A 57231-nucleotide genomic window follows, 5' to 3' on the forward strand; every position below is an offset into this window, starting at 1 on the left:
AGTGAGCCGTCAGCGTACGCGAGTTCAAGGCCCGAGCGCGTGGTGCAGCTCTCACCCCGGCGGGCCTCGGGGTGTGGCGTACGCCACTCGGGGCGGGCCGCGCGTCGCATGGAATTCCGTACGGACACACGTTTGAAGCAATTCCCGCACGTTCAAACACACTTCCGGAATCGTCCCCGTGAAAAGAGGGCGGAAGGTCATCGGATTTCCCGACGGATGCCGGGAATAGGCCACTGACTGAGACCTACTCCACATCACATCAACATCACGAACAGAGCGGATCGCCCGGGTCGGCTACTCACTCCCTGTAACGTCGATTGGGTGCGTACCGACATCTTTGCCCGGCTGGACCGGGAGCCGGAACCGCCGAAGATAGAGGTCCCGCGGATGACCCGCACGCGTCTCGCCCTCTTCGGCGGGACATCGGCGTTCTATCTCGCCATGGTCGTCGCCGTGCTGCTCTCGACGTGGCTGGTGACCCTCGACTGGAAGATCATGCTCTTCCGGCCCTACCAGCAGTGGCCGGAAATCCACGGCTTCCTCGACTACTACGTCGTCCTCGGCCAGCGCGGCCCCACGGCCGTCATGGTGGCCGCCTGGCTGGGCTGGCGCTCCTGGCGCCAGCACACCCTGCGACCACTGCTCTGCCTCGGCGCCGCCCTGCTGCTGCTGAACGTCACGGTCGGCGCGGTCAAGCTCGGCCTCGGCCGTCTCGGACCCCACTACGCGACCGAGGTCGGCTCCGCCGAGCTCTTCGCGGGCGGCGACATATTCCCCTCGGGTCACACCGCGAACGCGGTCGTGACCTGGGGCATCCTCGCCTATCTGGCGACCACTCCGCGGGCCAGGCGCTATCTGTCGGCGCTCTCCGCCGTGGTCGCGCTCGGCGTCGGACTCACCACCGTCTATCTGGGCACGCACTGGCTGAGCGACGTCCTCCTCGGCTGGGCCGCCGGGCTTCTGATCCTGCTCGCCCTGCCCTGGTGCGAGCCGGTCCTCGCCGTGGCGGAGTCGTGGATCCTCGCCGCGCGCGACCGGGTACGGGACCGGCTGCGGGACCGTCGCCGCCTGGTGCCCTCGCTGCCCGTGGCCTCCGGAGGCCCCCGCCCGGGGTACTTCCCGCAGCGTCCGCCCGGCTCCGAGGAGCCGGTCCGGGGACCCGCGGGAGTGGCCGGCGGCCGCGCCCCGGCGACCCGCGGCTGATCGCGAGCACCTGCCCCCACGTACGCGGAAGGGCCCCGGCCGATATCGGCCGGGGCCCTTCCGCGTACCCGGGTACGGGCGCCCGAGCTCGGCGGCAGCCCCTGCGCGCCGCCGCTGCGCCCGGTACGTCCCGCGCCGGTCTCTCAGCCGACCCAGCAGCGGGTGACCGTGCCGTTCTCGACCTCGAAATTGATGCGTCCGGCGAGGTACTCCATGGTGATGATCGAGCCGGGCGGGAGCGACCTGACGGTGCTCCAGCCCCGCGTCCTGGCGAGCCGTGCGGCGCCTTCCGCATCGAGGCCCACATAGGACTCGGGAGCGTCGCGGGGCGGTTCGGGAGTGCGCGAAGTGGGTGCCATGGCCCTCACGTTAGTCCCTTGGCGGTCACGCTTGTGTCACAAGTTCTCGACATATGTTTGGCATGACCTCGGTCACTCGACGAGACGGATTCCGGCCGTTTCTCCAGTAATTCCGAAGCGCATCCAGCAGTTCGCACGAAGGGGCCGGAACTCCCGATAGGGCGCGCGTAATTCCCGCTTCCCGGGCCGCCCGCCGCGAATTGTCTCGGCGACGCGCACGCGAGCCGCTCACTCTTCCCTTACACAATGCTTACGCTGTCCGAACGCCCGGAGACGCGGAGCCGGGACGACGGCGAGGCGGAGGCAGCGGGATGGGCAACGGGACAGCGACCGCGACCGTCGAATCGGCCCGTGAACGGCACGGCAGGGTGCTGATCGACTGGCTCACCACGACCGACCACAAGAAGATCGGCCACCTCTATCTGGTGACCGCGTTCGTCTTCTTCCTCATCGCCGGGCTGATGGCGATGCTGATGCGGGCCGAGCTGGCCCGCCCGGGACTCCAGCTGCTCACGAACCAGGAGTTCAACCAGGCCTTCACCCTGCACGGCACGATCATGCTGCTGCTCTTCGCGACGCCGACCTTCGCCGGGTTCGCCAACGAGCTGGTGCCGCTGCAGATCGGCTCGCCGGACGTCGCCTTCCCGCGGCTGAACATGTTCTCGTACTGGCTGTTCCTCTTCGGCAGTCTGATGGTGCTCGGCTCGCTGCTCACCCCGACCGGCCCGGCCGCCTTCGGCTGGACCGCCTACGCCCCGCTCAACAGCCTGGAGCGGTCCCCCGGCGCCGGCGTCGACCTGTGGATCACGGGGCTCGCGCTCTCCGGCTTCGGCACCATCCTCACCTCGGTGAACTTCCTCGCGACCATCATCGGGATGCGGGCGCCCGGCATGACCATGTTCCGGATGCCGATCTTCACCTGGAACGTGCTCTTCACCGCGGTCCTCGTGATCGTCGCCTTTCCCGTGCTGGCCGCCGCCCTGCTCGTCCTGGAGGCGGACCGACGCCTCGGCTCGGTGGTCTTCCAGCCCGAGAACGGCGGCGCGCTGCTCTGGCAGCACCTCTTCTGGTTCTTCGGCCACCCCGAGGTCTACATCATCGCGCTGCCGTTCTTCGGGATCGTCAGCGAGATCATCCCCGTCTTCGCCCGCAAGCCGATCTTCGGCTACACCACGCTGATCGCCGCCACCATGGCGATCACCGGCCTGTCGGTGGTCGTCTGGGCCCACCACATGTTCGCCACGGGCGCGGTGCTGCTGCCGTTCTTCTCGCTGCTCTCGTTCCTCATCGCGGTGCCCACCGGGGTGAAGTTCTTCAACTGGACCGGGACGATGCTGCGGGGCTCGCTCTCCTTCGAGACCCCGATGCTGTGGTCCGTCGGCTTCCTGGTGTCGTTCCTCTTCGGCGGCCTCACCGGAGTGATCCTCGCCTCGCCTCCGATGGACTTCCAAGTCACCGACTCGTACTTCGTGGTCGCCCACTTCCACTACACGGTCTTCGGCACGGTCGTCTTCGCGACCTTCGCCGGCTTCTACTTCTGGTGGCCCAAGTTCACCGGCCGGATGCTCGACGAGCGCCTCGGGAAGATCCACTTCTGGACCCTCTTCGTCGGCTTCCACCTGACCTTCCTGGTGCAGCACTGGCTCGGCGCCGAGGGCATGCCCCGCCGGTACGCCGACTACCTGGAGGCGGACGGCTTCACCACGCTCAACACCGTGTCGACCATCGGCGCCTTCCTGCTCGGCGCGTCCACACTGCCGTTCCTCTACAACGTGTGGCGGACCGCCCTGTACGCGCCGAAGGTCGACCTGGACGACCCGTGGGGCTTCGGCCGCTCCCTCGAATGGGCCACCTCCTGCCCGCCGCCCCGGCACAACTTCGACGCCGTGCCCCGGATCCGCTCCGAGTCGCCGGCCTTCGACCTGCACCACCCGGAGTTCGCGGCCTACGAGCGGATGCGGATCACGAGCCCTCCACCTGAGCGCCAGCCGAGCGGTCGAGGGACCGGGACAACAGGTCTCTGAGCGCCCGCACCCGGTCGACCAGCTCGGGCGGGTCGAGCACCTCGAACTCGAAGCCGATCAGCGACACGTGGATCACCATCACGTCGAGGCTGTGGGCGCCGGTGCGCAGCAGGCAGGTGTCCTCCCCGTCCGCCGTCAGGACGCCGTCGGCGGCGCCGACGGCCGCGGCGGCCTCGGCGAGTGGCACATGCAGCCGGATCGTCGCCTCGGTCGCGTACGCGGCGGTGGACACGCCCTTGGACACATAGGCGGCCAGATCCTCGGCGGGCGGCTCGCGGGGCGGGAAGCGGGGACCGTGCGGCGGTGTCGGCACGATCCGGTCGGCCCGGAAGGTCCGCCAGTCGGCCCGGTCCACGTCCCAGGCGACCAGGTACCAGCGCCGCTCGCTGCACACCAGGCGGTGCGGCTCGACGGTCCTGCGGGTGACGGCCCCGCCGTGGTCCCGGTATTCGAAGCGCAGCCGCTCGGTGTCCCGGCAGGCGTTGGCGAGATCGGTGAGCACCGCCGGGTCGATCCGGTCGCGCGGGGTGCGCAGCATCGGCACGGTGAAGGCGTTCAGGGCGCTCACCCGGCGCCGCAGCCGCCCGGGCAGCACCTGCTCCAGCTTGGCGAGGGCGCGTACGGAGCTCTCGCCGATGCCCTCGACACCCTGCCCGGCGGCGGCGCGCAGGCCGACGGCGACCGCCACTGCCTCCTCGTCGTCGAGGAGCAGCGGCGGCAGCTCGGCCCCGGCGCCCAGCTGGTAGCCGCCGCCGGTCCCGGGGCTCGCGTTGACCGGATACCCGAGCTCGCGGAGCCGGTCGACGTCCCGCCGTACGGTGCGGGGCGTGACCCCGAGCCGGTCGGCGAGGTCGGCACCGGACCACTCGCGGTGGGCCTGGAGCAACGAGAGCAGACGCAAGAGCCGTGCGGAGGTCTCCAACATGGTTCCGAGTCTGTCAGCCCTCGCGGACGACTTCTGTCCTCGATGCAAGGGGTACCCCGGCGGTCCACGGGGTACGCGGCGATCCACGAGGGCGGGCGCCGACGCACGCGGAACGCGGTCGTCAGCGGAAGCGGCGGACCAGCCGGCCGACCTTCGCCTTCAGGCTGTAGACCGCGTCGATCGCCCGCCCGGCCCCACGGTGGAGCGTCACCCGGCCCTGGGGGTGGGCGCGCGCGGCGGCGCCCCGCTCGACGAGTTCCGTCCAGAGCGCCTCGTGCCGGGCGGCGATCCGGACCGGGTCGAAGCGCTCGGACGCTTCGAGCGCCGCCCGTGCCGTCTTGGCGCGCAGCTCGTCGTCCTCCACCAGCCGGCGCAGCGCCCGCGCGAACGCGGCCACGTCGTCGACCGGCACCAGGAACCCGTCGACCCCGTCCTGGATGATCTCGCGCGGCCCGTGCGGGCAGTCGGTGGAGACCACCGGGAGTCCGCAGCGCATCGCCTCGACGATGGTCATGCCGAAGGATTCGCGCTCTGAGGTCACGGCGGCGATGGAGGCCTTGACCAGCTCGGGTTCCGGCGGGGTCACCGAGCCCATCAGGAAGACCTGCTCGCCGAGGCCCCGGTCCTTGATCTGCCGGGTCAGCGGCCCCCTGAGGTTCTGGACGGCGTCGCCGCTGCCGTAGATCCGCAGCTTCCAGTCGGGGTGGTCGGCGGCCACCTCGGCGAAGGCGTCGATCAGCACGTCGTACCGCTTGACCTGGGTGAGCCGGCCGGCCGCGACGACGGTCTTCGCCGCGGGGTCGGCGGGCGGCACCGGGGGCGCGGGGACGCTGTTGGGCACGGACTCGATCCGTACGCCGGGCAGCCCCAGCTTCCGGTAGGCGCGGGCGTCCGCCTCGGTGACGGTGGTGACGGCGTCGAGGAGCGCGTACTCGTGCCGGATGTCCCGGCGCAGCCGGAAGGTGTGGCCGTCCAGGATCAGGTGCTCCTGGCCTACGAGGACCGGCCCCCGCCGGGCCTGTCGGGCGAGCTGCACGTTGAGCCCGGGGCGGGTGCCGACGAGGACGTCGGTCTCGACGCCGCGCAGGTGCTCCCCGATCCGGGCGTCGGTGAGCGCGCTGTACTGCTTCCAGCGGCCGTCGCCGCGCGGGAAGACCTCGGCGGGGCGGTGGAAGTCGGGGTGGTCGCCGTCGTATCCGGGGCTGTCCTTGCGCAGGTCGACGAGGTGGCGCAGGGTCACCCCTGAGGGCAGGCCGAGGAGCGGGCGGTCGCGGTGGCGGAACACCGAGACGATCTCGACCTCGTGACGTTCCGCCAGTTCCTCGGCGAGGGTGAACGTCGTCCGGATCGTGCCGCCGTAGTGATAGCCGTTGTGGAGCAGAAAGGAAATACGCATCGCGCTGCCGGTTCCCCCCGGTCAGTTGATCGGTCGCCCGACTGTACTGCCGGTGACGAGCCGCCGTTCACGGGCGGTAGCCGAGCTGGGGCACGGTCGCGCAGTTCTCCGTCATCTCGCCCTGGCTCACCCAGCCCCGGCCGTCCTGCCAACGGGCCACGGACAGACAGGTGTTCCGGGTCGCGGGCGGTCGCGCCAGCCGCTCGTAGCGGACGGGGAGCAGCAGCCCGCGCGCGGAGTACGGCTCCGGTCGGTTGATGAACTCCTCGACGCACGCGCGCGTGAGCCCGCCTCCGGCGAGGCAGGAGCGGGCCGCGTCGGTGAACCACATCGCCGCCGCCCACCCCTCCAGCTGCCACTGCGACAGCGGCCGGTCCCCCATCGCCGCCCGGAACTCGCGGACGGCCGGCTGCCCGGTGTCCTGGTGGTTGCGGCTGGATCCGGTCACCCAGAGTGAGTCCCGGCAGCCGGGCGCGCGGGCGTAGTCGCGGGCGACGGACGAGGACCAGTTCTGCACGTTGGTGACCTTGGCGTCGACCCGTACGCCGAGGGTCTCCATCGCCTCGCAGAGGCGCACGTTGCCGTGGGTGTCCATGGCGTCGAAGAGGACGTCGACGTGCTGGGCGCGCAGATCGGCGGCGACCGCGCGGAAGTTGGGCAGGGCGAAGTCCACCTGTTCCTCGACGACCCGGTAGCCCTCGGCGCGCAGGCCCCGGGTGACCAGCCGGGCGTACCCGGCGGACGCGGCCTGGTTGTAGGAGACGACGGCGGCGGTCCGTGCCCCCTGCTTCTCCTTGAACCAGCGGTAGACCTCGGTCCCGCCGTACAGCACCCCGCCCCAGCCGGGTTCCTTCCCGGTGCGCGGGGCGGAGGTGCCGTAGATCCCGTAGAGGTGCGGATAGGTGTCGTACGCGGGGGTGAGGGGCTGGCCGCCGATGTCGGGGACGCCGGCGCGGGAGACGAGGGGCGCGCCCGCGTAGTTCAGGGCGGTGGTGGCGACGAGCGCGAAGACCCGGCGTTCGTCGATGAGCCGGTGCACGCACGCGTTGTTGCCGACGCCGCTGCCGCCGTCGTCGCAGGTCTCGACCTCGATGCGGCGGCCGTCCAGGCCACCGCGCGCGTTGAGGGCGTCGAAGTAGGCGCGGGCTCCGTCGCGCGTGCCCGTGAAGGCCTGCCCGCCGACGGGGCTGGTGACGCTGGTGATGATCCCGACGCGGAGCGGCTCACCGCCGGAGGGGTTGGCGGTGGGCCGCGTCTCGAAGGCGCGCTCCGGGAGCCGGCTGCCGCAGGCCGTGAGGAGAAGGAGCAGCAGGGCCAGGAGCAGCGCCGCTCCCGCCTCAGCAGCCCGGAACGGTGACACCGCTCAGCTGGACCAGGCCGCACAGCGTCTTCACGGTGACCTTCCAGGTGTCGTTCTGGAGGACGGACGTGCCCTGCGAGTCGGGCAGGGCGGGGGCTCCGCCGACCAGCAGGTCGTACGTCACGTTGGCCTCGGTGGCGGAGGTGAACTCGACGCCGGTGACCTTCGCCGAGGTCATGGCGGCGTTCTTGTCGCCGCCGAAGGCGCCGAGGACCTCCTGCATCTGCTCCCCGTTCTCCAGGAGCTTGACCCGCTCGGCGGCGGGGGTCTTGGGGTCGAAGAACGCCGTCCAGTTCTCGGTGATCTCGGCCCGGGCGGCGGCGGGGTCGTCGGGTTCGTCGGCCGCCGTGGACGGGGCCGAGGTCTCGGTGCCGTCGTAGCGGCCCTCTCCGCCGCCTGCGCCGTCGTCGGAGCAGCCCGCGAGGACGGGGGTGAGCACCAGGACGGCGGCGGCCGCGAGGGCGGCGAGCCGGGGGCCTCGGCCGAGTCGTGCGAAAACCATGTGGCTCACCACCGGGTGTCCCTCCGGGCCCTGTGCCCCGATGCTTCCAGGGTGGGACGTATCAGGACATAGTGCAAGATCGGGGCATAGTGCAAGAGAGATGACGAGGGAGGCCGCTGTGCCGACATCCCGAATCCTGCTGTGGAGCGGTCTCGCGGCGGCCGCCGGGGGCGCGGTGCTGTGCGTCCTCGGCTGGTACGGGATCTCCGGGGAGCGGTTCGCCGAGCGGCAGCTGCCCTATCTGGCCTCGTGCACGGTGCCGGGAGCGGCACTGATCGTGGCGGGCGCGGTGCTCGTCCTGGCGGCGTACGCGCGTGACGTACGCCCTCCGGAACCGCGCGCAGCGGCTGCGGAGGAGACTCCCCCGCAGTCGTCCCCGTCCGCGGAGGGCCCGCTCCTCCGGGTCCCGGGCGGCACGCTCGCGCACCGCCCGGACTGCCCGCTGATCGAGGGCAAGCCGGAGGCGACGGAGGTGGGGGAGGCGACCCTGGCCCCCTGCCCGGTCTGTGAACCCTGGCCACCCTGATGGCCTCCCTGACGTACGAGCTGACGCTCGCCGGCCTCGCGGTCGGCAGCGCCGCCGCGCTCACCGGGATCGGACTGATCGTCACCTACCGGGCGACCGGCGTCCTGAACATGGCGCACGGCGCGGTGGCCATGATCTGCGCGTACGTGCTCCGCCAGCTGGTGGTCGTGTGGGGCTGGCCGCTGCCGGCGGGCGCCCTCGTCACCCTCCTCGTCGTCGCCCCCGGCCTCGGGCTCGTCCTGGACCTCGCGGTGTTCCGGCCGCTCGCACGGCGAGAGGCGAATCCGGCGCAGTCCCTGGTGGCCTCCATCGGCGTCTTCGTCCTGCTCGTGGGCGCGGCGGTGCTGCTGTGGGGCCCCGGGGCGCGGGACGACGTGCCGGTGCTCCTCGGCGACGATCCCTGGGCGCAGCTCGGGGCGGTGGTGGCGCTCGCCTGCCTGCTGGGGGCGGTGACCCGGTGGACCCGGTTCGGGCGGGAGCTGCGGGCCGTGATCGACAACCGGCCGCTCGCGGTGCTCTCCGGGATCGACGCGGACCGGGTCGCGGCGGCCGGCTGGGCCTTCGGCTCCTTCACCGCCGGGCTCACCGGGGTGCTCCTCGCCCCGTACGTACGGCTCGACCCCTACGGGATGCCGCTGCTCGTCGTCGAGGTGATCGCGGTCGCGGTCATCGCCCGGATGAGATCCCTGCCGGTCGCGGTGGTGGCCGCGCTCGCGATCGGCGTCGCCCAGGCCCAGCTCACCCGGCTGCACCCGGAAGGCTGGGCGGGGCCGCTGCTCCAGGCCGTCGGGGCGAACCTGTTCGTGGTGGCGCTGCTCGTCTCGGCGCTCGTCATGCCGGGGATCGGCGGCAAGGGCCGGGACGCGCTGCCGCCGCCGGTGCGCTCCGGGCGGGTGCCGGGGGCGGTGTGGCTCGTCGTGGGCGTCCTGTTCCTCCTCCCGCTCGGCTTCGCGGGCTCGGACCTGCAGACGGCGATCCAGGTCCCGGCCCTGGCGGTGATCCTGCTGTCCCTGGTCGTGGTGGCGGGGCGGGGCGGCCAGATCGCGCTCGGGCAGGCGGCGTACGCGGGCCTGGGCGCCCTGTTCACGGCGCTGCTCGCGGCGGGCGGGGTGCCGGGTCTCCTGGCCCTGGGCCTCGCGGTGCCGCTGGTCGGGGCGGTGGGGCTGCTCACGGGCTGGCCGGCGATCCGGCGGCACGGTCTGGCGCTCGCGCTCGTGACGCTCGCGACCGGGGTGGCGGTGAGCCGCTTCGTCCTCACCCAGCCGTACGCGACGGCGGGCCTGTCCTTCGGCCGCCCGGCGGGCTTCTCCGACGACCGCGCCTTCTACGCCCTCGAACTGGTCGTCCTCGCGGGCTGCCTGGTCCTGGTCGCCGCCCTGCGCCGGGGCCGCACCGGCCGGGCGCTCGCGGCGCTGCGGGACCACGAACCGGGCGCGGAGGCGGCGGGCGTCGCCGTCCCCGGCCTGAAGCTCCTCGCCTTCGTCCTGGGCGCGGCCCTGGCCGCCCTGGGCGGCGGCCTCCTCGGGATGGGCCTGCGCGCCTTCGACCCGGAGGCGTACGACCCGGTCCGCGGCCTGCTCTGGTTCGCCGCGGTCCTGGTCCTGGGCGCCGACAGCCTCCTCACCCCCCTGGCGGCGGCAGCCCTCCTGACCACGCTGGACGCGGGCCCCCACGCGGGCACGGCGGCGGCGGCCCTGGGACTCCTGGCCGCGATGACGGCCAGAATCCCCCCACTGATGAACCTGCTCCCCCAGAAGTCCCCCGCCCCGAAGGCGGCCGACGGCGCGAGGCCACCCGAGGGAAGACCGGCACTTCGCTCGCTCACCCGCGCGGGCGGCGCCGAGGCGAACCCACCCGCGGCCGCCGATGGCGGCGCGCCCCCCACAAGACCCCCGGTCCCCCGCCTCCGCGCGACCGGCCTCACCCTCACCTACCCCGGAGGGGTCACCGCGCTCGACGACATCACCCTCGACCTCGCCCCCTCCCGCATCACCGCCCTCGTCGGCCCCAACGGCGCCGGCAAGAGCACCCTCTTCGACTGTCTCGCGGGCACCCTCCGCCCCCGCGAGGGCCGGATCACCCTCGCCGGCGCCGACATCACCCACCGCTCCGCCCACGCCCGCACTCGGCTCGGCATCGCCCGCACCTTCCAGCGCCTCGCCGTCTTCCCCTCCCTCACCGTCGAGGAGAACGTCCGCATCGGCGAGGAGCGGGGCCATGTCCGAAGGGACCCCGCCGCGGTCGAGCGGAGCCTCCGTCTCCTCGGCCTCGCCGGACCCGTACGGCACGCGACGGCGGCGGACCTGCCCACCGGGACCCTGCGCCGGGTCGAGCTGGCCCGCGCGCTGGCGGGGCAGCCGCACACGCTGCTCCTCGACGAGCCGGCCGCCGGTCTCGACGCCGCGGAGACGGCCTCGCTCGGCCGGGTCCTCGCCGCCCTCGCCGCCGACGGCCTGACCGTCCTCGTCGTCGAGCACGACCCGGATCTCGTCGCCGGGATCGCCCACACGGTGCACACCATGGAAGGCGGCCGGATCGTGTCATGAGGGCCGAACCATGAGCATCGAGATCGCCCTGCGCGCCGCCCGGGTCCGCTACGGCCCCCTGGAGGCCCTGCACGGCCTGGACCTGCCCGTCCCGGCCGGCACGGTCACCGTGCTCCTGGGCCGTAACGGCTCGGGCCGTACGACGGCCCTCCGCGCCCTCGCCGGTACCGTGCGGCTCTCGACGGGCCGGGTCCTGTGGCGGGGCACCGACGTGACCCGCTTGTCGGCGCACGAACGGGCGCGCCGGGGCCTCTGTTTCGTACCGGACCGTCAGGCGGTGTACGCGAGCCTCACCGTCGCCGAGAACCTCGCGCTCACGACGCCCGGGGCCCAGCCCTCGTACCCCGAACTCGTCCCCCTCCTGGACCGGACCGCCGGAACCCTCTCCGGTGGGGAGCGCCGCATGCTGGCCCTCTCCCGCGCCCTGCTCACGGCTCACGCGCGCGTGGTGCTGGTCGACGAGCCGTCGCTCGGCCTGGCCCCGCCGGTCGCGGCCCGTACGTACGACAGGCTCGCGGCGCTCGCCGTGGAGGGCGGCGCGGCCGTGGTCCTGGCGGAGCAGCGCGTCCCGGACGGACTGCCGCCCGGGACGCTCGTACACGAGCTGCGGCGTGGCTCCCTCGCGTTCAGCGGGGAGCCCGCCGAGCTCACCTGACGGGAGCGAGGACCCTCACAGCCGGTCGATCCGCAGCATCGTCCCGACGACGACCCGGTTCGGATTCGGCCCGATCAGGCTCCGGTTCGCCGCGTACAGCGCCTGCCAGCCGCCCTTGATCCCGAAGCGGCGGGCGATGGAGCTGAGGGTGTCGCCGGTCTGGACGGTGTGGACGCGCCCGCTGAGCCCGTACCGCTTGGAGCAGACGGGCCAGGCCCCCCATCCCTGGGTGCGGAGCACCTCCTCCGCGACGGTGATCTGCTGCGGCCGAGTCGCCAGGTCGGCGCGTGGGGCGTAGCGCAGTCCGCCGTGCTCGACCCAGGTCGGGTGCCAGAACTGGAGCCCGCCGTAGAAGCCGTTGCCGGTGTTGATGTGCCAGTTGCCGCTGCTCTCGCACTGGGCGACGCAGCCCCACGGCCACTGGTCCGCGGCGCAGGCGTACGAGGGCACGGCGGCGGCCGCGCGAAGCCCGTCGGCCACGTCCAGAAGGACGGCGGACGTGTTCCGGGGCCCCGTCGGCACGTCCCGGGCCTGCGCGGGTGCCGGAGCCAGGGTCAGCAGCGCGGCCGCGGACGCCGCCACGAGAGAACCGGCTGTCCAAAATCGGATCTTCGACATCGGGGCAGGCTAGGCAGCCTCCCGACGCCCCCGGCCCGTGCCGCGCGGAACAGTGTTCACACCCCACCCGGTCGGAGTCACCGGCCCCGCCGCACGAGCCGGTGGCAAGTTGCCTCGCTTCCACGCGTGACCCCGGCCGAGCCTGACCCGTTGAACTCGTCATGAGACGACCGGGAACGGCCCGGCGTCCCCCCGTACCGAGTCCAGGGAGCCCCCCGTGCCGCGCATGCTCGACGTCAGCGAGGACGTACGCGCCGAGATCGGCGACGAAGAAGCGGACCGGCTGCTCGCCGGCGACAACGCCCCGGGCAGCTACGACTGCACCTCCTGCCGCACGCAGGGGGACTCCGAGCAGGAGCGCACCAGCACGGTGCTGTTCGTCGGCGACGAGACCGCGGTCCTCGCGTTCGCCCACGCCAGCTGCATTCCGTCGCAGGTCGTCCGGGTCGCCGAGGAGCAGCTCCAGGGCGCCGTCGCCTCCATCACGGCCTCGGACACCGCCGACGCGCTGTCCGCCGCCCACCCCGAGCAGGCCGTGCTCGGCGTCACCAGCGGTCTCGTCCTGATCGAGGGCGAGCTCCACCCGGCCCTGGTCGTGGAGCCGACCGCCCCGGTGGCCCGCCCGGGTTCGGACGGTCTCACCGACGAGTTCCTGCCGCTCCTGGCCGACCAGGGCTTCCACCAGGTCATGAACCTGGACGAGAAGCCGGCGGTGCTGCCGGGCTGGTCGGTCCTGGTCGCCATGGGCCAGCTGCACTCCGTCCTCCAGCCGGGCCCCGGCGGCGCCGGGCAGGCCGCCTGGTGGCAGGCGCACCAGCCGCTGCAGGTCACCGAGGGCTGGCGCGCGGCGGCCAACAAGTCGCACACGGTGCTGGTCTTCGCCGCCCCGGTGGGCTCGATCGGCCAGCAGCCGCGCGAGGACCTGCTGCGGGACGCCCTCGAGAAGGCCGCGGCGAACGGGCGGCTGGTCGCCGCCGCGATGCCGCTGGCCGGTACCTGATGAACGAGGGGCGGCCGGGCATAGGGTGGACGCGGGTCCCCGGCGTACCGACGGGGTCGGCGGGCTCCGCGGGACCTGCGGTCCCGACCGTGCCACGCCCCCGGCCTGCACCTCTTTCGGAGAGCCGCCCGCATCCGACGGGCGGCGGGGTCGTTGGCACCTACGTGCACGCATACGACCCCTTCCTCCAGCCGTATCCGAGTCAGATCCCTTCGATGCGCCCGGCGCAGGACGTCTCGGCGGGGGCCTCGCCCACGCCGATCTACGACGCCCTGTACTCGGAGTACCGCAGGTCGTTCCGCACGCTGCCGGGTGACCGCAGCGGCGAGGAGGAGCTGACGTTCCGGGCCTTCGGTACGGCGGTGAGCACGGGTGTGTACGGACACGGGCAGGGCCACCGGTACGGCACGTCGTCGTATCCGACGGCGTGGTCGGCGCAGTACCCGTCCACCCCTACGCAGGTGGCACTGCCACCGGGGCCCCGCAGGGGCTTCTAGGGGCACACCGGGGGAACGGCGGAGGGCCGGGGCGCGATCGCCCCGGCCCTCCGCCGTGTCTCACCCCGGAGGGTCACTTCTTGCGGCTGCGCTTCTCGCGCACGCGCACCGAGATGTGGATCGGGGTGCCCTCGAAGCCGAACTCCTCGCGGAGGCGACGCTCGATGAAGCGGCGGTAGCCGGCCTCCAGGAAGCCCGAGGCGAAGAGCACGAAGCGGGGCGGCTTGGTGCCCGCCTGCGTACCGAACAGGATGCGGGGCTGCTTGCCGCCGCGGATCGGGTGCGGGTGGGCCGCGACGATCTCACCGAGGAAGGCGTTCAGCCGGCCGGTGGGGACGCGGGTCTCCCAGCCGGCGAGCGCGGTCTCGATGGCCGGGACCAGCTTCTCCATGTGGCGGCCGGTCTTGGCGGAGACGTTGACCCGGGGCGCCCAGGCGACCTGCTGCATCTCGGTCTCGATCTCGCGCTCGAGGTAGTAGCGGCGCTCCTCGTCCAGCTCGTCCCACTTGTTGTAGGCGATGACGATGGCGCGGCCCGACTCGACCGCCGTCGTGATGATGCGCTGGTCCTGGACCGAGATGTTGTCGGTGGTGTCGATGAGGATGACGGCCACCTCCGCCTTCTCGATGGCGGCCGCGGTCCGCAGGGAGGCGTAGTAGTCCGCGCCCTCCTGGAGGTGGACCTTCTTGCGGATGCCGGCGGTGTCGACGAACTTCCACGTCACACCGCCGAGCTCGATGAGCTCGTCGACCGGGTCGCGGGTGGTGCCGGCCAGCTCGTTGACGACCACCCGGTCCTCGCCCGCCACCTTGTTGAGCAGGGAGGACTTGCCGACGTTGGGGCGGCCGATGAGGGCGATGCGGCGCGGGCCGCCGACGGCGTTGCCGAAGCGCTGCTCGGGGGCCTCGGGCAGCGCCTTCAGGACCTCGTCGAGAAGGTCGCCGGTGCCGCGTCCGTGCAGCGAGGAGACGGGGAACGGCTCGCCGAGGCCCAGGGACCAGAGCATGGTGGCGTCGGCCTCACCGGACTGTCCGTCGACCTTGTTGGCGGCGAGGACGACCGGCTTCCCGGAGCGGCGGAGCAGCCTGACGACGGCCTCGTCGGTGTCGGTGGCGCCGACGGTGGCGTCCACGACGAAGAGACAGGCGTCGGCGGCCTCGATGGCGTACTCGGCCTGGGCGGCGACGGAGGCGTCGATGCCGAGGACGTCCTGCTCCCAGCCGCCGGTGTCGACGACCTTGAAGCGGCGCCCGGCCCATTCGGCCTCGTAGGTGACGCGGTCGCGGGTGACGCCCGGCTTGTCCTCGACGACGGCCTCACGGCGGCCGATGATGCGGTTCACCAGGGTCGACTTGCCGACGTTCGGGCGGCCGACGACGGCGAGGACGGGAAGCGGGCCGTGGCCGGCCTCCTCGATCGCGCCCTCGACCTCTTCGACGTCGAAGCCTTCTTCGGAGGCGAGCTCCATGAACTCCGCGTACTCGGCGTCGCCAAGTGCCCCGTGGTCGTGCTGGTCGTTCATGAAGTCCGTTCCTTGATCATTCGTGGTCGGTGGGTCCCCGGGCCGCGGGGCCCACTACTGAAAGTCTCGCTCAGCGCCCGGTGAGGCGCCTGGCGTTTTCCAGGTGGTCGGTGAGCTTCCCCTGGATTCGTACGGTGGCCTCGTCGAGCGCCTTGCGGGTGCGCCGGCCGGAGCCGTCCCCCGCGTCGAAGGCGTCACCGAAGACGACGTCGACGCGGGCGCGCAGCGGAGGCAGTGCCTTGACCAACCGTCCGCGGCGCTCCGTGCTTCCCAGCACGGCGACCGGGACGATCGGCGCGCCGCTGCGGACGGCGAAGTACGCGAGGCCCGCGCGGAGCGAGGCGAAGTCGCCGTCGCCCCGGGTGCCCTCGGGGAAGATCCCGAGGACGCCGCCCTGCTCCAGGACGCCCAGGGCGTTGCCTATCGCGGTGCGGTCGGTGCTGTCACGGTCCACCTTGAGCTGCCCGATGCCCTCCAGGAAGCTGCCGAGCGGGCCGACGAACGCCTCCTTCTTGATGAGGAAGTGCACGGGGCGCGGTGCGGTGCCCATGAGCATGGGGCCGTCGATGTTGTGCGCGTGGTTGACGGCGAAGATGGCGGGGCCGGAGGTCGGCACCCGCCAGGCGCCGAGGACGCGCGGCTTCCAGAAGCCGTACATCAGTCCGATGCCGATGCGTCGGCCGACGGCGGCGCCCCTCCCGGAGGGCAGGGTCACTTCGCGTCCGCCCTCTTCTCGTCCACCAGGGTGACGACGCACTCGATGACCTGGTCGAGCGTGAGCTCGGTGGTGTCGACCTCGACGGCGTCGTCGGCCTTGGCGAGCGGGGAGGTCTTCCGGCTGGAGTCGGCCGCGTCCCGCTTGATCAGGGCTTCCTTCGTCGCGTGCACGTCGACGCCCTTGAGCTCGCCGGAGCGGCGGGCGGCGCGGGCCTCGGGCGAGGCGGTGAGGAAGATCTTCAGGTCGGCGTCGGGGAGGACGGTGGTGCCGATGTCCCGGCCCTCGACGACGATGCCGTGCTCGGCGCCCTTGGCGATGGTCCGCTGGAGGTCGGTGATGAGCTCCCGCACCTCGGGGACGGCGCTGACGGCGCTGACCTTGGAGGTGACCTCTTCGGTACGGATGGGTCCGGCGGCGTCGGCTCCGTCGACGGTGATGGTGGGCCGCGCCGGGTCGGTGCCGGAGACGATGACCGGCTTGGCGGCGGCGTTGGCGACGGCTTCGGCGTCGTGGACGTCCACGCCGTTGCTGATCATCCACCAGGTGATCGCCCGGTACTGGGCGCCGGTGTCGAGGTAGCTCAGACCCAGCTTGGCGGCGACCGCCTTCGAGGTGCTGGACTTGCCCGTGCCGGAGGGCCCGTCGATGGCGACGATCACGGATTCCACGGTGGGAACACCTTCCTGGGGTGAGTGGCAGGACCCGGCGGGGATGCAAGGGACCTCCCCAAGGTTACCGAGTCCCACGCACCCGTTCGGCCCAGCCCGTGCCGGGGCCGGGCGGAGGCGCCCCCTGGGCGCTCCCTCGCCCCCGCCAGGGCCCTGCCGTCAGCTCGTCCGCAGGGCCCAGCCCCGCTCCTGGAGGGCCGCGCCGAGGACGGGGGCGGCCGAGGGCTCCACCATGAGCTGGACGAGACCCGCCTGCTGGCCGGTCGCGTGCTCGATGCGGACGTCCTCGATGTTGACCCCCGCGCGGCCCGCGTCGGCGAAGATGCGGGCCAGCTCGCCCGGCTGGTCGCTGATGAGGACGGCGACGGTCTCGTAGACCGTGGGGGCGGCGCCGTGCTTGCCGGGGACGCGGGAGCGGCCGGCGTTGCCGCGGCGCAGGACGTCCTCGACGCCCAGGGCGCCGTCCCGGCGCTTCTCCTCGTCGGCGGACTGGAGGGAGCGCAGGGCGCGGACGGTCTCGTCGAGGTCGGCGGCGACACCGGAGAGCACGTCGGCGACGGGTCCGGGGTTGGCGGAGAGGATGTCGATCCACATGCGCGGGTCGGAGGCCGCGATCCGGGTGACGTCCCGGATGCCCTGCCCGCAGAGGCGTACGGCCGACTCCTCGGCCTCCTCCAGGCGCGCGGCGACCATCGACGACACGAGCTGCGGGGTGTGGGACACCAGGGCGACCGCCCGGTCGTGGGCGTCGGCGTCCATGACGACGGGGACGGCCCGGCACAGCGCGACGAGCTCCAGGGCGAGGTTCAGGACCTCGGTGTCGGTGTCCCGGGTCGGGGTGAGGACCCAGGGCCGCCCCTCGAAGAGGTCAGCGGTCGCGGCGAGCGGGCCGGAGCGTTCCTTGCCGGCCATGGGGTGCGTACCGATGTACGGGGTGAGGTCGAGGCCCAGGGCCTCCAGCTCGCGCTTGGGGCCGCCCTTGACGCTGGCCACGTCGAGGTAGCCGCGGCCGAGCCCGGCGGTCATGGCCTCGGCGAGGGTGGCGGCCACGTGCGCCGGGGGTACGGCGACGATGACGAGGTCGACGGGGCCCGCGGGCTCCTCGTCGGTGCCGGCGCCGAGCGCGGCGGCCGTGCTGGCGCGCGCCGGGTCGTGGTCGCGCAGATGGACGGTGACGCCCCGGCCGGCGAGGGCGATCGCCGCGGAGGTGCCGATCAGTCCGGTGCCGATGACGAGCGCTGTTCTCACTGGGCGATGTCCTTGCGCAGAGCGGCCGCGGCGCCGAGGTAGACGTGCGCGATCCGTGACTTGGGGAGTTCGGTCTCGACGTGGGCGAGGAGCCGGACGACCCTCGGCATGGCGCCCTCGATGTCGAGTTCCTGCGCGCAGATCAAGGGGACGTCGACGATGCCGATCCGGCGGGCCGCGGCGGCGGGGAAGTCGCTGTGGAGGTCGGGCGTGGCCGTGAACCAGATGCTGATGAGGTCGTCGGCGCCGAGCCCGTTGCGTTCGAGGACGGCGGTGAGCAGCTCTTCGACCTGCTCACTCATGTGCCCGGCCTCGTCCCGCTCCAGCTGGACGGCTCCTCGGACCGCTCGTACCGCCACGTCGTGCTCCTTCGCCTGCGTCATTGCTCCGATCAGCCTAGTCAGCGGTGGGGACGCGGCGTCGCGGCGCCCGCCCTCCGAGACGGAGGGCGGGCGGCGGGCGCGGTCAGAGCTGCTGCTGCCGGATGATGTCCTCCAGGGAGCCCTGGGGCACCGAGCCGTTCGGGGTCAGTCTGTCGACGGCCTGCGGCAGCGAGCGGGCGATCTGGTCGGCGGCCTCCTGCGGGGTCGTTTCCCGCCATGGTTCTGCCTTTCGTCCGGTTCGGAACACGCTCAATGTCACTCGAACCGGGGCGTTCCGCCACTCGGGGTACATCCCCGGCCACGGAACCGCACGGTAGAAAGGTCGGCATGTTGCTGCACGTCGTACCGCTGGCCGACTGGTCGGCCGCCCCCGATGCCCCGTACGCCCCGCCGTCCCTCGCCGCCGAGGGCTTCGTCCACTGCTCTCCGGACGAGGCCGCGGCCCTCGTGATCGCCGACGCCCGCTACCGGGACGTGCCGGGCCCGCTCCTGGTGCTCGTGATCGACGAGGAGCGGCTGGCCGGGGAGGTCCGCCGGGAGGGTTCGGGGGAGGTGCTCTTCCCGCATGTGTACGGGCCGATCGAGCGGGAGGCGGTGACCTCGGTCCTGGAGGTACGGCGGGACGCGGACGGCCGTGCGAGGGAGCTGACCCCCTGGGTGTAGGCGTGTTGCGGGACCCGGCGGCTCCGCGGCGCCAAGGTGGCCGTATGACTTCACGCGTCACGAACCTGACTTCACGCGCCGCGAGCCGCCGCACCGTCCTGGTCGGCGCCGCGGCCCTGACGGCGGGCTGCGGCTCGGACGACGGAGGCGACGGCGGTACGACCACCAGCGCCCCGGCCTCCCCGAGCGACACCGCCGGCACGAGCGCGGCGGCCACCCCCGGCACGAGTGCGCCGGCCACCCCGAGCGCCACCGCCGAGACGAGCGCCTCCCCCGTCGCCCCCAGTGGCAAGGCCCTGGCCAAGACCTCCGACATCCCGGTGGGCGGGGGCACCGTCTTCGACGCGGAGAAGGTGGTCGTCACCCAGCCCACGGCCGGGGAGTTCAAGGCGTTCTCCGCGATCTGCACCCACCAGGGCTGTCTGGTGAACAAGGTCGCCGACGGCACCATCGACTGCCCCTGTCACGGCTCCAAGTACCGCATCACCGACGCCGCGGTGGTGGCGGGACCGGCTCCCCGCCCGCTGCCGGCCGAGCAGATCACCGTCTCGGGCGACTCGATCACCCTCGTGTAGCCCTGACATAGCCCTGTCATAGCCCTGCCGTAGCCTGACCGGCATGACTCCGGACGAGCTGGTGCGCGAACACACGATCTACTCCTGTGTGATGGGCTCACGCGCCTTCGGTCTCGCGACCGAGGGCAGCGACACCGACGTCCGGGGCGTGTACCTCGCCCCGACGCCGTTGTTCTGGCACTTCGACAAGCCCCCCGCGCATGTGGAGGGGCCGGGCGAGGAGCAGTTCAGCTGGGAGCTGGAACGCTTCTGCGAGCTGGCCCTGCGCAACAACCCGAACGTCCTGGAGTGTCTCCACTCCCCCGTGGTCGAGCACGTCGACGACCTCGGCCGCGAACTGCTCTCGCTGCGTGGCGCCTTCCTCTCCCGGCAGGCCCACCAGACCTTCGTCCGCTACGCGGGCGGGCAGCGCCGCAAGCTCGACGCGGACGTGCGCCAGTACGGCCACCCCCGCTGGAAGCACGCCATGCACCTGCTGCGCCTGCTGACCAGCTGCCGGGACCTGCTGCGCTCGGGCGAGCTCCGGATCGACGTCGGCGAGGAGCGCGAGCGTCTCCTCGCGGTCAAGCGCGGCGAGGTGTCCTGGCCCGAGGTCGAGTCCTGGATGAACCGTCTCCAGGAGGAGGCCGACCACGCCCTCGACGCGACCCCGCTCCCGGCCGCCCCGGACCACGCGCGCGTGCAGGACTTCCTGATCCGCGCGCGCCGCGCCTCGGCGACGGACGTGCGCTAGGGGGCGTGCCGGGCGCCGCGGGCGCTGTGCGGGACTTTCGAAACACCCCCTAGCTGCTCTTCGACCGGGCCCGTACGACCAGATCGTGCAGCAGGTCGTGGGCCCGTACCGCCGTCTCCCCCAGAGCGGACGCGGCCTGCGCCTCGTCCAGGACCCCGTGCAGGACTTCGGTCTCCGCCCGTACGTCCTCGATCGCCAGGTCCGCGAGCCCGTGTTCCGCCGCCGCCTTCGCCTCGACGAGGTCGGGCAGCCGGGCCGGCGCCTCGGCGACCTCCTCGACCAGGGTCGGCAGATGGGCCTGCACCTCGCCCGACCTCATCAGGTGGATGCCGGTGAGCAGCGCCCGGTAGGTGTAGAGCAGCGGCTTGAGCTCCCCGCTGCTCTCGAAGAGCCGCCACTGCGTCCCGGCGAAGCCCCGGTAGTGGTGGGCGTGGTGGGAGGTGAGCACCTCGGGCACGAGGGAGACCAGCTCCGCGTGGGTCTCCGTGGTGTGCGCGACGAGCGGGGAGGTGAGCTGCTCCAGGACGTAGCCGTTGCGGCGCAGCATCAGCCGGGCGAGCTTCCGCAGGTCGTGCGTGACGAGGTCCATCTCGACGCCGTCCCGGTCCCACATCCGGCTGCGGGTCTCCTCGGGTTCGCGCAGCCCGATGAGCGCGTCCACCGGCAGCAGGTGCGCACCGCGCAGGTCCACGTCCGAGTCGCGGGACGGGAACCCGTACAGGTGCGCGCCGGAGACCGTCGCGAAGAGCAGGGGGTCGGGCTGCTCGGCCACGACGGCGGTGAGGTCCACGTGTTGTGAGGGGTCGAGAGTGAGCGTCATGGGTCAAGCGTCCCAGAGCGCGCCGAAGGTCAGCAGGTCGCTCCGGTACTCGATGTGCTCCTCCCACTCCTTCGGCCAGGCGTCCGCGCCGAGGTGGGCGCCGGCGAAGGCGCCCGCGAGAGCGGCGATCGAGTCGGAGTCGCCCCGGGTGCAGGCGGCCCGGCGCAGGACGGTGAGGGGCTCGTCGGGGAAGAGCAGGAAGCTGAGGAGCCCGGTCGTGAGGGCCTCCTCGGCGATCCAGCCGTCACCGGTGTACGTGCAGGGGTCGAGCTCCGGGTCCGCCGTGCGCTGGACGGCGTCGAGGCGTTCCAGGACGGCCAGGCACTCGTCCCAGCCGCGCTCGATGAAGTGCCGGGCGGAGGGGTCCTGGGAACGGGTCCAGAGGTCGCCGAGCCAGTGCTCGTGGTAGCGGGAGCGGTTCTCGTACGCGTACGAGCGCAACTGTCCGACCAGTCCGGCCGGGTCCACGCCCTGGGCGAGGAGGTGGACGGCGCGGGCGGTGAGGTCGGAGGCGGCGAGCCCGGTCGGGTGGCCGTGGGTCAGGGCCGCCTGGAGCTGCGCGGCGCCGGCCCGCTGCTCCTCGCTCAGCCCCGGGACGAGCCCGATGGGTGTGACCCGCATGTTGGCGCCGCAGCCCTTGGAGCCGATCTGGCTCGCGTCCTGCCAGAGCCGGTCGCCGTCGAGGAGCGCACAGGCGCGGAGGCAGGTGTTGCCGGGGGCGCGGTTGTTCTCGGGTGAGTGGTACCAGTCGACGAACTCGTCCCGTACGGGCCCGGCGAGGCCCTGCGGGGCGAGCACTCCGTGGTCCATCGCGGTCCGGATGCCCCGGGCGAAGGCGAGCGCCATCTGGGTGTCGTCGGTGACGTACGCCTTCCCGTCGCGGACGGGCAGCGGCATCTCCCGCCAGGGCCCGACCTTCGCGAGGATCGAGGGCACGTCGTTGAACTCGGTCGGGAAGCCCAGCGCGTCGCCGAGCGCCAGCCCGATCAGGGAGCCGGTCGCGGCCCGCTTGACGGCGGTGCGGGTGAGGTTCACGTGGATCGTCCTTCCGGTCGCAGGAGGGGCGGGTGGAGGGTGGTGGCCCCGCCCGCCCGGTAGAGAGCGGCCGGTTTCCCCCGTCCGCCGGTGAGGCGCGGCGGTCCTTCCACTGCCTGGACGAAGCCGGGCGTGGCGAGGACCTTGCGCCGGAAGTTGGGGCGGTCGAGCTCGACGCCCCAGACCGTCTCGTAGACCTGCCGCAGCTCGCCGAGGGTGAACTCGGGTGGGCAGAAGGCGGTCGCGAGGCAGGTGTACTCCAGCTTGGCGCCGACCCGTTCGTGGGCGTCGGCGAGGATGCGGTCGTGATCGAAGGCGAGCGGCCCGTGCGTCCCGTACGGCATCCACCGCGCCTGGGCCGCGTCGCCGCCGCCGCGCGGCTCGGGCGGATCGGGTACGAGCGCGGTGAAGGCGACGGAGACGACCCGCATCCTCGGGTCGCGGTCCGGCTCGGTGTAGGTGCGGAGCTGTTCGAGGTGGAGTCCGTCGACGGTGGCATCGGAGAGCCCGGTCTCCTCGGCGAGTTCGCGGCGGGCGGCCCGCTCGGCGGACTCGCGGGGCAGGACGAATCCCCCGGGGAGCGCCCAGGACCCGGCGTACGGCTCCTGGCCGCGCTCGACCAGCAGGACGTGGAGGCGCTCCTCGCGGAGGGTGAGGACGGCGAGGTCGACGGTGACGGCGAACGGCTCGAAGGCGTACGGGTCGTAGCCCTCGGGCACACCCGCCGGCACCCGGTCGCCGTCGTCGGCCGCGCCCGTCGGCGCCCGGTGGCCGGTCATCGTCGCTCCGGCAGCGGGTCGGTGAGGTGCCAGCCCTCGGCGAGCAGCCCGTCGACGGCGGCGACCGCGGCCGCGAGGCGTTCCTCGTGCGGACCGCTGAGGACGGCCGTGCGGCGGCCGCTATGGGTGAGCTGGGTGAGGAAGCGGGCGGTCATCCAGGGCCGCAGGTGCTCCCCGTCGCGGAGTCCGTCGTCCTCGAAGTCGACGCCCCGGTGGTCGGTGAGCAGCCAGAGGTGCTGCCGGCCGTGGGCGGCGATCTCGCCGGTGGCGGGGCTGGTGGTGCCCATGTAGCGCTCGTGCCAGATGGTGGTGGCGAAGGCGTCGGTGTCGCAGAAGAGGACGGGCGAGCCGTCGCGGGCCGCCTCCTCCTCCAGTTCGGCCTGGCGCTGGGCGATGACGGGGAAGTCGGAGGAGTGGAAGGTGACGTCGGCCCAGTCGGCGCCGGGGCGTTCGGCACGGAGTTCGGCGAGCTTGAGTTCGCTGTACTCGCGCCCGTACTCCGGTACGTACCGGGTGCGGGCCCAGACGCCGCCGCGCCGCCGGTAGTGGTCGGCGAGGGCGAGGGCCATGGTGGTGGTGCCGGTGGACTCGGCGCCGAGGACGACGACGCGCCGGGTGAGCGCGGAGCGTACGGGCGGCTCCAGGAAGTCCCAGCAGCCGACGGGGTCAGCGCGGACGGCGGTGCCGGAGACGGGGTGGCGGGTGCGCTCGGGGTCGACGCAGACGGACTCGGCGCCGAACCGGCGGGCGAGTTCCTCCCCGTACGGCTCCGAGGTGAAGACGGCGTCGACGTGCTCGGGCACGGCGGCCCGGAAGACGGCCATGTGGGCGTCCCACACGTCGGGGTCGTGGAGATCGACGGGGATGTCGTCGACGGCTCCGACGACGAGGGCGTCGGGGTGGATCTCGCGCATCCAGGCGACGCGCTCGTCGAGCGGGACGGACTCCACGGAGGAGGCGCAGACGAGCACGGTGAGGCGTTCGCAGCGGTCGAGGGCCGTGCGGACGAGATGGTGGTGGCCGGCGTGCGGCGGATAGAACTTGCCGAGGACGAGGCCGTGTCCGTAGCGCTTCATGCCGCCGCCTCCACCTGGAGGGCGCGGCGCGCGGCATGGTCCTGGGTCCAGCCGCGCAGACCGAGGACGCAGAGCGCCATGAAGCCGACGTACAGCAGGGAGGTCAGGTACAGCTCCTTGTACGCGTACAGCGGTACGTAGACCACGTCGGCGGCGATCCACAGCCACCAGGACTCCAGGCGCTTGCGGCACTGGCCGTAGGTCGCCAGGAGGGAGAGCGCGGTCGTCAGGGCGTCCCAGAAGGGGACGGTCGAGTCGGTGGCGCGGTCGAGGAGCAGGGTGAGGGCGAGGGTCCCCACCACCCCCGCCGTGATCAGCCACGTCCACTCGGTGCGCGTGGTGCGGCGCACCGGGAGGGCGTCGGAGCCTGGTCCACCCCCGTGGGTCCAGGTCCACCAGCCGTACACGGCGAGGGTGATGAAGACGATCTGGAGGCCGGCGTCGGCGTAGAGCCCCGCCTGCGTGAAGAGCAGGACGAAGAACAGGTTGTTGGCGATGCCGATGGGCCAGTTCGCGAGGTGCTGGCGGGCGACGAGCCAGACGCAGAGCGCCCCGCTGCCGAATCCCAGGACCTCGGTCCAGCTGACCGGGGTGTCCAGGACGGTGAAGAGCGGCTGCTGCAGGGGTTCGAGGATGCTTGCGAGGCTCACGCCCGCCTCCTTAAGAGTCATGTTGACTATAAAGGGGGACGGGCTCCGGCCACAAGGTGGAAAAGCGGGGAGCACGGGCACGAGCGCGGAGACGGACACGGACACGGACACGGAAAAGCCCGTGACCGGCGAGCGGTCACGGGCTTCTCGGGTACAGCGGGCCAGGGGCCTTACATGCCGACTTCCTTCATCAGCATGCCGACCTCCGTGTTGGTGAGCCGGCGCAGCCAGCCCGACTTCTGGTCGCCCAGACCGATCGGCCCGAAGGCCGTACGGACCAGCTTCTCGACCGGGAAGCCGGCCTCGGCCAGCATGCGGCGCACGATGTGCTTGCGGCCCTCGTGCAGCGTGACCTCGACCAGGTAGTTCTTGCCGGTCTGCTCGACCACGCGGAAGTGGTCGGCCTTGGCGTAGCCGTCCTCCAGCTGGATGCCGTCCTTGAGCCGCTTGCCGACCTCGCGGGGCAGTGGGCCGGTGATGGCGGCCAGGTAGGTCTTCTTCACGCCGTACTTCGGGTGCGTGAGGCGGTGGGCCAGCTCACCGTGGTTGGTGAGCAGGATGATGCCCTCGGTCTCCGTGTCGAGCCGGCCGACGTGGAAGAGGCGCGTCTCGCGGTTGTTGACGTAGTCGCCGAGGCACTGGCGGCCGTCCGGGTCCTCCATCGTGGAGACGACACCGGCCGGCTTGTTCAGCGCGAAGAACAGGTGCGACTGGGTGGCGACGGTCAGGCCGTCCACCTTGATCTCGTCCTTCTCCGGGTCGACGCGCTTGCCCTGCTCCAGGACGATCTCGCCGTTGACCTCGACGCGGGCCTGCTCGATGAGCTCCTCACAGGCGCGTCGCGAGCCCATGCCGGCGCGGGCGAGGACCTTCTGCAGCCGCTCGCCCTCCTGCTCGGCGCCCGGGAAGGTCTTCGGGGTCTTGATCTCCGGACGGTTCTCGTACCGCTCCCGGTTGCGCTGCTCGATCTTGGCCTCGAGCTCGCGCGAGCGGGCCGGGGCCTGCCGCTGGCCGTGCGGGCCACGACGGGGCGGCATACCGCCCTGAGGGGCCTTGGGGCCGCCCTTGGCGCCGCCGCGGGCCGCGGAGCCGCGACCCTTCTTCGGGGCCTCGGAGGGGGGGCTCACGTCGTAGGAGCGCTCCTCCGGGCGAGGCCGGCGCGGGTTGCTCGGGCTCTTCTGGCCGTCACGGCCGCCGCCGCCCTGGTAGCCGCCACCGCCGCCACCCTGGTAACCGCCGCCGCTGCCACCGCGACCGCCACCGCCGCCGCCCTGGTAGCCACCGCCACCCGAGCCGCCACGGCCACCGCCGCTGCCACCGGAGCCGCTGCCGCCGCGGTAGCCACCGCCACCGCTGCCGCTGCCGCTGCCGCCACCGGAGCCCCGGTAGCCGCCACCGCCGGCGCCGCTGCCACCGCGGCCGCCACCGCTGCTGCCGCCGCGGCCGCCGCTGTTGCCACCACGGCTCCCGCCGTTGTTTCCGCTGCTGTTCCTGCCGCTGCTGCTTCGCATCAAACTTCCGTCTTGTCGTCGTCGTCCTCACGATCCGGTGCATCCGGATCGAACGACGGGACCCCTTCCAGTGAGTCCGGCTCGACCGCCTCCGCCTCGGGGAGGAAGGGCGCGAGCTCGGGGAGCTCGTCCAGGCCGCGCAGGCCCATCCGCTCCAGGAAGTAGTTCGTCGTCCTGTACAGGATCGCACCTGTTTCGGGTTCCGCGCCCGTCTCCTCCACCAGACCCCGCTGGAGGAGGGTCCGCATCACGCCGTCGCAGTTGACTCCGCGGACCGCGGAGACCCTGGAACGGCTGACCGGCTGGCGGTACGCGACGACCGCGAGGGTCTCCAGGGCCGCCTGGGTGAGCCGGGCCTGCTGGCCCTCCAGGACGAAGGCCTCGACGGCCGCGGCGTGCTCGGCGCGGGTGTAGTAGCGCCAGCCGCCGGCCACCTGCCGCAGCTCGAAGCCGCGGCCCTGGACGGTGTACTCGTCGGCCAGCTCGCGCAGGGCGTCCGCGACCTCGCGGGGGGTGCGGTCCAGGACCTTGGCGAGATGCGCCTCGGTGGCGGGCTCGTCGACGACCATGAGGACGGCTTCGAGGGCGGGCTTGAGGTCGCTCATGCGGTGGTCTCCTGGTCGAACTCGTCGGTCACGGCCCCGGAGGGATCCGTCTCCCCGCCGGTCCAGGAGACCGTGAGGTCCCCCAGGGCGGTCTCCTGGTCGAGGGCGACGGCCTTCTCGCGGTAGAGCTCCAGGAGGGCGAGGAAGCGGGCCACGACGGTGAGGGTGTCGTCCCCGACGTCCTCGATCAGCTCCCGGAAGAGCGCGCTCCCGCGCTCCCGCAGCAGCGAGACGACTACGGCGGCCTGCTCGCGGACGCTGACCAGCGGGGCGTGGATGTGGTCGACGTACACCTGGGGCTCGGCCTTGGGCTGCATGGCCTTGACGGCCAGCCTGGCGAAGCCCTCGGCACCGATGGAGATGACGACCTCGGGGAGCAGCTCGGCGTGGTGCGGTTCGAGTCCGACGGTACGGGGATGGCGGCGGCCCTCGGCCTCCCAGCGCTCCTCGAAGATCGCCGCGATGCGTTTGTAGGCGCGGTACTGGAGGAGCCGGGCGAAGAGCAGGTCGCGGGCTTCCAGGAGCGCGAGGTCGGCCTCGTCCTCGACCTCGGCGGCGGGCAGCAGCCGGGCGGCCTTGAGGTCGAGCAGGGTGGCGGCGACGACGAGGAACTCGGTGGTCTGGTCGAGGTCCCCGTCGGGTCCCAGGGCGCGCAGGTGCGCCATGAACTCGTCGGTGACCTGGGAGAGGGCGACCTCGGTGACGTCGAGCTTGTGCTTGGTGATCAGCTGGAGCAGCAGATCGAAGGGCCCCTCGAAGTTCGAGAGCCGCACGGTGAACCGCCCGTCCCCCGCCTCGGTGGACTCAGCGGCCTCAACGGAGTCACTGGCCTTACCGGAGTCACTGGCCTTACCGGCCTCACCGGAATCGCCGGCTTTACCGGCCTCACAGGAATCGCTGGACTCGTCGACCTCACCGGACTCGCCGGCCGGAGGGCCGACGGCAACCGCATCGGCCTCCGGCTCGGGCGCGGCCCCGGGCCCTGCCGCTTCCTCCCCCGCCCCCGCGACAGGTGCGTCGGCGGGCGGGGCAGGGGGCAGCGGGACGGCGGCGGCCTCCTCCGGCTCGCCCGGGCCGCGGCCCAGAAGGCGGCGGTGCGGGCGGGACGTTTCGTCAGAGGCGTGGTGCATGGAGGTCCAGGGGAACGGGGAGCGCGGCAGCCCGCAGGCTACCGTCAGCGGCCGCGCAGGCGGCGCACGAGGATGCTCGCGTCGCCGCGGGACTCCAGGTCGGCCAGGACGACCGCGACGGCCTCCCGGACGATCCGGCCCCGGTCCACGGCCAGGCCGTGCTCGCCCCGGAGTACGAGCCGGGCGTGCTCCAGGTCCATCAGCTCCTCGGCGGAGACGTAGACCGTGATCTTCTCGTCGTGGCGCTCACGGCCGCTGGGCCGCCGGTTCGGGGCCCGGCCGCCGCGCCGCCGGGCCGCCGCAGGGGCGGGCACCGCGGCGGAGGGCGCGGACTTCGGAGCGGCACTCTCGGGCTCCGTCGTCCGGGCGCGGGGTTCCGTCGCCTCGGAGTCCGCCGCCGTGTGCTCCGCGGAGCCCTCGGCCGCCGTCGTGTCGCTCTCGCCCGCGGGTGCCGGGACGGCCCTGCGGGGTGCGGACGCCTGGAGCGCCGTCCCCCCGGTCGTACGGAAGAGTTCGTCGGCGCCGGGCAGACTCACTCGGCGTGACACCGGGCGAGCACCTCCCTGGCGAGCTGACGATAGGCGGCGGCGCCCACGGAGTTGGAGGCGTACGTGGTGATGGGCTCGCCGGCGACCGTGGTCTCCGGGAAGCGCACCGTCCGCCCGATGACCGTGTGGTAGACGTGGTCGTCGAAGGCCTCGACGACGCGCGCGAGGACCTCACGGCTGTGCACGGTGCGGGAGTCGTACATCGTGGCGAGGATGCCGTCGAGCTCCAGCTCGGGGTTGAGCCGCTCCTGGACCTTCTCGATGGTCTCGGTCAGCAGCGCCACTCCACGGAGCGCGAAGAACTCGCATTCCAGCGGCACGATGACCTTGTGAGCCGCCGTCAGGGCGTTCACGGTCAGCAGGCCGAGCGAGGGCTGACAGTCGATCACGATGTAGTCGTAGTCGTTCATCAGCGGCTTCAGGGCGCGCTGGAGCGTCGACTCGCGCGCGACCTCGCTGACGAGCTGGACTTCGGCGGCCGAGAGGTCGATGTTGCTCGGCAGCAGGTCCATGTTGGGTACGGCGGTCTTGAGGAGGACCTCGTCCGCCGACATGCCCCGCTCCATGAGCAGGTTGTAGACGGTGAGGTCGAGCTCCATCGGGTTCACGCCGAGACCGACCGACAGGGCTCCCTGCGGGTCGAAGTCGACGAGCAGCACCCGTCGTCCGTACTCCGCGAGCGCGGCACCCAGGTTGATGGTCGACGTGGTCTTGCCCACGCCGCCCTTCTGGTTGCACATCGCGATGATCTTCGCGGGTCCGTGGTCGGTCAGCGGACCCGGGATCGGGAAGTACGGCAGGGGCCGTCCGGTGGGGCCGATCCGCTCGCGGCGCTGCCGGGCAGCGTCGGGTGCGAGGGTGGCCGCGTACTCCGGGTCGGGCTCGTACTCGGCGTCGGGGTCGTAGAAGTGCCCCTCGGGCACCTCGTCAAAGGCGGCGAAGTGGGTGGACTCTCGGCCCATCTCGTTGCCGGCCGTGGCGTTCACGTGTAGGCCGTCCATCGTCTTCATCGTGTGGGCTGTCGTCATGGGCTGGTGCGTCGCGAAGGTCCGCACCGCGACGGAGCCGATCGGAGCACCTGGCGCACCGCTCCCGGGAGTAATTGTCGACTCATTCACAAGTCGTCTTACCTCCTTGGATGTCACCAGGAACATTTATCGATAGGTCAGCGTGGCACCATGCCGACGGTTGGCGACTCTATGGCGTGTCACCGCTCCGCAGCAACACAATCCGCCGGACCCGGCCCGATGTGTCGGCAACCGAACACCTCTCTGTCAAGGGTGCGCAGGCATGCATCCACACGTTTCAGGGGTGTGCGAAACGGTTAAAGGGTTACGTTCGAGGCGAGTTGGCCGAACGTTCCGCCGGGTCCGGACACACATCCGGCCGGACCTTGTCGAACAAGGTCCGGCCGGGTGTGTGGCATTGACGGCACGCGTTGACGGCGGTGCCGCGAGGGTCAGCCCAGGAGGGTGCTCAGCTCGACGTGCTCGAGGCCGTGCGCCTCGGCGACCTCCTTGTAAACCACCTTGCCGTCATGGGTGTTGAGGCCCAGACCGAGCGCGGCGTCGCGGCGCAGCGCCTCGACCCAGCCGTTGTTCGCCAGCGACACGATGTAGGGCAGCGTGGCGTTGGTGAGGGCGTAGGTGGAGGTGTTCGGGACCGCGCCGGGCATGTTGGCGACGCAGTAGAAGACCGAGTTGTGGACCTGGAAGGTCGGCTCGGCGTGGGTGGTCGGGTGCGAGTCCTCGAAGCAGCCGCCCTGGTCGATCGCAATGTCGACAAGGACACTTCCGGGCTTCATCTTGGCGACGAGCTCGTTGGTGACCAGCTTCGGGGCCTTGGCGCCCGGGATGAGGACGGCGCCGATGACGAGGTCGGCCTCGACGACGGCCTTCTCCAGCTCGTAGGCGTTGGAGACGATCGTCTGCACCTTGGTGCCGAAGATCTTGTCGGCCTCGCGGAGCTTGTTGATGTCACGGTCGAGCAGGGTCACGTGGAAGCCCATGCCGACGGCGATCTGGGTGGCGTTCCAGCCGGAGACGCCGCCGCCGATGACGACGGCCCTGCCGGCGTGGGTGCCGGGCACGCCGCCGGGGAGGACGCCACGGCCGCCGGCCGAGCGCATCAGGTGGTACGCGCCGACCTGCGGGGCCAGGCGGCCCGCGACCTCGGACATCGGGGCGAGCAGCGGGAGCGCGCGGTTCGCGGTCTCGACGGTCTCGTACGCGATGGCGGTGGTGCCGGACTCCAGGAGCGCGTCCGTGCACTCCTTGGAAGCGGCGAGGTGCAGGTAGGTGAAGAGCGTCTGGTCCTTGCGGAGACGGTGGTACTCCTCCGCGATCGGCTCCTTGACCTTGAGCAGCAGGTCGGCGGTGGCCCAGACCTCGTCGGCGGTGGGGAGGATCTCGGCGCCGGCGGCGACGTACTCCTCGTCCGTGATCGAGGAGCCGACACCGGCGTTCTGCTCGACGAAGACCTGGTGGCCGTGGCGGACGAGCTCGTGGACACCCGCAGGGGTGATGGCCACGCGGAACTCGTTGTTCTTGACCTCGCGGGGGATGCCGACCTTCATCGTCGATCACGGTCCTTGAATCAGGGGGGATACATGGGGCACTGCGATACATACCCGGATGCACTGCGGCGCACCGGGGCAGACCACGTTCGAACGCGGCGCACCCAGTCTAATGAAGGAGTTCCCGCTGTCTAGCCTTTCAAAGTACTAATCTTCGACGGACCCACTGCGGATTTCGTAGGCTGATCGTTCCGTTTCCAGCAGTCTCTCGGCCGCAGACCGGTGCAGCCGGGCCGCGGCGGGGTCGCCGAGCCGGTCGAGGGTGTCGGCGAGCCTCAGCTGGAGCGCGGCCTGGAGCCGGGTGTCCTGGGCCCGCCGGGCCCACTCCACCGCCTCCTCGCAGGTCCGCAGGGACTCCTCGGGCCGTCCCGCGTACTCCTGGACCCGGGCGGCCTCGCTCAACGCCCGCGCGTAGCCCGGGAGATCGTCGAGCCGTCGGTAGCCGGACGCGGCGGCGCGCCAGTTCCGCAACGCCTCGCCGTACCGGCCCGCGTAGGTCTGTACGGCGCCGAGGCGGGCGTACAGCCTGGCCTGATCGGCGCGCTCGTCCCGGGCGAGGCGCTGGGCGAGCGCCCGCCCGTACCAGTCGCCGGCCCGCTGCCAGTCCCCCAGCTCCTGATAGGAGCCACCTACGGATTCCATCGCGCGACCGGTCGCGTACGGGTCATTTGCTGCGCGTCCGGCATCCAGAGCCGACCGATATCGCAGCAGAGCGTCTTTCGTCCTGCCGGTGCGGGCATCGAGATCGGCCAGATTCAGCAGGGCGGCGGCTCGCTCCCGGTGCAGTCCGCGCCGCTCGGCCACGTCCAGGACCAGCTGGTGCAGCCCGTACAGCTCGGGCGCGGCGGCCTCGGCACCCCGGTGCGCGGCGAGCGCCCTGACCAGGGAGGCGACCAGCCGGCGGGCCAGCGTGTCGAGCTCCCCGTCGGCGACGGCGAGCCGGGCTGAGGCCAGCAGGAAGGACTGCCGGGAGCGCAGCCAGACGGCGCCGGCGGCGGCGTTGGGGAAGCGCAGGGCGCGCGGCAGACCGGCCAGTTTCCTACGGGCCGGCGAGCCCTCGGATTCGGTGACCGCACGGCAGGACTGGAGGAGCCGTACGGTCCGCTCCAGCATCCGGGCCCGCGCGAGCTGCACCTCGGCGGGCCGGTCGCGCTCCTCCAGCTGAGCGCGAAGGAGGGGGACGAGATGGCCGGGAACCTCGTACTGCCCGTCCTCCCCGGCCGAGACGAGCCCCAGGGCGGCGAAGTCGGCGAGGGTGGTCGCCGCGGCCGAGACCGAGCAGCCGGCCAGGGCGGAGGCGGTGTGGGCGTCGGCCCGGCCCAGCGGGGCGAGCACCAGGAATCGCAGTATCCGGGCGGCCGTCGCCGGCAGCGCCTCATGGGCGAGCAGGAAGGCGCGGGTGAGCGGGTCGCCGCTGAGCGCGCGGAGCCGCTTGGCGAGGTCGGCGACGGAGGCCTTGGGCTGGGTGGAAAGCCAGCCACCGGCGAGAACGACCGCGGCGGGCAGCCCGCCGCACTCCTCCACCAGACTCTCGGCGGCCTGCGGATCGACGGTGATGCGTACGGAGCCGGTGAAGGCGGTGAGCAGCTCGATGGCCGACTTGGGGTCGAGCCCGCCGAGGGTGCAGGGCCGCACGTCGGGGATACCGGTGAGCGGCCCGCGGGCGACGCCGACCACCAGGGATTCGGGGTTGTCGGGGATGAGCGGATCGGCGTGCTCGGCATCGACGGCGTCGTCGAGGACCAGGACGGCCCGGCGCTCGCCGAGCGCCGCGCGGACCAGCTCGGTCAGCTCGTCCTCGGCGGCGCCGGGGGGCTCGGCGACCCCGAGCGCGGCGAGGAGTTCCTGGGCGACGCGGGCGGTGGGGACGGGGTCGCCGCCGGGCTCGGTGAGCCGGGCCCGGAAGATCCCGTCGGGGTACCGGTCGGCGAGTCCGGCGGCCAGTTCCTCGGCGAGCGCGGTACGTCCGGAGCCGGGCTTCCCGGCGATGAGCAGGACACGGGCCCGGGGCGCCTTGCGGCCGGTGAGGGTGTCGAGGCCGGTCCGCTCGATGTCGGCGCGCAGGGCCTTCAACTCCCGCTGCCGGCCGAAGAACTGCCGGCTGCCGGCCGCCGCCACCGCCTGATCCGTCACGGGCCACGCTCCCGTCCACCTGCGCACGAGCCGATCCCGCGGGGGTCTCCGCACGGGCGATTCCGAGCGTAGTTCAGGGCATGCACCGCACCTTGCGGAGCAGGGCGGACAGTTCCCCCGATCGGATCAGCCGATCGTCAGACCGGCCACCCGCCCCCGGGTGGGCAATCGCCCCGCGGGGCGGGACGGGTGGGCACCAGGGGAGGCGCGGGCCCACAACACCGCAGGCGCGGCCTACGCCTCGAAGGGGCGGGCCGGCCAGGGCGCGGTCGCCGGACGGAGCGACTCCAGCCCCTCGCCCCCGCGCACCGCGGCGAGCGACAGCACCCCCACCACCAGGCAGTTGTTGTGCAGCTCCCCCGCAAGCACCCCTCGCACCAGATCCGCCAGCGGAACCCGCGCGAGCTCCATGTCTGCCTCCTCCTCGGAGACCTCGAAGCGCTCCCCCTCCGCCTCCGAGAGACCGCGCGCCAGGAAGATCCGTACGGCCTCGTCGCAGCCGCCCGGGGTGGTGTAGACGTCGGTCAGGACCCGCCAGTCCTCGGCCTTGACGTGCGCCTCCTCGTACAGCTCGCGCTGGGCGGCGTGCAGCGGGTTCTCGCCGGGCACGTCGAGGAGTCCCGCCGGGATCTCCCAGAGCTTCTGCCGCACCGGGTGCCGGTACTGCTTGAGCAACAGGACCCGGTCCTGGTCGTCGAGGGCCAGGACGGCCACCGAGCCGGGGTGGACCTGGTAGTCGCGGCGCGCGACCGTGCCGTCCGGCATGACCACGTCGTCCGTGCGGACACTCGTCTTGTTTCCCTGGAAAGGGGTCGTCGTCTCGACGACCCGCCACTCCTCCGGGGTGTCCTGCAACTCCATGAGCTGTCCTCCCACATACGAAAACCGGGGTACGGGTCCGTCAGGACCCGTACCCCGGCAACGTTAACGCGCGGCGACTACTTCGCCGGCTTGCCCGTCTTGCGCTCGACGGCGGCCTTCACCAGGCCCGCGAAGAGCGGGTGCGGACGCGTCGGACGCGAACGCAGCTCCGGGTGCGCCTGGGTGGCGACCAGGTAGGGGTGGATCTCGCGCGGGTACTCGACGTACTCGACGAGCTTGTTGTCCGGGGAGGTGCCGGAGAAGACCAGGCCGGCCTTCTTCTCCAGCTCACCGCGGTAGGCGTTGTTGACCTCGTAGCGGTGACGGTGGCGCTCGTCGACGTACGGCTGGTCGTCGTAGACCTCACGGACGATCGAGCCCTCGGCGAGCTTCGCCGGGTACAGGCCCAGGCGCATCGTTCCGCCAAGGTCGCCGGCGCCCTCGACGAACGCCAGCTGCTCCTCCATCGTCGAGACGACGGGGTGCGCGGTGGCCGGGTCGAACTCGGTGGAGTTGGCCTCGGGGATGTCGGCGAGGTTCCGGGCGGCCTCGATGACGATGCACTGCAGACCGAGGCAGATGCCGAGCAGCGGCACCTTGTTCTCGCGGGCGTACTGGATCGCGCCGACCTTGCCGCTCACACCGCGGTCGCCGAAGCCACCGGGGATGAGGATCGCGTCGACGTCGCCGAGCTGCTTCTTGGCCCCGGCCGGGGTCTTGCAGTCGTCGGACGTGACCCACTTGACCTTGACGCGCGCCTTGTTGGCGAAGCCGCCGGCCCGCATGGCCTCGGTGACCGAGAGGTACGCGTCGGGCAGGTCGATGTACTTGCCGACGAGCGCGACGGTGACCTCGTGGTCGGGGTTGTGGACGCGGTCGAGCAGGTCGTCCCAGGTGGACCAGTCCACATCGCGGAACGGCAGGTCGAGCTTGCGGACGACGTAGGCGTCCAGGCCCTCGGTGTGGAGCACCTTGGGGATGTCGTAGATCGACTTGGCGTCGATCGCGGCGACGACCGCGGCCTCGTCGACGTCGCACATCAGCGAGATCTTGCGCTTGATGGAGGTGGGGACCTCACGGTCGGCGCGCAGCACGATCGCGTCGGGCTGGATGCCGATGTTGCGCAGGGCGGCGACGGAGTGCTGGGTCGGCTTGGTCTTCAGCTCGCCGGAGGGGCCGATGTAGGGCAGCAGCGAGATGTGCACGACGAAGACGTTGTCGCGGCCGACCTCGTGGCGGACCTGGCGGACGGTCTCCAGGAACGGCAGGGACTCGATGTCGCCGACCGTGCCGCCGACCTCGGTGATGACGACGTCGACGTCGTCGGTCGCCATGCGGCGGATCCGGGACTTGATCTCGTTGGTGATGTGCGGGATGACCTGCACGGTGTCACCGAGGTACTCGCCGCGCCGCTCCTTGGCGATGACCTGCGAGTAGACCTGGCCGGTGGTGACGTTGGCCGAGCCGTCGAGGTCGACGTCGAGGAAGCGCTCGTAGTGACCGATGTCCAGGTCGGTCTCGGCGCCGTCGTTGGTGACGAACACCTCACCGTGCTGGAAGGGGTTCATCGTGCCCGGGTCGACGTTGAGGTACGGGTCGAGCTTCTGCATCGTGACCCGCAGGCCCCGGGCCTTGAGGAGCGCACCCAGGCTGGAGGCGGTCAGGCCCTTGCCGAGGCTGGAGGCGACACCCCCGGTGACGAAGATGTGCTTGGTCGTCGTGGTTTTGGGCGGCATCGCCAAGAGGGGGCTCCCGTGGTCGCGTTTGGAGGTGCGTACCGGCGTCCCCTCCGGAAGAATCGGGGGGTGCCGTCGCTGCGGTTTCGGGGTCCTCGGCTGTCGCCGTTTCCCACCGGTCCACGGGGTACCAGGGTATCAGCGACATCGGGAGACCGCTTCCGGCCACACGCGGCAGTCGGGTGTACACGGACGGCGACATGCGGGCGGACCGAGCTCCCACCGGGCGGCGGACCGACCTCCGACCGGACAGGGACCGGCCCCCTCCCACCGGACGGGAGGACGGGCCCCGCAGGACGGGAGGACGGCCTCACAGGACGGCGGGACGGCCCCGCAGAGCGGGCGGATCCACGGCCCACCAGCGGCGGACCGGCCTCGCGCCGGGCGAAGGGAGGAGCTCCCACCTGCGAAAGACGGACCTTTCACCGACGATGGACGGACTTCCACCGACGAACAGGACCCGTTCACCCGATCGGAGCAACACCGTTACCGGCGTGATCACCGGGTCACTAGGGTGCGACGTATCCTGCTCGGACATTGCCCGCCGAGCCGGCCGGCCAGCGGCACCATCCCGCCCGTCACCCGGACCAAGTGCTCGTCGAAGACCCTTGACCGTTGACACACGCAGACCCGGCTGACACCCAGCCGGCGCATCTGAGCAAGCGCCCCGCGGGGCGGACGTGGCCGTTCGACTGGAGTGAAGCACGTGGCCGGGCGCATCGAGGATTACGCACTCATCGGAGACATGCAGACCGCCGCCCTGGTCTGCCGGGACGGCAGCGTCGACTGGCTGTGTCTCCCCCGATTCGACTCCCACGCGATCTTCGCCGGACTGCTGGGCACCGAGGAGCACGGGTTCTGGCGGGTGGGCCCCGCCGGGCCCGCCGACGCCGAACCGGCCCCGGCCGACCGGCGCCGCTACAAGGGCGACTCGCTCATCCTGGAATCCGAGTGGGACACCGACCGCGGCACGGTCCGGGTGACCGACTTCATGCCGCCGCGCGACGGCGCCCCGCAGCTGATCCGGATCGTGGAGGGCGTCTCCGGCCGGGTCCGGATGCGTTCCTCGCTGCGCATGCGGTTCAGCTACGGCCGGATCGTGCCGTGGGTCCACAAGGTCGGGGAGCGCACGGTCGCCGTCGCGGGACCCGACTCGGTGTGGCTGGACACCGACGCCGAGACGCACGGCAAGGACCTCACCACGTACTCCGACTTCACCGTGAACCCCGGGGACCGGATCACCTTCACGCTCTCCTGGCAGCCCTCCCACAAGGAGCCGCCGGCCCTTCCGGACCCCGAGGGCTCCCTGGAGGCGACCGCCGACTTCTGGCGCGAATGGGTCGAACACTGCACGTATCACGGCCCCTACCGGGAGGCCGTGATCCGTTCCCTGATCACCCTGAAGGCGCTGACGTACGCGCCGACCGGCGGGATCGTGGCCGCGCCGACCACCTCGCTGCCCGAGGAGATCGGCGGCGTCCGCAACTGGGACTACCGCTACACCTGGCTGCGCGACGCGGCGATCACCCTGTCCTCGATGCTGCGCACCGGCTACCGCGAGGAGGCCCGAGCCTGGCGGGACTGGCTGCTCCGCGCGGTCGCCGGCGACCCGGAGAACCTCCAGATCATGTACGGCATCGCCGGCGAGCGGGAGCTCGGCGAGGCGGAGCTCGACTGGCTCCCGGGGTACGAGAACTCCGGCCCGGTCCGGGTCGGCAACGGCGCCGCCAACCAGCTCCAGCTCGACGTCTACGGCGAGGTCACCGAGGCCCTCCACCTCGCGCACATGACGGGCCTGTCCCGCAACGACTACGCCTCGCTCCTCCAGATCAAGCTGATCAACTACCTGGAGAAGCACTGGGACCAGCCGGACGAGGGCATCTGGGAGGTCCGCGGCCCGCGCCGCCACTTCGTGCACTCCAAGGTGATGGCCTGGGTGGCCGTCGACCGCACGATCAAGCTCATCGAGTCCGGGGACGCCGACGGCCCGCTGGAGCGCTGGCACGCGCTGCGCGACGAGATCCACCGGGACGTCTGCGAGAAGGGCTACGACCCCGAGCGGAACACCTTCACGCAGTCGTACGGCTCCAAGGAGCTGGACGCCTCGCTGCTGCTGATCCCGCAGATGGGCTTCCTGCCGCCGGACGACAAGCGGGTCATCGGCACCATCGAGGCGATCCAGCGCGAGCTGTCCACGGAGGACGGATTCGTGCTGCGCTACCCCACCTCCGGCGAGGAGGCCGGGGTCGACGGTCTGGAGGGCGACGAGGGCGCGTTCCTGGCGTGCTCGTTCTGGCTGGCCGACGACCTGGCGATGATCGGCCGGGTGGACGAGGCGCGCTCGCTCTTCGAGCGGCTGCTCGCGCTCCGCAACGACCTGGGGCTGCTCGCCGAGGAGTGGGACCCGAGGCTCCAGCGGCAGGTCGGCAACTTCCCGCAGGCCTTCAGCCACGTGCCACTGATCGACACGGCACTGCGCCTGACGGCGAGCGGGGCGTACGGCGGCTGAGGAACGCCGCCCGGCACGCGCGGGACAGGCCCCGGACCTACGATGAAGGGGTCCCTGTCCCCCCTCGTGAAAGGGGGGCTCCCATGGGCCCCCACATCTCGGAAAGCGCCCTGTCAGGGCTGGTCGAGGACCTCGCGGGCGAGGTGATCGTCCCGGGTGATCCGGGCTACGACGAAGCCCGTGCCCTTCACAACGGCATGATCGACCACCGTCCCTCGGTGATCGCCCAGTGCGCGAGCCAGGCGGACGTGTCCAACGCGATCCTCTTCGGGCGCGCGTGCGAACTCCCGATCGCGGTGCGGGGCGGCGGCCACAGCGTCGCCGGGACCTCCGTGATCGACGGCTCGATCGTCGTCGACCTGCGCCGGATGCACGCGGTCGTCGTGGACCCGGAGGACATGACGGTACGGGTCGAGGGCGGGGCGACGATGGGGCAGATGGACCACGCCTGCCAGCCGTTCCACGTGGCGACCACCGGCGGACGGGTGTCCACCACCGGGATCGGCGGCTTCACGCTGGGCGGCGGATCAGGCTGGCTGGAGCGGAAGTTCGGTCTCGCCAGCGACAACCTGCTGGCCGCCGACCTGATCACGGCCGAGGGCAAGCACGTCCACACGGACGCGGAGGAGAACCCGGAGCTGTTCTGGGCGCTGCACGGCGGCGGCGGCAACTTCGGGGTGGCGACCTCGCTGACGCTGCGGCTGTACGAGCTGCCGCGGATGAGCGTCGTGATGCTGTTCTTCCTGCCCGACAACGCGCCCGAGGTGATCCGCGCCTTCCGGGACATCGCCGGCACCGCCCCGGACGAGGTGGGCGGCGGGGCGATCTACCTGCCCGCACCGCCCGAGCCGTTCGTCCCGGAGGACCTGGTCGGCAAGCTGGTCTGCGGGACGGTCCTCACGAACGCCGGTCCGGTCGAGGAGCTGAGGGAGCTCGCGGCGCCGCTGTTCGCCCTGAGCCCCGTGATCGAGATCGTCACGGACATCCCGTACACGGAGCTGCAGTCCATGCTCGACGACCCGCCCGGACTGCGGAACTACTGGTCGGCCGAGTACCTGCGCGACTTCCCCGACGAGGCCGTGGACACCTTCTGCGACCGCGGCGCGCGGATCCCGGCGTCCACCGCCACCCAGCACGTGCTGTTCATGATGGGCGGGGCCGTGGCCGCCGGGCCCTCCCGCTATCCACAGCCGTGGCGCACCGCTCCCTGGGCGGTGCACCCGTTCGCGACCTGGGAGGACCCGGCGTACGACGAGCAGGCGAAGCAGTGGGTGCGCGACGTGCGGGCCGACGTACGGCCGTGGGCGCTCGACGCGACGTACCTGAACTTCGTCGGCGCCGAGGGCGAGCAGCGGATCGTCTCCTCGTTCGGCGAGGAGAACTATCGGCGGCTCGCCGCCGTGAAGGCCACGTACGACCCCGACAACGTGTTCCGGTTCAACCAGAACATCGTCCCGGCCGGATGAGCCGGCTCATCGCAGCGCGTCGATCACCTCCCGGGCGGCGCGCTCGCCCTCCGTGGCCCCGCCTTCCATGAAGCCCTGGAAGTCGTACGAACAGTGCTCGCCGCCGATGTGGACATTGCCCTGGGCGGTCCCCTCGTACCCGGCGTACCGGTGGAGATAGCCGACCGGCCAGCAGGAGTACGCGCCCAGCGAGTACGGGTTCCGGTGCCAGGCGGAGAGCTGGGCGCGGCCCGTGTACGCCCGGGAGGTGCCGGGGAAGAAGGCGTCGATGCCCGCGAGGTGGCGGGTGACGAGGTTCCGTACGTACGGGTCGGACTCGGTGGAGAAGGGCCCGGCGGGCGTCAGCGACCTGGCGAGGCCGCCGCCGCCGTACTGGAGGAGGATGCCGCCGGTCCCGCCCTGGATCTTGGTGGTCTCCCAGGTCTGCTGGACCTCGGTGTCGGTGAAGCAGTCACCGGCCGAGACGCCCGGCCAGGCGCCGGTGCCACGCCAGGGGCGGGTGCCGAACTGCATGTTGAGCTTGGTGCAGTGACCCATCCGGGCGTCCCGCAGCAGGTTCCTCATGAGCGGGTCGAACGCGGCCTGGGACAGGTCGATCTCCTTGAGGACCGGCAGCGGGAGGCAGAGGATCGTGTGGTCGGCGGTGACGGTCCTGGTGGCACCGGCCTCGGCGAAGGTCAGCGTCTGGGTGCCGTCGGCGTTGGCGCGTACGGCGGTCAGCGACCAGCCCGGGCGCAGGGTGCCCGGGGCGAGCGCCCCGGCGACGGCGTTCGGGAGCCGGTCGTTGCCGCCGACGATGTGGTACCGCTCGTTGGACAGGCCCCAGATGTTGAAGTTGCCGGGATTGGTCTGGTAGCCCATGAGCAGCACCAGGGCGAGCGAGGACTGCTCGGTGGTGTCCGCCCCGTACTCGACGTTGTAGGCGACGTCGATGAAGCGGCCGAGGGGCGAGGAGTGCCCACCGGGGACCCGGGTCTCGATCCACTCGTGGATCGACATGTTGTCGAGTGCGGTGCCCGTGGGGGTGGTCTGGTTCCAGAAGACCTCCCCCGCGTCCGAGAGGTCCCGGCGCAGCAGCTGGTAGACCGCCTTGAAGTCCTCGTCGGCCTGGGCACGGGGGTAGTACGCGCCGTTGAACCAGAGGACCTCCTCCGCTCCGTTGGGCCCGCCGCCGAGGAAGTCCTCCACAGGGAGGTCGAAGCGGCGGCAGAGCTCCAGGATCTTCTTGTGGCTGGTGTCGATCAGCTCGCCGCCGATCTCGGAGGTCTGCCCGTACGCCCAGTGGGCGCGCTGGGTCCACATGCGGCCGCCGACCCGGGTGGGGTTCGCCTCGTAGAGCACCGGGGTGAGGCCGGCGTCCTGGAGGGTGAGGGCGGCGGTGAGGCCGGAGATCCCGGCGCCGACGACGGCGACCCGGGCGGTGCTCTTGACCGGCGGGTCCGGGGTGGCGGCGCGCGCGGGCACGGCCCCGCCCAGACCGGCGGCCCCGGCCCCGACGACGGCGACACCGGCAGCGGCGGCGTACGTGAGGAGGGAGCGGCGCCCGAGGGCGTCGGCTCTCATGCCGCGGAGCTCGTCGACGGGGAGGTTCAGCCGCCGCGCGTCGGCGTGGTCGGCGGCCAGTTTCTTCAGGAGGTGCATCGGGTTGGTGCGTGCCATGGGGCGCTCCTGGAGGAGAGAAGGGGATTCAGCTCAGCTCTGCGGGACGGCGGCGGGGGCGGGGGCCGCTGTCTCTTCGGCGGGGCGCTCGGCGGCGTCCTCCAGGACGATCCGGCCGATGATCTCGTAGCGTTCGGGCCGCTTGGCCTTGAGGTAGAGGCCGACGCCGAGGCCGCCGAAGAAGACCGCGCCGACGATCCAGGGGATCGCCTTGAAGAAGAGCGAGTCGGCGGCGAGACCGGCGGCGGTCTCCATGTTGACGACCAGCAGGACGACGACGGCGATCATGCCGACACCGCCGAGGAGCGGGGCGGTGAGGGTCCTGAACCAGTGCCGGTCCTCGGGGTGGTTCTTGCGGAAGTAGCCGATGACGGCGAAGGAGCAGAGGGTCTGGACGATGAGGATCGCCATCGTGCCGAGGATCGCGAGCAGGGTGTAGAGGTGGATGTAAGGGTCCTGGCCGGTGAGCCAGAAGCCGCCGACGAGGGCGACGGCGATCGCGCTCTGCACGTACGAGGCGATGTACGGCGAGCCGTGCTTCGCGTGCGTCCGGCCGAGCGCCGGGTGGAGGAAGCCCTCACGCCCGATGGCGTACAGATAGCGCGAGGCGCACTGGTGGAAGGCCATCCCGCAGGCGAAGGAGCCGGTGAGCAGCAGCCACTGGAAGGCGTCGACGGCCCAGGCGCCGATGAAACTCTCGGTGGGCGAGAAGAACAGGTCGAGGGGCGAGGCGGAGGCGGACAGCTTCACCGATCCGGCGAGGCCGTTGCCCGCGATCGTCATCCACGACACGTAGATGTAGAAGAGGCCGACGCCGATGACGGAGATCAGCGTGGCGCGCGGGATGACCCGTTTGGGGTCGCGGGACTCCTCGCCGTACATCGCGGTCGACTCGAAGCCCACCCAGGACCAGAAGGCGAAGAAGAGACCGAGGCCGGCGGAGGTGCCGGTGAAGGCGTTCCTGGGGTCGATCGGTTCGACGGGGATGCCATCGGGGCCGCCGCCGGCGATCAGGACGGCGGTGGCGACCGCGAAGAGGACCGCGATCTCGGCGATGAGCATCACCCCGAGCGCCTTGGCGGTCAGGTTGATGTCGAAGTACGAGAGGGCGGCGGTGACGGACAGCATGACGGCCGCGTACAGGATCCACGGCAGGTCCACGCCGAGCTGATCCGCGACGGTCGTCTTGGCGAAGTACGCGAAGACACCGACGATCGAGGCCTCGAAGACGATGTACGCGAGGACGGCGAGCATCCCGGAGGCCATGCCGGCGATCCGGCCGAGGCCGTGCGAGATGTAGCCGTAGAAGGCGCCGGCGGCGGTGATCCGCTTGGCCATGGCGACGTATCCGACCGAGAAGACGGTCAGGACGAGCGTCGCGAAGAGATAGCCGGCGGGTGCGCCGGTGCCGTTGCCGAAGCCGACGGCGATGGGGAGGTTGCCGGTCATCGCGGTGATCGGGGCCGCGGTGGCGACGGCCATGAAGACGACGCCGACGAGCCCGACCGAGTTCGCCTTGAGCCGGTGGACCTCTGGGATGGGGTTCTCTGCCATGGCGCGAGAGCATCCTCGCGAGTGACGTAGGCCACAATCGACATGCGGTAGCGCAATTCCCGCCGCGGGGCGACGAGTTGTCGCCCATGCGTGCGAACTGTCCGGTCCCGTGACCGTGGGGTGATGTCGCCGTAACGCGGACGCGGGTAGCGTCCGGCCCCATGGACAATCAGGGCGGGATCACCGTGCAGCGGGCGCTCGAACTCCCGGGCCTGCGCAGCGGGCTCCCGGAGGTCGTGGCCGGCGCGGACCGGCTGCACCGCACGGTGCGCTGGGTGCACGCGGGCGAGGTGCCGAACATCGCGTCGCTGCTCAAGGGCGGTGAGCTGCTGCTGACCACGGGCCTCGGGCTCGGCACCCGGCCGGCCGAGCAGCGCGCCTTCGTACGACGGCTCGCCGACCGGGGCATCGCGGCGCTCGTGGTGGAACTCGGACCGCGTTTCGCCCGCCTCCCGGCGACGATAGTGGAGACCGCGCGGGCCGCCGGTCTGCCCTTGGTGCAGCTGCACCGCGAGGTCCCCTTCGTGGCCGTCACGGAGGAGATCCACACCGAGATCGTCAACGGCCACTACGCGCTCCTCCGGCAGGCCGAGGAGGTCCACCGGCAGTGCACGGAGGCACTGCTCGGCGGTGGCGGGGTCCCGCAGGTCCTGCGCATCCTCTCGGACTTCGCCGCCAACCCCGTCTTCCTGGAGACCGCCGACGGACAGCTGCTGTACGCGGCGGGCACCGAGTCCGCGCCCGCCGACCCGCTCCAGGTCTGGGACGGGCTGCGCGGCCAGCGGGCGGCCCGCGAATCGGGCCCGCCCACCGGCACGGTCCTGGTCGACGTGCCCGGCGGCGGCCCCGGTACGTCATCGGTACGGGCCCGTCTCGTCCTCCTGTCGGTCTCCGGCGCCCTCTCCCCCGTCCACCGGATGGCGGCCGAGCGCGCGGCGGGTCTCCTCGCAGTCGTCCTCATGCAGGCGCGCCAGGAGGAGGAGCTGGCCGCGCGGGGCCGGGGCGACTTCCTGACGGACCTGGCGGAGGGCCGGATCACGGCCGAGGACGCCCCGGCACAGGCCCGGGTCCTCGGCTTCAAACCGGGCGACGGCCCGCTCCTGCCGGTGGTGATGCGCCTGGCCTCGGAGCTCTCCCCGTCGGGGAACTGGGCTCTGCTCGCCCGCGCGGTCCTGGAGGAGCTCGCCTCGGTCGGGGTCCCGGTCCTCCTGGGCGTCCGCCCGGTGGAAGGCCGTGTCCCCCTCCTCCTGGGCCTGCGCTCGGAATCGGAACGCACGGCGGTCGCGGACCGGGTCGCGGCGGCCCTGCGCGCGGGCGTGGAGCGGGCGGGCCTCGAACGCGCCGGGGTGCACCCGCCGGTGGTCGTGGTGGGCGTCGCGGGCAGCTGGGCCGCGGCCTCGGCGGGCCTGCGGCACGCGGCGGAGACGGCGACGGCCGCGCAGGGCCTCTCGGAGCTGCCCTGGTACGACGCCCGGCGCCTCGACATCGACCTGTTGCTGTGGCGGCTGCACTTCCACGGGGACACGGTCCTGGCGGCGTTCGTGGACCGTGCGATCGGCCCGCTGCGGGACCACGACCGCACGTCCCGTCCCCCGCTCCTCCCGACCCTGGAGACGTACCTGGCGCACGCGGGCCGCAAGGCGGAGACGGCCCGGGAACTCCACCTGAACCGCCAGACGCTCTACAACCGCCTGGCCCGCATCTCCGAACTCCTGGGCACGGACCTGGACGACCCCCAAACGGTCCTGGCCCTCTCCCTGGCCCTGAGAGCCCGCCGCCACACGCCATAGCCCCGGGCCCGGCAAGAGACGCCGTAGCGCTCCCTACCGCCCCACCAACTCGTCGTACACGCTCAGAACGTGCGCCACCGTCTCGTCCTCCGTAGGCCAGGACCCCGCCTGCACCCGCCCCGCCGCCGCCAGATCCATCCGCCGCTCCACGTCCTCCAGCAGCCCCCGCACCGCCCCGGCGAGCGCCGCCGAATCCCCGTACGGCACCAACTCCGCCGCTTCACCCACGAGTTCCGGAACTCCGCCCACCGCGGTGGCGACGAGCGGCACCCCGAGCCGCAGCGCCTCCTGGGCGAGCAGGGACCGCGCCTCCCACCGCGACGGCAGCACCGCGACATCCGCCGCCGCGAGCAGTTCCGCGACGTCCTCGCGCCGCCCGATCAGCCGCACCGGCAGCCCTTCCGCCACGATCCGCCGCTGGAGGGCGGCCCGTTCGCGCCCCTCCCCCGCGATCACGAGCAGCGGCTGCGGATCGAGCTCCCGCCATTCCCGCGCCGCGTCGAGCAGGGTCCGGTACCCCCGCCCGCGCTCAAGCGCCCCGACGGCCATCAGCAACGGCCGGCCGACGGCGCCCAGTTCGGCCCGCGCCTTGCCGTCGTGGAGGCATACGGGCCCCCGCGCGGCCGGCACGGTGACGGGTGCGAGCCGGGCGTCCCGGGCTCCGCGCCGCCGGGCCCGGTCGACGAGTTCGGAGGACGTGGCGAGGACAACGGTCGCGGCCCGCACGGTCCTTCGCTCCAGAAGCCGCAGCACCCCGCCCCGCGCCCCGTGGACATGGTTCCGGCTGTCCCAGGTCGTCACGAGCGGAGCCCGGCCCCCACGCTCTCCGCCGGACAGCGCGAGCGCGGCCCGCACCGACGCCTGCAACCCGTGCGCGTGGACCACGTCCGCGCCGATGCAGGCGTTACGGAGCGCGGCGACCGCCGCGGGGTCGCCGAGGCACGGCAGCGGCACGAAGTGCGCACCGGCGCCCAGGTAGTCGTAGACGTGGTCGAGTTCGGCCGGGGCGCACACGGTCACCCGCACGCCCCTGGCCACCAGCCCCGAGGCAAGTGATCGGACGTGAGCGCTGCTGCCCGCGCTGCCGCCGCCCAGCACTTGGACCGTACGGAGCTGTGTCACGCGCCCAAGGATGCCAGCCCGTGCCCCCGACCGTACGCACGTTCCGGCACCGAAGTGGCGTCGTTCCCCTGTACGGAAGGCGTACGGCTCCGTGTCTCACCCCTCGGGTTCACCCACTCGGGTGAGCGCGCGAGGACACCTCGCACTCCCCGAGGTCACGCCTCTGCTCCCCCAGGTCACGCCTCTGCTCCCCCGGACCCCGCCGACACTCCCCCGGACCCGGCCGCCGCTCCCTCTGCCCCGGCCGACGCTGCCCCAGTTCCCGAGGACGCGCCCCCGAGACCCCCGTTCCACTCCGCCCACGCCGCGGCGGCAACCAACCCGGCCGCATGGACGGCGAGTCCGATCCGCCCGTTCCCGACGGCGATCCCACTGCCGACGGCTGCGCCGAGCGCGTGCGCACCGGTGTCGCCGAGCATGGTGCGCTCACCGAGGTCGTCCCCGAGGACGGCCGTGACGGCCCCCATCGGGGCTGCGGCGAGCGAGCCGCGCAGCAACCCGGGAGCGCCGAGCGCGAGAACGGTCAGCCCCGCGCGCCCGGGCCGTACGTCCACCAGATTGACGAGATGGGCGGTTCCGGCGATGACGACTCCGGCGAGGACCTTGTCGACGGCCCGCTCCTTGAGCAGCGCCCCGGTCACGAGCGAGGCCGCACCGATCCCGAGCAGCTTGACGGCCCCACTGGTCACCTCGCCGCCCCGCAGCGCCGCGAGATGCGCCCGGAAGCCCCGCCGATGGTCACCCTTCACATCGTCGTACGCCCCGCACGCCCCGGCGGCCAGCACGGCGAACGCCGCCGGCCCGCTCCCCGTGCCGACGGCGGCCCCGACGGCCACCGCGGGCCCGGCGTACAGATCGACGGCCCGTCCCGCGTAGTTGACCCGCGTCCAGGGCCCGTCATCCGGTTCCCCGTGGCCGGCCGGCGCCCCCCGCCCCTCGGCCACACGTCGCCGAAGCCCCTCGTAAGCGACCCGGGTGACCCCCGCGGCAAGGGCGAATGAGGCGATCCTGCCCGCTGTCCCGATCATGGCCCCAGCCTAGCCACGCTGTCAGGCCCCTCCGCCAGGCCCTGCTCGGCGAGCGCCCACAACGGGCGGCAGAGGGCGGATCGACTACGCGAAGCGGCGGAACAGCCCGGTCAGGGAGCGGCGGCACGCCTGCCCGCTCCCTGACCGCTGAGGGTCAGCCGTCGACCGCTCGGGGTCAGCCGTCCGCCCGAGCCGTCGCGAGCAGCTCCTCGGCGTGCGCCCTGGCCGTCTCGGAGTCCTCCTGGCCTGCGAGCATCCGGGACAGCTCCCGTACCCGCTCCTCGCCCTCCAGGACCGTGACGCCGGACCGCGTCACCGAGCCGTCGTTGGTCTTCTCGACGAGCAGCTGCCGGTCGGCGAAGGCCGCGACCTGCGGCAGGTGTGTGACGACCACGACCTGCGCGGTCTTGGCGAGTTTGGCGAGCCGCCGGCCGATCTCGACCGCCGCCTTGCCGCCGACACCCGCGTCGACCTCGTCGAACAGATACGTCGGCACCGGGTCGACCCCGGCGAACACGACCTCCACCGCGAGCATCACCCGGGACAGCTCACCGCCCGACGCGCCCTTGGCGATCGGCCGCGGCGGGGCCCCGGGGTGCGGGGCGAGCAGCAGTTCGACCTCGTCGGCCCCGGAGGGGCTGTAGGCGACCCGGCGGCCGTCGACCTCGACGCCGTCGGGGTCCTCGGTCTGCCGGATGTCGAAGGACACCCGCGCGTGGGGCATGGCGAGCGAGGCGAGTTCGGCGGTGACCGCGTCGGCGAACCGGTCGGCGGCCTCCGTACGGGCGTCGGTGAGCCGCTGGGCGAGCACCGACAGGTCGTCGCGCAGCCGGTCCCGCTCGGCGGTGAGTTCCTCGACGCGGTCGTCGTCGCCGTCCAGCTCGCCGAGCCGGTTCGCGCTCTCCTCCGCCCAGGCGAGGACCGCCGCGATGTCGGCGCCGTACTTCCGCGTCAGCTGCGTGAGCGCCGCCCGCCGCTCCTCGACGGCGGCGAGCCGCAGCGGGTCGGCGTCGAGGTCGTCGGCGTATCCGGCGAGTTCGGTGGCCACGTCGCCGAGGAGGATGGAGATCTCCCCCATCCGGTCGGCGAGTGCGGCGAGCGCCGGGTCGTGCGACCGTACGGCCTCCAGGGCCCGGCCGGCACCCGCGACGAGGGTCGTGGCGTCGACGGACTCGGGGTCCTCGGGAACGCCCGCGAGCGCGGCGTGCGCGAGCGCGGCCGCGGAGGCGAGGGCCTCGGCGTGCCCGAGCCGCTCCGCCTCGGCGGCGAGTTCGGTGTCCTCCCCGGCGCGCGGGGAGACGGCCTCGATCTCACCGAGCCCGAACCGCAGCAGATCCGCCTCCTGGGCCCGCTCACGGGCCCGCGTGGTGATCTCGTCCAGTTCGCCGGTGACGGCGCGCAGCCGCCGGTACGCCTCGGCGTAGACGGCGAGCGGTGCGGAGACGGCCTCGCCCGCGTACCGGTCGAGCGCCCCGCGCTGCCGGGCGGGCTTGAGCAGCCCCTGCTGGTCGGTCTGGCCGTGTACGGCGACGAGTTCGTCGGCGAGTTCGGCGAGCAGCCCCACGGGCACGGAGCGCCCGCCCAGGTGGGCCCGCGAGCGTCCCTCGGCGGAGACGGTGCGGCTGACGAGCAGCACCCCGTCCTCCAGCTCCGCCCCGGCCTCCTCGGCGCGCAGGGCGGCGGGCGCGCCCGCGGGCACGCTGATCCGTCCCTCGACGACGGCCGAGGCCGCGCCGATCCGCACGAGGGCCGGGTCGGCCCGTCCACCGAGCAGCAGGCCCAGGCTGGTCACCACCATGGTCTTGCCCGCACCGGTCTCACCGGTCACCGCGGTGAAGCCGGGCGACAGCTCGACCACCGCGTCGTCGATGACCCCGAGCGACCGTATCCGCATCTCCTCCAGCACGCCCCAGACCATACGAGGTTTCCCTGGTGCGATGCGACATCACCCCCGGGCGTAACTCTCCGGCGCGCCGATCGTTCCGTGCCCCGGGAGCCGGAGGTACGCCCCCGCGGCCGCCCCGTACGGAGGGTCCTCGGCCCGCCCCGCGCGGAGGTGCGTCAGCGTGCCCCGCCCCGCCACCCCGACACCGGGAGGGCGAACTTGGCGACGAGCCGGTCCGTGAAGGAGGCGTGGTGGAGCCGGGCGAGCCGGACCGGCACGGCACCCCGCCGCACCTCGACCCGCGCTCCCGCCGGGAGTTCCACCGTCCGCCGCCCGTCGCACCACAGGACCCCGTGCGGGGTGTGCGGCTCGACCTCGACGGCGAGCACGGACTCGGGGGTGGTGATCAGCGGCTTGGCGAAGAGGGCGTGGGCCCCGATCGGGACCATGAGCAGCGCCTCGACCTCGGGCCAGACGACCGGCCCGCCCGCCGAGAAGGCGTACGCGGTGGATCCGGTCGGTGTCGCGCAGATCACCCCGTCGCAGCCGAAGCCGGTCACCGGGCGCCCGTCGATCGCGAGGACGACCTCCAGCATCCGTTCCGGGGACACCTTCTGCACGGCCGCCTCGTTGAGCGCCCAGTCGCGGTGCAGGACGTCGCCGTTCTCGTACACGACGACGTCGAGGGTCATCCGCTCCTCGACCTCGTACGCCTTCGTCACGACCCGGTCGACGACCTTGTCGAGGTCGTCGCGCTCGGCCTCCGCGAGGAAGCCGACCCGGCCGAGGTTGACGCCGAGCATGGGGACGCCGGAGGCGCGGGAGAACTCGGCGCCGCGCAGCAGGGTGCCGTCGCCCCCGAGGACGACGAGGAGTTCACAGCCGTCGAGCGCGTCGGAGCAGGCCTCCGGCACCCTCTCGACGGAGGGCGGCAGCGGCAGGTCCGCCGCCTCGGCCTCCAGGACACGGACGCCGATGCCGCAGCGCAGCAGCCCGAGGACGACCAGTTCGGCGCTGCGCACGGCGGCGGGCCTGCCGGTGTGTGCGAGCAGGAAGACGGTACGTGGTGCGGTCTCTGGTGCTGCTGCCGTTGAGCTCAACGAGGTCCTTCCGCCACGGCGCGGTCGACATCCGCCGGATCCAGCGCGGGCGCGCCTGCCCGCAGCCACAGAAAGTACTCGACGTTGCCGGAGGGGCCGGGCAGCGGGCTCGCGGTGACGCCCAGGACGCCGAGTCCGAGCTCGGCGGCCCGCCGTGCCACGTTCTTCACGGCGTCGGCGCGGAGTTCGGTGCTCCGGACGACTCCGCCCGTGCCGAGCCGCTCCTTGCCCACCTCGAACTGCGGCTTCACCATGAGGACGAGGTCGGCGTCGGGCGCCGTGCAGGCCGCGAGGGCGGGCAGGACGAGGCCGAGGGGAATGAACGAGAGGTCGCCGACGACGAGGTCGACGGGGACTCCGTCGATCGCTTCGAGTGTCAACTCGCGTACGTTCGTACGGTCCTTCACGGTGACCCGCTCGTCGCTCTGCAGCGACCAGGCGAGCTGCCCGTAGCCGACGTCGACGGCGACGACATGGGCGGCGCCGGCGCGCAGCAGCACGTCGGTGAAGCCGCCGGTGGAGGCTCCGGCGTCCAGCGCCCGCCGGCCCTCGACCTTCAGCCCCAGCGGGACGAAGGCGGCGAAGGCCCCGGCGAGCTTGTGGCCGCCGCGCGAGACGTAGTCGGGATCGTCGTCGTCCTGGACGACGACGATGGCCGCGGCGGTCTCGACCTGGGTGGCGGGCTTGGTGGCGACGGTCTTGCCGACGGTCACCCGGCCCGCGGCGATCAGCTGGCTGGCGTGCTCGCGCGAGCGCGCGAGCTTGCGCCGGACCAGCTCGGCGTCGAGACGGCGGCGTGCCACTCCTGCCACGTTCGGTTCAGCTCCTGTTTTCGTACGGACGAGGGGCGGGGTGCGCGTCGAGCGAGGTCAGCTCGGCACGCAGTCCACGGTGTACATCCTCGTACACCTCCAGGTGTCCGTCCGCCGGGAGGTGGTCCACCTCGGCGAGACGCGCCAGGTGGACGTCGACGCCGGGGTGCCCGGTGAGCTCCCGCTCGACCCCGAGCGGCGAGGCTCCTGCGGGCTCGTGGGCAGCCTCCGGAGCCGCCGCGTCCACGGACTCCGGTACGGACATCGCGCCCGCGGGCTCGGGCATCGCGTCGTTCATGCTCCCGACGCTATCGCGAACCCCTGGGGTACGGTCGACGGCGATGGCGACGATCACGGAGTGCCGCGACGCACTCGACACACTCTCGGACAACCTCGCGCGGGCGAACGGCGACGTGCGCGGCGCGGCCGCGCTCGACCGCACCCTGAGCTGCCACATCACCGATCTGGACACCACGTTCACGGGCCGCCTCGCGGACGGCCGGATCGAGGTCGAGTCCACGGTGACGGGCCCGCCGCCGGCCAAGGCGCAGATCCGGCTGGCGATGACCGGCGACGACCTGGTGTCGATGGTGGGCGGCGACCTGAACTTCGCGAAGGCCTGGGCCTCGGGCCGGGTCAGACTTGAGGCGGGCTTCCGCGACCTGCTCCGCCTCCGCTCCCTCCTCTAGCCCACTGACTCACCCCTCCGGCTCACTTCCGCAGGACGGGCTCCGGCGAAGCCGTGGCGGGTCGCGGGACGCGGGCCTTGCGCCCGGCCGGGACGACCAGCGGCGTCCCCGTCTCGGGGTCGTCGATGACCTGGCAGCGCAGCCCGAAGACCCGCTCGACCAGCTCGGCGGTCACGACCTCGGACGGCGGGCCCTCGGCGACCACCTCGCCGTCCCGGACGGCGATGAGATGGGTCGCGTACCGGGCCGCGTGGTTGAGGTCGTGCAGCACGGCGACGAGCGTCCGGCCCTGGGTCTCGTGCAGCTCGGCGCACAGGTCGAGGACGTCGATCTGGTGCTGGATGTCGAGGTACGTCGTCGGCTCGTCGAGCAGCAGCAGCGGGGTCTGCTGGGCGAGCGCCATGGCGATCCAGACGCGCTGGCGCTGACCGCCGGACAGCTCGTCGACGTACCGCTCGGCCAGTTCGGCGACACCGGTCGCCTCCATCGACTCCCGGGTGATGCGCTCGTCCTCCGGGGACCACTGGCGCAGCAGCCCCTGGTGCGGGTAGCGACCACGGGCGACGAGGTCGACGACGGTGATGCCGTCGGGCGCCACGGAGGTCTGGGGCAGCAGGCCGAGGGTCCTGGCGACCTTCTTGGCGGGCAGCGAGTGGATCGACTGCCCGTCGAGCAGGACGCGCCCCTCGCTGGGCTTCAGCATCCGGGAGAGGGCGCGGAGCAGGGTGGACTTGCCGCAGGCGTTCGGCCCGACGATGACGGTGAAGGAGTTGTCGGGGATCTCGACGGACAGATCGCGGGCGATGACCCGCTGCTCGTACGCCAGGGTGACCGATTCCGCGCTCAGCCGCTGCTGCCGACCATCCATGCCCGTACTCCCGTGCCCTCAACCCAAATGAAGTTAGGTTAGCCTACCCAATTTCAGAGCCCGAGCCGTGCCAGCACCTTCCCCGCGTCCGGCACCCCGCCGCCCACGGCGTCGGCCGCCGACCAGGCGGCCCCGCACAGCGCCCGCACGGCGTCCAGGGGATCCACCGCCCCGGCCGCCGCCTCCGCCGGCCCGTCGAGCACCAGCTCGCCCCCGCTCACCCAGGCCCGCACGCCCCCGCACACGAAGCTCCCGTCCGCTTCCGCGACGACCTCCGGCTGCCCCACGAGCAGCCCCCGCAGATCGGCGTCCACATACGTCGGCCGGTGCTCCGGCACCGCACGCAGCAGCTGCGCCACGTCCGTGACACCGGTCAGGACGAGCAGCGAGTCCACCCCGCCGTTGAACGCCCCCTCGATGTCCGTGTCCAGCCGGTCCCCCACCACCAGCGGCCGCCGCGCCCCCGTCCGCAGCACCGTCTCCCGGTGCATCGGCGGCAGCGGCTTCCCGGCGACCTTCGGTTCCACACGGCCGCCCGTGGCGATCCGTACGACCTCCACCGCCGCCCCGTTCCCCGGCCCGATCCCCCGCGCCCCGGGAATCGTCAGGTCGGTGTTCGAGGCGTACCAGGGAAGCCCCCGCGCCACCGCGTAGCTCGCCTCCGCGAACCGCCCCCACGGCATCTCGGGCCCGCCGTACCCCTGCACGACCGCCACCGGCTCGTCCTCGGCCGAGTCCACCGGCACCAGGCCGCGCTCGCGCAGCGCCACGCGCAGTCCCTCGCCGCCGATGACGAGCACCCGGGAGCCGGGCGGCACGTCGTCGGCGATCAGCCGGGCCACCGCCTGCGCCGAGGTGATCACGTCACCGGCCTCGGTCGGCACCCCGAGTTCCGTAAGATGCCCGGCCACCGCGTCGGGCGTCCGCAGCGCGTTGTTGGTGACGTACGCCAGGTGCATCCCGCCCGCCCGGGCGACCCCAAGCGCCTCGACGGCGTACGGAACCGCCTCCCCGCCCGCGTACACGACACCGTCCAGGTCGAGCAGCGCCGTGTCGTACGCCTCGCTCAGCGCCACCGCGCTGCCGCCCGGCCGATTCCTGCCGACGCCCTGCTGTCCCTGGCCGTTCCGCACCGTCACCGCACACTCCTCGCATCACCGGGTGATTCCCCCGCTCCCCCGATCATCGCTCATGGCCACCGCCCACATACGATGACGAGATGAACACCTCAGGTCACGCGGCCGATGACGTCCGCGACGACGCGGCGGGCCTGCGCCTGACGCCGTTCCGCGGGCTCCGATACGTCCCCGAACGGGTCGGCAGCCTCGCCGCCGTGACGTCTCCCCCCTACGACGTCGTCGTCCGACCTGACGGACTCCTCCATCTCGAGTCGGCCGACCCGCACAACATCGTCCGGCTGATCCTCCCGCAGGCGATCACCGCCGGCACCCGCCACCGCAAGGCCGCCGTCACCCTCGACCGCTGGCTCGCGGACGGCGTCCTCGCCCCGGACCCGGAGCCCGCGCTCTACGTGTACGAGCAGCACGGCGACGGCATCCTCCAGCGCGGCATCATCGGGGCCCTGGAGCTCTCCACCCCGGCCGAGGGGGTCGTCCTCCCCCACGAGGACGTCATGCCGCACGTGGTCGAGGACCGCGCCGCCCTGATGCGGACCACCGCGGCCAATCTGGAGCCCCTGCTCCTCACGTACGTCGGCGACGGCGACGGCGCGGGCGAGGTCGTCGAACGCACGGTCCAGCGCCCTCCGTTGCTCGCCACCACCACGGAAGACGGCTTCCACCACCGCCTCTGGTCGGTGACCGACCCGGCCGAGCAGGCCGCCGTCGCCGCCGAGCTCGGCCGCCACCAGGCCCTCATCGCCGACGGCCACCACCGCTGGGCCACCTACCTCCGCCTCCGCGAGGAACACCCCTCGCCGGGCCCCTGGAACTACGGCCTGGTCCTCCTCATCGACACCGCCCGCTACCCCCTGCGGGTCCGAGCGATCCACCGTCTCCTCAACCGCCTGCCGGTCGCGGACGCCCTCGCGGCCCTGGACGGCTCGTTCCGCGTCCGCCGCGTCGAGCGCCCCCTGGCGACGGCCCTGGAGGCCCTCGCGGAGGCCACGACCGAAGGCAACGCCTTCCTCCTGGCCGGAGACGGCGGCTTCCACCTCGTCGACCGCCCGGACCCCGCCCTCCTCGACCGTACGATCCGCACGGACCGCCCCGAGGCCTGGCGCACCCTGGACGCGACGGTCCTGCACTCCACCCTCCTGGAGCACGTCTGGCACATCCCGGACGCCCCCGAGGACATCGCCTACATCCACGACACGAAGGCCGCGGTCGAGCAGGCGGAACGCCGCGGCGGTACGGCGGTCCTCATGCACCCGGTACGCGAGGACGTCGTACGGGACCTCGCCCGCCAGGGCGTCACGATGCCCCGCAAGTCGACCTCCTTCGGCCCGAAGCCGGCGACGGGCCTGGTCCTGAGAAGCCTGGCGCTGGACTGAGAGCACGCCGGAAACTGCACCCGGAAACACAGAAGGGCGGCACCCGCAGGGGTGCCGCCCTTCTCACATGTCAACCGAGTCAGCTCTTGTCGCCGACGCTGTCGTCACGGTCGTCCTCGTCGAAGTCGTCGTCCTCGTCGTCGTCGAGATCGACATCACGATCGACATCGACGTCGACGATGTCGTCCGACTCCGCCTCGGGCTCGTCCTCGTCCTCGTCCTCGTCGAACGCGTCGACGAACTCGACACCGTCCATCTCGGCCAGCCGGTCCGAGGCGTCCGTGGCCCCGTCCTTGTCGGACTCCAGAGCCTTGGCGAACCACTCGCGCGCCTCGCTCTCACGGCCGGCGGCGAGCAGCGCGTCGGCGTACGCGTACCGCAGTCGCGCGGTCCACGGGTGAACGGCGCTGGAAGCGAGCTCGGGGCTCTGCAGCGTCACGATGGCCGCGTCGAGCTGACCCAGGTCGCGGCGGGCGCCGGCGGCCACGAGCCGCATCTCGACCTGCCCGGCCTTGTCCAGCTTCTGCACCTCGGGCTCACCGGCCATCGCGAGCGCACGCTCGGGACGGTTGAGACCGCGCTCGCAGTCGGCCATGACGGGCCACAGCTCGACACCACCGCTCATCCGGCGGGCGGCACGGAACTCGGCCAGCGCCTCGGAGTACTTCTGCGTCGCGTACGCGGCGAAGCCGGCGGCCTCGCGCACGGCGGCGACACGGGAGGCGAGCCGCAGGGCGACCCGCGAGTACTCGTAGGCCTTCTCCGGGTCCTCGTCGATCAGCTGAGCGACCATGACGAGGTTGCGCGAGACGTCCTCGGCGAGCCCCTTGGGCAGGCTCATGAGCTCCTGGCGCACGTCCGGGTCGATCTCCTCACCGGTGACCTCCGGCGGGATCGGCAGACGCTTGATGGGCGCGCGGTCGCTCCGCTCGCGGTCGTCACGACGCCCGTACGACCCACCGCGGTCGTCCCGACCCCGGAACCCGCCACGGCTGTCGCCCCCGCGGTCGTCCCGACGGAAGCCACCGCCACGGCTGTCGCCGCCACGGTCGTCACGACGGAACCCGCCGCCACCACGGTTGTCGTCCCGACGGAACGACGAAGGACGCTCATCACGACGGTCGTCACGGCGGAAGCCACCGCCGCCGCCACGGTTGTCGCCACCACGGTCGTCACGCTGCGGGTACGAGGGACGGTCATCCCGACGGAACGACGAAGGACGCTCATCACGACGGTCATCGCGGCGGAAGCCACCGCCGCCGCCACGGTTGTCGCCGCCACGGTCGTCACGCTGCGGGTACGAGGGACGGTCATCACGACGGAACGACGAAGGACGCTCATCACGCCGATCGTCACGACGGAAACCGCCACCGCCGCCACGGTTGTCGCCACCGCGATCGTCGCGACGGAAGCCACCGCCACCACCGCCACGGTTGTCACCACCACGGTCGTCACGGCGGAAGCCACCGCCGCGGTTGTCGCCGCCACGGTCGTCACGCTGCGGGTACGAGGGCCGGTCATCACGACGGAACGACGAGGGACGCTCATCACGACGATCGTCACGACGGAAACCGCCACCACCACCGCGGTTGTCACCGCCACGGTCATCGCGACGGAAACCGCCGCCACCGCCGCCGCGGTTGTCACCGCCACGGTTGTCGTCGCGGCGGAAGCCACCGCCACCACCACCGCGGTTGTCACCACCACGGTCGTCACGGCGGAAGCCACCGCCACCACCACCGCGGTTGTCACCACCACGGTCGTCACGGCGGAAGCCACCGCCGCGGTTGTCGCCGCCACGGTCGTCACGCGGGAACGAAGGCCGGTCATCACGACGGAACGACGAGGGACGCTCATCACGACGATCGTCACGACGGAAACCGCCACCACCACCGCGGTTGTCACCACCACGGTCATCGCGACGGAAACCGCCGCCACCACCGCCACGGTTGTCACCACCACGGTCGTCACGGCGGAAGCCACCGCCACCACCGCCACGGTTGTCACCACCACGGTCATCGCGACGGAAGCCACCGCCACCACCGCCACGGTTGTCACCACCACGGTCATCGCGACGGAAGCCACCGCCACCACCGCCACGGTTGTCACCACCACGGTCATCGCGACGGAAGCCACCGCCACCACCGCCACGGTTGTCACCACCACGGTCATCGCGACGGAAGCCACCGCCACCGCCACGGTTGTCACCACCACGGTCGTCACGGCGGAACCCGCCGCCGCCGCGGTTGTCACCGCCACGGTTGTCGTCGCGACGGAAGCCACCCCCACGGTTGTCGCCGCCGCGGTTGTCGTCACGGCGCGGGCCACGGAAGCCGCCACGGTCACCGCCGGCGCCGGCATCGTCCCTGCGACGCGGCTCGCGCTCCGGACGGTCGTCGGGAGAGTTGGTGGACATCGACGTGACTCCTGTCTTCGGGTACTGCAGTCATTCTCGCGCAGCCGGCACTCGGCCGCGCATCGGAAAAGTCAAGCAAAAAACAAAAGGACCCCTGGTCCCAGCGTGAACGCTGGGACCAGGGGTCCTGAAGATTTGTTCGGCGGCGTCCTACTCTCCCACAGGGTCCCCCCTGCAGTACCATCGGCGCTGAAAGGCTTAGCTTCCGGGTTCGGAATGTAACCGGGCGTTTCCCTAACGC

At 72.3% G+C, this 57231-nt stretch carries 52 protein-coding genes, 1 rRNA gene and 1 pseudogene (1 of these 54 cut by a window edge); 15 read left to right on the top strand and 39 right to left on the bottom strand.

All coding sequences use genetic code 11. From position 1 onward, the window contains the following. Positions 1-321: 321 nt before the first annotated feature. The gene (locus OG514_RS02115; RefSeq protein WP_266890218.1) at positions 322-1203 is read left to right on the top strand and encodes a phosphatase PAP2 family protein; all 882 of its coding nucleotides are present in this window, start codon (positions 322-324) and stop codon (positions 1201-1203) included. A gap of 143 nt (positions 1204-1346) precedes the next feature. Here OG514_RS02115 and OG514_RS02120 read toward each other — a convergent pair whose 3' ends face one another. After that, the gene (locus OG514_RS02120; protein ID WP_266890220.1) at positions 1347-1562 is read right to left on the bottom strand and encodes an I78 family peptidase inhibitor; all 216 of its coding nucleotides are present in this window, start codon (positions 1560-1562) and stop codon (positions 1347-1349) included. Positions 1563-1873: 311 nt separating this feature from the next. Here OG514_RS02120 and ctaD point away from each other — a divergent pair, with 311 nt between their 5' ends. Then, the gene (ctaD, locus tag OG514_RS02125) at positions 1874-3586 is read left to right on the top strand and encodes a cytochrome c oxidase subunit I (RefSeq protein ID WP_266890222.1); all 1713 of its coding nucleotides are present in this window, start codon (positions 1874-1876) and stop codon (positions 3584-3586) included. On the opposite strand, the gene OG514_RS02130 is transcribed toward ctaD, so the two are convergent. The 4 genes from OG514_RS02130 to OG514_RS02145 form a co-directional block, all read right to left on the bottom strand. Next, complete coding sequence (locus tag OG514_RS02130; protein WP_266890224.1) at positions 3525-4511, bottom strand: YafY family protein; 987 nt, start codon at positions 4509-4511, stop codon at positions 3525-3527. The two genes, ctaD and OG514_RS02130, sit on opposite strands and share 62 nt — an antisense overlap. A gap of 121 nt (positions 4512-4632) precedes the next feature. Further along, on the bottom strand, positions 4633-5907 hold the full coding sequence (locus OG514_RS02135) for a glycosyltransferase family 4 protein (protein ID WP_266890226.1): 1275 nt from the start codon (positions 5905-5907) through the stop codon (positions 4633-4635). Positions 5908-5974: 67 nt separating this feature from the next. Further along, positions 5975-7267 (bottom strand): ABC transporter substrate-binding protein, encoded by a 1293-nt coding sequence (locus OG514_RS02140; protein ID WP_266890228.1) that lies wholly within the window; start codon positions 7265-7267, stop codon positions 5975-5977. Beyond that, complete coding sequence (locus tag OG514_RS02145; protein ID WP_266890230.1) at positions 7245-7769, bottom strand: hypothetical protein; 525 nt, start codon at positions 7767-7769, stop codon at positions 7245-7247. Before OG514_RS02145 ends, OG514_RS02140 begins: the two co-directional genes overlap by 23 nt. A 100-nt stretch (positions 7770-7869) precedes the next feature. On the opposite strand from OG514_RS02145, the gene OG514_RS02150 reads away from it, so the two are divergent. The 3 genes from OG514_RS02150 to OG514_RS02160 are packed head-to-tail and all read left to right on the top strand — an operon-like array spanning position 7870 to position 11496. Continuing rightward, on the top strand, positions 7870-8295 hold the full coding sequence (locus OG514_RS02150) for a hypothetical protein (RefSeq protein WP_266890232.1): 426 nt from the start codon (positions 7870-7872) through the stop codon (positions 8293-8295). Next, positions 8295-10841, top strand: a complete 2547-nt coding sequence (locus tag OG514_RS02155; protein WP_266890234.1) for an ATP-binding cassette domain-containing protein — start codon at positions 8295-8297, stop codon at positions 10839-10841. Before OG514_RS02150 ends, OG514_RS02155 begins: the two co-directional genes overlap by 1 nt. A gap of 10 nt (positions 10842-10851) precedes the next feature. Then, on the top strand, positions 10852-11496 hold the full coding sequence (locus OG514_RS02160) for an ATP-binding cassette domain-containing protein (RefSeq protein WP_266890236.1): 645 nt from the start codon (positions 10852-10854) through the stop codon (positions 11494-11496). 15 nt (positions 11497-11511) lie between these two features. On the opposite strand, the gene OG514_RS02165 is transcribed toward OG514_RS02160, so the two are convergent. Then, entirely contained in the window at positions 11512-12114 is a 603-nt protein-coding gene (locus tag OG514_RS02165) for a transglycosylase family protein (RefSeq protein WP_266890238.1), read from the bottom strand. 217 nt (positions 12115-12331) lie between these two features. Between OG514_RS02165 and OG514_RS02170 the strand changes: the two genes are divergently transcribed. Continuing rightward, positions 12332-13114 (top strand): hypothetical protein, encoded by a 783-nt coding sequence (locus tag OG514_RS02170; protein ID WP_266890240.1) that lies wholly within the window; start codon positions 12332-12334, stop codon positions 13112-13114. 164 nt (positions 13115-13278) lie between these two features. Then, positions 13279-13611, top strand: coding sequence for a hypothetical protein (locus OG514_RS02175; protein ID WP_266890241.1), 333 nt, complete (start codon positions 13279-13281; stop codon positions 13609-13611). 73 nt (positions 13612-13684) lie between these two features. Here OG514_RS02175 and der read toward each other — a convergent pair whose 3' ends face one another. The 6 genes from der to OG514_RS02205 form a co-directional block, all read right to left on the bottom strand. Next, a complete protein-coding gene (gene der, locus OG514_RS02180; RefSeq protein ID WP_266890243.1) occupies positions 13685-15133 on the bottom strand; it encodes a ribosome biogenesis GTPase Der in 1449 nt (482 codons plus the stop codon). A 70-nt stretch (positions 15134-15203) separates the two neighbouring features. Next, positions 15204-15848, bottom strand: a complete 645-nt coding sequence (locus OG514_RS02185; protein WP_266890245.1) for a 1-acyl-sn-glycerol-3-phosphate acyltransferase — start codon at positions 15846-15848, stop codon at positions 15204-15206. Continuing rightward, positions 15845-16519: a (d)CMP kinase gene (gene cmk, locus OG514_RS02190; RefSeq protein WP_266890247.1), complete on the bottom strand. Its 675-nt coding sequence runs from the start codon at positions 16517-16519 to the stop codon at positions 15845-15847. The genes OG514_RS02185 and cmk overlap by 4 nt, the downstream gene beginning before the upstream one ends. Before the next feature lie 159 nt (positions 16520-16678). After that, positions 16679-17767: a prephenate dehydrogenase gene (locus OG514_RS02195; RefSeq protein WP_266890249.1), complete on the bottom strand. Its 1089-nt coding sequence runs from the start codon at positions 17765-17767 to the stop codon at positions 16679-16681. Beyond that, positions 17764-18126 (bottom strand): chorismate mutase, encoded by a 363-nt coding sequence (gene aroH, locus OG514_RS02200; protein ID WP_266900721.1) that lies wholly within the window; start codon positions 18124-18126, stop codon positions 17764-17766. The genes OG514_RS02195 and aroH overlap by 4 nt, the downstream gene beginning before the upstream one ends. 106 nt (positions 18127-18232) lie before the next feature. Further along, positions 18233-18397, bottom strand: a complete 165-nt coding sequence (locus tag OG514_RS02205) for a hypothetical protein (protein WP_266890251.1) — start codon at positions 18395-18397, stop codon at positions 18233-18235. An 80-nt stretch (positions 18398-18477) separates the two neighbouring features. Between OG514_RS02205 and OG514_RS02210 the strand changes: the two genes are divergently transcribed. From OG514_RS02210 to OG514_RS02220, 3 genes are read left to right on the top strand one after another with little or no spacing between them, the layout of a single operon-like run. Then, positions 18478-18813, top strand: coding sequence for a DUF952 domain-containing protein (locus OG514_RS02210; protein ID WP_266890253.1), 336 nt, complete (start codon positions 18478-18480; stop codon positions 18811-18813). Between the two features lie 44 nt (positions 18814-18857). Next, positions 18858-19388: a Rieske (2Fe-2S) protein gene (locus tag OG514_RS02215; RefSeq protein WP_266890255.1), complete on the top strand. Its 531-nt coding sequence runs from the start codon at positions 18858-18860 to the stop codon at positions 19386-19388. 43 nt (positions 19389-19431) lie between these two features. Next, positions 19432-20121, top strand: coding sequence for a nucleotidyltransferase domain-containing protein (locus tag OG514_RS02220; RefSeq protein ID WP_266890257.1), 690 nt, complete (start codon positions 19432-19434; stop codon positions 20119-20121). Between the two features lie 49 nt (positions 20122-20170). Here OG514_RS02220 and OG514_RS02225 read toward each other — a convergent pair whose 3' ends face one another. The 14 genes from OG514_RS02225 to OG514_RS02290 form a co-directional block, all read right to left on the bottom strand. Continuing rightward, positions 20171-20941, bottom strand: coding sequence for a nucleotidyltransferase domain-containing protein (locus OG514_RS02225; RefSeq protein ID WP_266890259.1), 771 nt, complete (start codon positions 20939-20941; stop codon positions 20171-20173). Positions 20942-20944: 3 nt separating this feature from the next. Further along, positions 20945-21976, bottom strand: a complete 1032-nt coding sequence (locus tag OG514_RS02230; protein WP_266890261.1) for an ADP-ribosylglycohydrolase family protein — start codon at positions 21974-21976, stop codon at positions 20945-20947. Beyond that, positions 21973-22707, bottom strand: coding sequence for an NUDIX domain-containing protein (locus tag OG514_RS02235; RefSeq protein ID WP_266900722.1), 735 nt, complete (start codon positions 22705-22707; stop codon positions 21973-21975). Before OG514_RS02235 ends, OG514_RS02230 begins: the two co-directional genes overlap by 4 nt. Before the next feature lie 44 nt (positions 22708-22751). Continuing rightward, positions 22752-23831, bottom strand: a complete 1080-nt coding sequence (locus OG514_RS02240) for an AAA family ATPase (RefSeq protein WP_266890263.1) — start codon at positions 23829-23831, stop codon at positions 22752-22754. Further along, complete coding sequence (gene pnuC, locus OG514_RS02245) at positions 23828-24481, bottom strand: nicotinamide riboside transporter PnuC (RefSeq protein ID WP_266890265.1); 654 nt, start codon at positions 24479-24481, stop codon at positions 23828-23830. The genes OG514_RS02240 and pnuC overlap by 4 nt, the downstream gene beginning before the upstream one ends. Positions 24482-24651: 170 nt before the next feature. Beyond that, entirely contained in the window at positions 24652-25992 is a 1341-nt protein-coding gene (locus OG514_RS02250; RefSeq protein ID WP_266890267.1) for a pseudouridine synthase, read from the bottom strand. Further along, positions 25992-26597: an SMC-Scp complex subunit ScpB gene (scpB, locus tag OG514_RS02255; RefSeq protein WP_266890269.1), complete on the bottom strand. Its 606-nt coding sequence runs from the start codon at positions 26595-26597 to the stop codon at positions 25992-25994. The genes OG514_RS02250 and scpB overlap by 1 nt, the downstream gene beginning before the upstream one ends. Further along, the gene (locus OG514_RS02260) at positions 26594-27727 is read right to left on the bottom strand and encodes a ScpA family protein (protein ID WP_266890271.1); all 1134 of its coding nucleotides are present in this window, start codon (positions 27725-27727) and stop codon (positions 26594-26596) included. Before OG514_RS02260 ends, scpB begins: the two co-directional genes overlap by 4 nt. A 44-nt stretch (positions 27728-27771) precedes the next feature. Further along, positions 27772-28275: a hypothetical protein gene (locus OG514_RS02265; protein WP_266890273.1), complete on the bottom strand. Its 504-nt coding sequence runs from the start codon at positions 28273-28275 to the stop codon at positions 27772-27774. Continuing rightward, positions 28260-29285 carry a ParA family protein gene (locus tag OG514_RS02270; RefSeq protein WP_037637819.1) on the bottom strand — a complete coding sequence of 342 codons (1026 nt, stop codon included), beginning with the start codon at positions 29283-29285 and terminating at the stop codon, positions 28260-28262. The genes OG514_RS02265 and OG514_RS02270 overlap by 16 nt, the downstream gene beginning before the upstream one ends. Positions 29286-29734: 449 nt before the next feature. After that, entirely contained in the window at positions 29735-30850 is a 1116-nt protein-coding gene (ald, locus tag OG514_RS02275; protein ID WP_266890275.1) for an alanine dehydrogenase, read from the bottom strand. A gap of 147 nt (positions 30851-30997) precedes the next feature. Further along, positions 30998-32983, bottom strand: coding sequence for a tetratricopeptide repeat protein (locus OG514_RS02280; protein ID WP_266890277.1), 1986 nt, complete (start codon positions 32981-32983; stop codon positions 30998-31000). 234 nt (positions 32984-33217) lie between these two features. Next, entirely contained in the window at positions 33218-33844 is a 627-nt protein-coding gene (locus tag OG514_RS02285) for an NUDIX hydrolase (protein WP_266890279.1), read from the bottom strand. Positions 33845-33921: 77 nt separating this feature from the next. Further along, a complete protein-coding gene (locus tag OG514_RS02290) occupies positions 33922-35580 on the bottom strand; it encodes a CTP synthase (protein WP_266890281.1) in 1659 nt (552 codons plus the stop codon). A 706-nt stretch (positions 35581-36286) separates the two neighbouring features. Between OG514_RS02290 and OG514_RS02295 the strand changes: the two genes are divergently transcribed. Further along, on the top strand, positions 36287-38089 hold the full coding sequence (locus OG514_RS02295; protein ID WP_266890283.1) for a glycoside hydrolase family 15 protein: 1803 nt from the start codon (positions 36287-36289) through the stop codon (positions 38087-38089). An 83-nt stretch (positions 38090-38172) separates the two neighbouring features. Continuing rightward, positions 38173-39555 (top strand): FAD-binding oxidoreductase, encoded by a 1383-nt coding sequence (locus OG514_RS02300; protein ID WP_266890285.1) that lies wholly within the window; start codon positions 38173-38175, stop codon positions 39553-39555. A 6-nt stretch (positions 39556-39561) separates the two neighbouring features. On the opposite strand, the gene OG514_RS02305 is transcribed toward OG514_RS02300, so the two are convergent. Next, a complete protein-coding gene (locus tag OG514_RS02305; protein WP_266890287.1) occupies positions 39562-41214 on the bottom strand; it encodes a flavin monoamine oxidase family protein in 1653 nt (550 codons plus the stop codon). 33 nt (positions 41215-41247) lie between these two features. Beyond that, positions 41248-42768, bottom strand: coding sequence for an APC family permease (locus tag OG514_RS02310; RefSeq protein ID WP_266890289.1), 1521 nt, complete (start codon positions 42766-42768; stop codon positions 41248-41250). A gap of 161 nt (positions 42769-42929) precedes the next feature. On the opposite strand from OG514_RS02310, the gene OG514_RS02315 reads away from it, so the two are divergent. Further along, the gene (locus OG514_RS02315; RefSeq protein WP_266890291.1) at positions 42930-44558 is read left to right on the top strand and encodes a PucR family transcriptional regulator; all 1629 of its coding nucleotides are present in this window, start codon (positions 42930-42932) and stop codon (positions 44556-44558) included. A gap of 33 nt (positions 44559-44591) precedes the next feature. On the opposite strand, the gene OG514_RS02320 is transcribed toward OG514_RS02315, so the two are convergent. From OG514_RS02320 to OG514_RS02345, 6 genes are all read right to left on the bottom strand, one after another. Further along, a complete protein-coding gene (locus OG514_RS02320) occupies positions 44592-45680 on the bottom strand; it encodes a glycosyltransferase family 4 protein (protein WP_266890293.1) in 1089 nt (362 codons plus the stop codon). Positions 45681-45856: 176 nt separating this feature from the next. After that, positions 45857-46708 carry a hypothetical protein gene (locus OG514_RS02325; protein WP_266890295.1) on the bottom strand — a complete coding sequence of 284 codons (852 nt, stop codon included), beginning with the start codon at positions 46706-46708 and terminating at the stop codon, positions 45857-45859. A gap of 175 nt (positions 46709-46883) precedes the next feature. Next, entirely contained in the window at positions 46884-48626 is a 1743-nt protein-coding gene (gene recN, locus OG514_RS02330) for a DNA repair protein RecN (protein ID WP_266890297.1), read from the bottom strand. 143 nt (positions 48627-48769) lie between these two features. Beyond that, positions 48770-49693: an NAD kinase gene (locus OG514_RS02335; protein WP_266890299.1), complete on the bottom strand. Its 924-nt coding sequence runs from the start codon at positions 49691-49693 to the stop codon at positions 48770-48772. Beyond that, a complete protein-coding gene (locus tag OG514_RS02340) occupies positions 49690-50505 on the bottom strand; it encodes a TlyA family RNA methyltransferase (RefSeq protein WP_266890301.1) in 816 nt (271 codons plus the stop codon). The genes OG514_RS02335 and OG514_RS02340 overlap by 4 nt, the downstream gene beginning before the upstream one ends. Positions 50506-50512: 7 nt before the next feature. Then, a complete protein-coding gene (locus OG514_RS02345; protein WP_266900723.1) occupies positions 50513-50770 on the bottom strand; it encodes a hypothetical protein in 258 nt (85 codons plus the stop codon). A gap of 76 nt (positions 50771-50846) precedes the next feature. On the opposite strand from OG514_RS02345, the gene OG514_RS02350 reads away from it, so the two are divergent. Then, positions 50847-51194, top strand: coding sequence for an SCP2 sterol-binding domain-containing protein (locus tag OG514_RS02350; protein ID WP_266890303.1), 348 nt, complete (start codon positions 50847-50849; stop codon positions 51192-51194). Positions 51195-51216: 22 nt separating this feature from the next. Here the strand turns inward: OG514_RS02350 and OG514_RS02355 are convergent, their stop codons facing one another. Then, a complete protein-coding gene (locus tag OG514_RS02355) occupies positions 51217-52062 on the bottom strand; it encodes an ABC transporter ATP-binding protein (protein ID WP_266890305.1) in 846 nt (281 codons plus the stop codon). 53 nt (positions 52063-52115) lie between these two features. Then, entirely contained in the window at positions 52116-53195 is a 1080-nt protein-coding gene (locus OG514_RS02360) for an HAD hydrolase-like protein (RefSeq protein WP_266900724.1), read from the bottom strand. A gap of 86 nt (positions 53196-53281) precedes the next feature. Here OG514_RS02360 and OG514_RS02365 point away from each other — a divergent pair, with 86 nt between their 5' ends. Continuing rightward, the gene (locus tag OG514_RS02365) at positions 53282-54574 is read left to right on the top strand and encodes a DUF1015 domain-containing protein (RefSeq protein ID WP_266890307.1); all 1293 of its coding nucleotides are present in this window, start codon (positions 53282-53284) and stop codon (positions 54572-54574) included. A gap of 79 nt (positions 54575-54653) precedes the next feature. On the opposite strand, the gene OG514_RS02370 is transcribed toward OG514_RS02365, so the two are convergent. The 3 genes and pseudogenes from OG514_RS02370 to rrf form a co-directional block, all read right to left on the bottom strand. Continuing rightward, on the bottom strand, positions 54654-55475 hold the full coding sequence (locus OG514_RS02370) for a tetratricopeptide repeat protein (protein ID WP_266900725.1): 822 nt from the start codon (positions 55473-55475) through the stop codon (positions 54654-54656). Positions 55476-55757: 282 nt separating this feature from the next. After that, positions 55758-56990, bottom strand: a pseudogene (locus tag OG514_RS39315) (hypothetical protein); the annotation flags it as partial. A 137-nt stretch (positions 56991-57127) separates the two neighbouring features. Beyond that, positions 57128-57231, bottom strand: a 5S ribosomal RNA gene (rrf, locus tag OG514_RS02380); it runs 13 nt beyond the window's last position.

The organism is Streptomyces sp. NBC_00572, assembly GCF_026341815.1.
GTDB lineage: Bacteria > Actinomycetota > Actinomycetes > Streptomycetales > Streptomycetaceae > Streptomyces.

Excerpts from the sequence above, each read along its gene's own strand:
- OG514_RS02120 (WP_266890220.1), bottom strand. The coding sequence starts at position 1,562 with ATGGCACCCACTTCGCGCACTCCCGAACCGCCCCGCGACGCTCCCGAG.
- ctaD (WP_266890222.1), top strand. The coding sequence starts at position 1,874 with ATGGGCAACGGGACAGCGACCGCGACCGTCGAATCGGCCCGTGAACGG.
- OG514_RS02130 (WP_266890224.1), bottom strand. The coding sequence starts at position 4,511 with ATGTTGGAGACCTCCGCACGGCTCTTGCGTCTGCTCTCGTTGCTCCAG.
- OG514_RS02135 (WP_266890226.1), bottom strand. The coding sequence starts at position 5,907 with ATGCGTATTTCCTTTCTGCTCCACAACGGCTATCACTACGGCGGCACG.
- OG514_RS02145 (WP_266890230.1), bottom strand. The coding sequence starts at position 7,769 with ATGGTTTTCGCACGACTCGGCCGAGGCCCCCGGCTCGCCGCCCTCGCG.
- OG514_RS02150 (WP_266890232.1), top strand. The coding sequence starts at position 7,870 with ATGACGAGGGAGGCCGCTGTGCCGACATCCCGAATCCTGCTGTGGAGC.
- OG514_RS02155 (WP_266890234.1), top strand. The coding sequence starts at position 8,295 with ATGGCCTCCCTGACGTACGAGCTGACGCTCGCCGGCCTCGCGGTCGGC.
- OG514_RS02160 (WP_266890236.1), top strand. The coding sequence starts at position 10,852 with ATGAGCATCGAGATCGCCCTGCGCGCCGCCCGGGTCCGCTACGGCCCC.
- OG514_RS02165 (WP_266890238.1), bottom strand. The coding sequence starts at position 12,114 with ATGTCGAAGATCCGATTTTGGACAGCCGGTTCTCTCGTGGCGGCGTCC.
- der (WP_266890243.1), bottom strand. The coding sequence starts at position 15,133 with ATGAACGACCAGCACGACCACGGGGCACTTGGCGACGCCGAGTACGCG.
- OG514_RS02210 (WP_266890253.1), top strand. The coding sequence starts at position 18,478 with ATGTTGCTGCACGTCGTACCGCTGGCCGACTGGTCGGCCGCCCCCGAT.
- OG514_RS02215 (WP_266890255.1), top strand. The coding sequence starts at position 18,858 with ATGACTTCACGCGTCACGAACCTGACTTCACGCGCCGCGAGCCGCCGC.
- OG514_RS02220 (WP_266890257.1), top strand. The coding sequence starts at position 19,432 with ATGACTCCGGACGAGCTGGTGCGCGAACACACGATCTACTCCTGTGTG.
- OG514_RS02225 (WP_266890259.1), bottom strand. The coding sequence starts at position 20,941 with ATGACGCTCACTCTCGACCCCTCACAACACGTGGACCTCACCGCCGTC.
- OG514_RS02240 (WP_266890263.1), bottom strand. The coding sequence starts at position 23,831 with ATGAAGCGCTACGGACACGGCCTCGTCCTCGGCAAGTTCTATCCGCCG.
- OG514_RS02250 (WP_266890267.1), bottom strand. The coding sequence starts at position 25,992 with ATGCGAAGCAGCAGCGGCAGGAACAGCAGCGGAAACAACGGCGGGAGC.
- scpB (WP_266890269.1), bottom strand. The coding sequence starts at position 26,597 with ATGAGCGACCTCAAGCCCGCCCTCGAAGCCGTCCTCATGGTCGTCGAC.
- OG514_RS02260 (WP_266890271.1), bottom strand. The coding sequence starts at position 27,727 with ATGCACCACGCCTCTGACGAAACGTCCCGCCCGCACCGCCGCCTTCTG.
- OG514_RS02270 (WP_037637819.1), bottom strand. The coding sequence starts at position 29,285 with ATGAAGACGATGGACGGCCTACACGTGAACGCCACGGCCGGCAACGAG.
- ald (WP_266890275.1), bottom strand. The coding sequence starts at position 30,850 with ATGAAGGTCGGCATCCCCCGCGAGGTCAAGAACAACGAGTTCCGCGTG.
- OG514_RS02285 (WP_266890279.1), bottom strand. The coding sequence starts at position 33,844 with ATGGAGTTGCAGGACACCCCGGAGGAGTGGCGGGTCGTCGAGACGACG.
- OG514_RS02290 (WP_266890281.1), bottom strand. The coding sequence starts at position 35,580 with ATGCCGCCCAAAACCACGACGACCAAGCACATCTTCGTCACCGGGGGT.
- OG514_RS02300 (WP_266890285.1), top strand. The coding sequence starts at position 38,173 with ATGGGCCCCCACATCTCGGAAAGCGCCCTGTCAGGGCTGGTCGAGGAC.
- OG514_RS02305 (WP_266890287.1), bottom strand. The coding sequence starts at position 41,214 with ATGGCACGCACCAACCCGATGCACCTCCTGAAGAAACTGGCCGCCGAC.
- OG514_RS02310 (WP_266890289.1), bottom strand. The coding sequence starts at position 42,768 with ATGGCAGAGAACCCCATCCCAGAGGTCCACCGGCTCAAGGCGAACTCG.
- OG514_RS02315 (WP_266890291.1), top strand. The coding sequence starts at position 42,930 with ATGGACAATCAGGGCGGGATCACCGTGCAGCGGGCGCTCGAACTCCCG.
- OG514_RS02325 (WP_266890295.1), bottom strand. The coding sequence starts at position 46,708 with ATGATCGGGACAGCGGGCAGGATCGCCTCATTCGCCCTTGCCGCGGGG.
- recN (WP_266890297.1), bottom strand. The coding sequence starts at position 48,626 with ATGGTCTGGGGCGTGCTGGAGGAGATGCGGATACGGTCGCTCGGGGTC.
- OG514_RS02345 (WP_266900723.1), bottom strand. The coding sequence starts at position 50,770 with ATGTCCGTACCGGAGTCCGTGGACGCGGCGGCTCCGGAGGCTGCCCAC.
- OG514_RS02350 (WP_266890303.1), top strand. The coding sequence starts at position 50,847 with ATGGCGACGATCACGGAGTGCCGCGACGCACTCGACACACTCTCGGAC.
- OG514_RS02355 (WP_266890305.1), bottom strand. The coding sequence starts at position 52,062 with ATGGATGGTCGGCAGCAGCGGCTGAGCGCGGAATCGGTCACCCTGGCG.
- OG514_RS02365 (WP_266890307.1), top strand. The coding sequence starts at position 53,282 with ATGAACACCTCAGGTCACGCGGCCGATGACGTCCGCGACGACGCGGCG.